29 protein-coding genes and 1 pseudogene are annotated in these 41500 nt (G+C 32.5%); 20 read left to right on the top strand and 10 right to left on the bottom strand.

Features of this window, described 5'->3' with window-relative positions; all coding sequences use genetic code 11:
* Positions 1-267 (top strand): transposase (locus tag V5787_RS00460; protein ID WP_336891325.1); only part of this gene is annotated, 267 nt, incomplete at its 5' end.
* 316 nt (positions 268-583) lie between these two features.
* On the opposite strand, the gene buk is transcribed toward V5787_RS00460, so the two are convergent.
* The 3 genes from buk to V5787_RS00475 all read right to left on the bottom strand — a co-directional run bounded on the left by buk (position 584) and on the right by V5787_RS00475 (position 4162).
* Positions 584-1657, bottom strand: a complete 1074-nt coding sequence (gene buk / locus V5787_RS00465; RefSeq protein ID WP_336891326.1) for a butyrate kinase — start codon at positions 1655-1657, stop codon at positions 584-586.
* 44 nt (positions 1658-1701) lie between these two features.
* Positions 1702-2607, bottom strand: coding sequence for a bifunctional enoyl-CoA hydratase/phosphate acetyltransferase (locus V5787_RS00470; RefSeq protein WP_336891327.1), 906 nt, complete (start codon positions 2605-2607; stop codon positions 1702-1704).
* Positions 2608-3046: 439 nt separating this feature from the next.
* Positions 3047-4162 carry a glycoside hydrolase family protein gene (locus tag V5787_RS00475; RefSeq protein WP_336891328.1) on the bottom strand — a complete coding sequence of 372 codons (1116 nt, stop codon included), beginning with the start codon at positions 4160-4162 and terminating at the stop codon, positions 3047-3049.
* A 380-nt stretch (positions 4163-4542) separates the two neighbouring features.
* Here V5787_RS00475 and V5787_RS00480 point away from each other — a divergent pair, with 380 nt between their 5' ends.
* From V5787_RS00480 to V5787_RS00515, 8 genes are all read left to right on the top strand, one after another.
* A complete protein-coding gene (locus V5787_RS00480; protein WP_336891329.1) occupies positions 4543-7110 on the top strand; it encodes an FN3 associated domain-containing protein in 2568 nt (855 codons plus the stop codon).
* Between the two features lie 7 nt (positions 7111-7117).
* The gene (locus V5787_RS00485) at positions 7118-8512 is read left to right on the top strand and encodes a sulfatase (protein ID WP_336891330.1); all 1395 of its coding nucleotides are present in this window, start codon (positions 7118-7120) and stop codon (positions 8510-8512) included.
* 459 nt (positions 8513-8971) lie between these two features.
* On the top strand, positions 8972-11245 hold the full coding sequence (locus V5787_RS00490; protein WP_336891331.1) for an NADP-dependent malic enzyme: 2274 nt from the start codon (positions 8972-8974) through the stop codon (positions 11243-11245).
* A gap of 42 nt (positions 11246-11287) precedes the next feature.
* Positions 11288-11869, top strand: coding sequence for a Holliday junction branch migration protein RuvA (gene ruvA, locus V5787_RS00495; protein ID WP_336891332.1), 582 nt, complete (start codon positions 11288-11290; stop codon positions 11867-11869).
* A gap of 75 nt (positions 11870-11944) precedes the next feature.
* Entirely contained in the window at positions 11945-19069 is a 7125-nt protein-coding gene (gene sprA, locus V5787_RS00500; protein WP_336891333.1) for a cell surface protein SprA, read from the top strand.
* 124 nt (positions 19070-19193) lie between these two features.
* Complete coding sequence (gene gcvH, locus V5787_RS00505; RefSeq protein ID WP_336891334.1) at positions 19194-19574, top strand: glycine cleavage system protein GcvH; 381 nt, start codon at positions 19194-19196, stop codon at positions 19572-19574.
* Entirely contained in the window at positions 19540-19941 is a 402-nt protein-coding gene (locus V5787_RS00510; protein ID WP_336891335.1) for a VanZ family protein, read from the top strand. Before gcvH ends, V5787_RS00510 begins: the two co-directional genes overlap by 35 nt.
* A gap of 127 nt (positions 19942-20068) precedes the next feature.
* Entirely contained in the window at positions 20069-20797 is a 729-nt protein-coding gene (locus V5787_RS00515) for an energy transducer TonB (protein ID WP_336891336.1), read from the top strand.
* A gap of 654 nt (positions 20798-21451) precedes the next feature.
* On the opposite strand, the gene V5787_RS00520 is transcribed toward V5787_RS00515, so the two are convergent.
* Complete coding sequence (locus V5787_RS00520; protein WP_336891337.1) at positions 21452-21787, bottom strand: hypothetical protein; 336 nt, start codon at positions 21785-21787, stop codon at positions 21452-21454.
* A 544-nt stretch (positions 21788-22331) separates the two neighbouring features.
* Positions 22332-23603: a cellulase family glycosylhydrolase gene (locus tag V5787_RS00525; RefSeq protein WP_336891338.1), complete on the bottom strand. Its 1272-nt coding sequence runs from the start codon at positions 23601-23603 to the stop codon at positions 22332-22334.
* Between the two features lie 326 nt (positions 23604-23929).
* On the opposite strand from V5787_RS00525, the gene V5787_RS00530 reads away from it, so the two are divergent.
* A complete protein-coding gene (locus tag V5787_RS00530; protein WP_336891339.1) occupies positions 23930-24511 on the top strand; it encodes an acyltransferase in 582 nt (193 codons plus the stop codon).
* A 13-nt stretch (positions 24512-24524) separates the two neighbouring features.
* Entirely contained in the window at positions 24525-26594 is a 2070-nt protein-coding gene (locus V5787_RS00535) for a gliding motility protein RemB (protein ID WP_336891340.1), read from the top strand.
* Here V5787_RS00535 and V5787_RS00540 read toward each other — a convergent pair.
* The 3 genes from V5787_RS00540 to V5787_RS00550 all read right to left on the bottom strand — a co-directional run bounded on the left by V5787_RS00540 (position 26591) and on the right by V5787_RS00550 (position 31272).
* On the bottom strand, positions 26591-28549 hold the full coding sequence (locus V5787_RS00540; protein WP_336891341.1) for a cytochrome c biogenesis protein CcdA: 1959 nt from the start codon (positions 28547-28549) through the stop codon (positions 26591-26593). The two genes, V5787_RS00535 and V5787_RS00540, sit on opposite strands and share 4 nt — an antisense overlap.
* 33 nt (positions 28550-28582) lie before the next feature.
* Entirely contained in the window at positions 28583-29893 is a 1311-nt protein-coding gene (gene tilS / locus V5787_RS00545; RefSeq protein WP_336891342.1) for a tRNA lysidine(34) synthetase TilS, read from the bottom strand.
* Between the two features lie 86 nt (positions 29894-29979).
* Complete coding sequence (locus tag V5787_RS00550; protein ID WP_336891343.1) at positions 29980-31272, bottom strand: anthranilate synthase component I family protein; 1293 nt, start codon at positions 31270-31272, stop codon at positions 29980-29982.
* 173 nt (positions 31273-31445) lie between these two features.
* Here V5787_RS00550 and V5787_RS00555 point away from each other — a divergent pair, with 173 nt between their 5' ends.
* Entirely contained in the window at positions 31446-32183 is a 738-nt protein-coding gene (locus V5787_RS00555; protein WP_336891344.1) for an NRDE family protein, read from the top strand.
* Positions 32176-33180, top strand: coding sequence for a DUF6695 family protein (locus V5787_RS00560; protein WP_336891345.1), 1005 nt, complete (start codon positions 32176-32178; stop codon positions 33178-33180). The genes V5787_RS00555 and V5787_RS00560 overlap by 8 nt, the downstream gene beginning before the upstream one ends.
* On the opposite strand, the gene apaG is transcribed toward V5787_RS00560, so the two are convergent.
* Positions 33181-33567 carry a Co2+/Mg2+ efflux protein ApaG gene (gene apaG, locus V5787_RS00565; RefSeq protein WP_336891346.1) on the bottom strand — a complete coding sequence of 129 codons (387 nt, stop codon included), beginning with the start codon at positions 33565-33567 and terminating at the stop codon, positions 33181-33183.
* A gap of 91 nt (positions 33568-33658) precedes the next feature.
* Positions 33659-34894 carry a DUF5103 domain-containing protein gene (locus V5787_RS00570; protein ID WP_336891347.1) on the bottom strand — a complete coding sequence of 412 codons (1236 nt, stop codon included), beginning with the start codon at positions 34892-34894 and terminating at the stop codon, positions 33659-33661.
* A 275-nt stretch (positions 34895-35169) separates the two neighbouring features.
* Between V5787_RS00570 and V5787_RS00575 the strand changes: the two genes are divergently transcribed.
* The 7 genes and pseudogenes from V5787_RS00575 to V5787_RS00605 form a co-directional block, all read left to right on the top strand.
* Complete coding sequence (locus V5787_RS00575) at positions 35170-36522, top strand: Na(+)-translocating NADH-quinone reductase subunit A (protein WP_336891348.1); 1353 nt, start codon at positions 35170-35172, stop codon at positions 36520-36522.
* Positions 36522-37691, top strand: coding sequence for an NADH:ubiquinone reductase (Na(+)-transporting) subunit B (locus V5787_RS00580; protein WP_336891349.1), 1170 nt, complete (start codon positions 36522-36524; stop codon positions 37689-37691). The genes V5787_RS00575 and V5787_RS00580 overlap by 1 nt, the downstream gene beginning before the upstream one ends.
* A gap of 2 nt (positions 37692-37693) precedes the next feature.
* A complete protein-coding gene (nqrC, locus tag V5787_RS00585; RefSeq protein WP_336891350.1) occupies positions 37694-38410 on the top strand; it encodes an NADH:ubiquinone reductase (Na(+)-transporting) subunit C in 717 nt (238 codons plus the stop codon).
* 2 nt (positions 38411-38412) lie between these two features.
* Positions 38413-39084: an NADH:ubiquinone reductase (Na(+)-transporting) subunit D gene (locus V5787_RS00590; RefSeq protein WP_336891351.1), complete on the top strand. Its 672-nt coding sequence runs from the start codon at positions 38413-38415 to the stop codon at positions 39082-39084.
* A 13-nt stretch (positions 39085-39097) separates the two neighbouring features.
* On the top strand, positions 39098-39712 hold the full coding sequence (gene nqrE, locus V5787_RS00595) for an NADH:ubiquinone reductase (Na(+)-transporting) subunit E (RefSeq protein WP_336891352.1): 615 nt from the start codon (positions 39098-39100) through the stop codon (positions 39710-39712).
* Positions 39713-39730: 18 nt separating this feature from the next.
* Positions 39731-41017 carry an NADH:ubiquinone reductase (Na(+)-transporting) subunit F gene (gene nqrF, locus V5787_RS00600; protein ID WP_336891353.1) on the top strand — a complete coding sequence of 429 codons (1287 nt, stop codon included), beginning with the start codon at positions 39731-39733 and terminating at the stop codon, positions 41015-41017.
* Positions 41018-41167: 150 nt separating this feature from the next.
* A pseudogene (locus V5787_RS00605) lies at positions 41168-41308 on the top strand (UDP-2,3-diacylglucosamine diphosphatase); the annotation flags it as partial.
* Positions 41309-41500: the final 192 nt, after the last annotated feature.

Here is a 41500-nt window from a genome sequence, read left to right on the forward strand (position 1 = left end):
GTAAAGAAATGGGTTGAAGAACATGTTGAAAAAATAGAGCTATTTTACTTACCATCATACTCACCTGAACGAAACCCAGATGAATATCTTAACTCCGATTTAAAATATGGACTCTCTGATAAACCAGCTCCTAAGACACAAGAAAAGATGAAGGAAAATTTAGAGAATCACATGAAAACACTTCAAAATGATAGCAAAAGGGTAGTCAAATATTTTAAAACATCACAGAATAAAATATGCTGCGTAAAACTAACGATATATAGATGAGAGGTTAATAGCAACGATTAGAAAAACACATAAAAAAAGAAACACGACTCGTAAAATGTGTTTTTACGCCTTGAATACTAATAAAAACTACTAAAAGTATTTTCAAATCGTTTAGGACAGTATCACTTGAGTAAGAAAAACCTATTTTTTTGAATTTCTTGAAAAAGAAATGAATTTAATGCGTCATTTAAATGTTAAAAAGGTATAATACATCATTTAAAAATAAAATTGATATAAAAACAATAAACATGTTCTTTTTTCACTCTAATTAAAATGTTTAGGGAGGTTATAGATTCTTCTCTTAGAAGTAGAACTCTTATCTGTACACTTTATTGTTTATTTCTCCTTTAAGTAGTAAATTCCCATTCATCGCTAAAGATTTCATTTCGTCTTCGCCGGCAAACACAACAACATTACTTATAAAAGAGACATTTTCTTTAATGGAGTCATTTAAATAATCACTCTTTGCAAGTCCACCCGTAAGAATTATAGCATCAACCTTTCCCTGAAGTACAGTTGCCATAGCGCCAATTTCTTTTGCTACTTGGTAGGCCATCGCCTTGTAAATCATTTCGGCATCTTTGTTACCCGAAAGTGCATCAATTTCTATTTTATGTGCATCGTTAGTTCCCATATAAGCCGTCATGCCACCTTTTCCAACCACCATCTTCAACATTTCACCTTGAGTGTGTTTTCCATTAAAAGCCATTTTTATAACATCACCAATAGGAAGTGTTCCCGATCTTTCTGGAGAAAAAGGTCCTTCTCCATCAAGCGCTTGATTCACATCAATAACTTTACCGTTCTTATGTGCTCCTACGGATATTCCTCCTCCCATATGAACAACTACTAAGTTTAACTCTTCATAATTTTTTCCCTGAGCTAGAGCATAAGATCTTGCAATAGCTTTTTGATTTAGAGCATGAAAAATAGAGACTCTTTCAAAGCTTGGGTGTCCACTGTAGCGTGCAATATCTTGCATTTCATCAACGACAACCGGGTCGGCAATATATGATTTGAGCTCTGATTTAGTTTTAGAAATTTCGTTTGCAATTAATGCACCTAAGTTTGAAGCATGATATCTTGTCGAGTTCAATAAATCGTCAATCATTGCATCGTTAACTTCATAAATTCCAGATTCTATTGGTTTTAATAAACCTCCTCTAGCAATTATTAAATCAAGTTCACTTATTTTAAACCCTGCATTTGTGATTTCTGAAATTATTAAATCCTTACGAAATTTAAATTGTTTGTCAACAGAAGTGTGTTTTTCTAAGTCTTCGATCTCATGATGAATGTTTTTAAGAAAAACGGAATTTTCGCCATAGTATACAGCAATTTTAGTGGAAGTAGAACCTGGGTTTATAACTAATATTTTTTTTGAAATCATACTATTGACATTTACTTTGATGGATTAAATCCTTAAAATTAGATTTACAAGTCAAAACTTGCAGCTGCAAGCATTATGCTATTAAGTTTTGTGTCATCATTATCTGCTCTAGATGTTAGTACAATAGGAGCAGAAGCCCCAACCACTACCGAGGCAACTTTTGCATTTGCAAAAAACACAAACGATTTGTAAAGTATATTCCCTGCTTCAATATTAGGAACAAGAAGAATATCGGCATCACCCGCTACAGGACCTGTAATACCTTTATATTTTTTGCTCTCGAAGCTAATTGCGTTATCAAAAGCCAATGGTCCATCAATAATGCAGTTTCTAATCTGACCTCTTCGTTCCATAATCGATAATAGTGCTGCATCAAGAGTAGCTTGCATTTTTTCGTTTACCATTTCTACAGCTGCAAGTACCGCAATTTTAGGTTTAGGAACATCTAGTTTCTGAAAAAAATCAACGGCATTGTTAATTATTCTAATCTTGTCTTGTAGGTTCGGAGCAATATTCATTGCAACATCAGTTATAGCAAGAAGTTTGTGATATTCTGGAATATCGAAAATTGCAAAATGAGATAAAAGAGACTTATTTCTTAATCCCCAATCTTTATTCAAAACACCTTTTAGCATCGAAGCTGTAGATAAATATCCTTTCATTAAAACATCAGCATGTCCATCATGAATTAATTTAACAGATGTTTTTACTGTATCTTCTAGTGTTTGCTCATGGATTATTTTTATTCCTTCTAATTCTAAATTTAATTCTTCTGCTATTTCATAAATTTTAGTTTTATTGCCAACAAGAATAGTATCTACATAGTTTCTGACGTGTGCTTCTACAGCAACTCCAATAGAGTGTTCGTCACCAGCGGAACACAAGACCAACTTTTTTTTTGATTTTTGTTTAGATAGGATAGATTCTAAATCTGAAAGTTTTTTTAACATGATATCGTTACTTATACCTGGTTCTAAATTGTCATTTGAAACTAAAAACAATGCCAATTTAAAAAAAGAGTTATACTGTAATTTAGTGATTGTAAACTTACTAAATTGATAACTTAAATTCGTACTAGTAAGGATTAAATATTAATTTGATAGTAAAAAGAATAATGATACTTGTGGAGGTGCCTAATTAGTACAAGAGAGTGGATTACAAATATTGATGAAGTTAATTTCACTGTGTATGTTCACTTTAATTCTTTTTTTATAGTATCTCTGATTAGATACTATAAAAGTAAGGCTTAGTAAATTCAAAACATATAAAAACAATAATTGATTCAGTAATAAATTACACCATTTTAACATTCCTTAACACGAGACAAGAAAGCAAGCCACAATCGGCGATTATGATACTAGCGCTAAAATAAAATTCAAAAATAAATTACTAATGCTTCAACGGAATTACCATATTCCAGGTGTTCTCAAAACTCCAAGCTTTTGGTCCGCTACCAACAGCAGCAAATAAATGTGTTGGTTTTCCGTCTTCGACTAAAACAAATGGGCGTTCAAAATGGTTTTGTAAAGTTCTTGAGCCGTCATCCCACAAAATATTACGGCTATATGCCTTCACCTGGTCAAATAAGTTCCATTTCAAACCATCTTTAGACCAAACATGAACTCCACCACCTTCTTCTCCACATATTTCTCCAGATCTGTCTTTTATAACACCTTCATATTTATCACCTGCCCACCAAATAAAAGGATCTTCTACATCTATTCTATTGTTATCTGCTGTTTCAAAACGAAAAACAGGTTCTTCACTTAATCTTTTGTATTCTCCCCTAGGAACAGAAGCCATGGCAACACCTAGTAACAAAGGTGGCTTACTTGTTAAAGACGATTTATACATCAACAATATTTTTCCTGTTTCCGGATCTACCGCTGGGGCTGGATTTGATGTGATAGATGCATCCCAATGCCCATGTCTCGGTTCTATCACTGGTTTATCAACGCGTTCCCAAGGTCCATAAACGGAATTGCTTATTGCAAGTCCTACACGTTTATTCATCCAGGCTTCATTCCAATTATCACTTGAAGTTCCTGAATTCTCTTTTGTAGGCATCGGAAAATCATATGTTGTACCAAAATAATATAACAAGTACTTGTCTTTGTACTTAATTACTCTAGGGTTATGAGTACACATACCGTCAAAAAACTCTTTTCCTCTTACAGGAAGTATTACTTCTTGAAAGGTATAAGGTCCTATAGGAGTATCAGATACTGCACGAACTACTTCTGAGTTTGTAACCCATTTACCAAAACCAACATCTTTAGACCATCTTGATGCAAACATATGGTATTTCCCGTCTTCACCCTTAATTACAGACGAACCCCAAATCCAATAATCATCGTCTCTAAATCCACCACCTATAGGTGCTGGTAAAATACGATCTATAAAAGCAGTTGGTGGTTGCCTATTCGAAATACAGGAAAACAATGGTAAGGATGCTAAAGCAGCTGAAGCTTTTATGCTAGTTTTAATAAATGTTCTTCTTTTCATAAACCAAAAGTAACGTATAAATTTTTAAAAGCCTTAACACCACAGGTCTATTTCAGGGAAAACCCATACTTTTATTTGAAACATTTTTAATTGATTTACTTGAGTTTAATTCCTAAGCTCAACTCCTAATTTTTAAATAAAAATAAAACAATAAACTCCGTAAAATTATCAACTATAAAACACCTAATGAAATGATGGAGATTGAACTAAAAAACGTAGCTTAGTAACATCAAAAAATAATAACGTTTTGTTGCGTTAGAACATTGAATCCAAGTTGAGACAGAACAGTCAGTCGAAACCATATCACGATGATAATATGGGGTTAAAAAAAACAATCATACAAACCATTTTATGTTTTTAAAATTAATCCGAAGAAAAAAATGATTTCAATAAAAACATATAGTACTGCTTGTATTGCTGTTCTGTTTTGTTCCGTACTTAACGGACAAGTAAAATCTACGATAAAAAAAGAAAAATCTGAACCTTTTAGTTATTTCAAAAACTCAGTAGAACAGCTTGGATTTAAAGATGCTCCAGAAGCAATGGCCGTTACCAATGGTAGTGTTTTTTCAAGCACGTTTTTAGCTGTGGAATTTTTTTACAGCAATTCACTAAAACCGATTGAGAATAGAGTAATTACCCTTGAAAAAGGAAAGCTCCCTATCATACACCATCAAATAGAAAAACAAAGGATACAATATAAATTAGAAGCCTTCTCAGCTCCACTTGACTTTAATCCAAAAAACAATTTAATTACCTATATAAAATGGACGATTAAAAATAACAGTAATTTTTCTAATACTACCAAGCTCGGAATACAACTTAGATCACTATATAATGAGGGATTTAATGAATTTCTAAAACACAACAGATATTGCACGCCTTGGTACCAAAATAAATACCTAAACGAAGAAACGTTTGATAAAAGTCATGATATAATTAACTTTAAAAATCAAATAGTTTTGCAGGGAAATCACACGGTATTATTACTCCCTAATGATTTTAAAAAAAAGGGTGATGGTACTATGATAGAAACCTCTATCCTACTAAATCCTAACGAAAAAAGAGAATTTATTTTTAAAATGCCATTTGTGCCGATTGCTCTTAATCATGTTTCTACTATTCAAAAAATTAAAAATAAAAGCTATGACTCCATTAAGAAAGCTGTTGTAGGTTTTTGGGACAAAGAGTTAGAAAGTTTATCAATATTCACTGTTCCTGAAAAAAAAGTAATGAATACCTATACTACCTCTTATGTAAACCTATTAACTTCTCGTGATATCTTAGAAAACAGCGATGATTTCATCCAAAAATGCAACGAATTTCAATATGATCATTTTTATGTTAGAGATAATGCATACTTTACTAGAATCTATGATATGTTAGGACTACATGAAGACAGTAAAACTTGTCTTCAGCCCTATTTTATTTATGACATAGAAAATAAACCCATTCATTTTAGGCAACGAACAGGAATTTACAATAAACTTTGTCATGATTACTGGGGACAAGTTTTATGGGCATTAGGCTCTCACTATAGACAGAACAAAGACCGAGAATTCTTAAAAAAAGTATACAAACTATTACCCAATCATTTATTGGATTTTAAAAATGAAATAGCGTCAGACGACAGAGGTCTTTGGCCAAAAACATGGCCTTATGATAATGAACATATAGATGGACATTATACAGGGCATAGTTTTTGGGTTATTTTAGGACTACGTTATGCTATTCTGATGGCAAAAGACATGGAAGATAAAAAAAAGGTAATAGAATGGACAATCTTGCTAGAGGATTATACAAGTAACTTTAAAAAACAACTAAAAGAGTTAACCGACAAAACAGAAGGTTATATCCCTCCAGGAATGGATAATCCCGAAGATGGCTATGATTGGGCAAATGCTTCAGCTGGTTTATATCCTTTTGAAGCTTTAGATAAAGAAAACCCTATTGTTAAAGCGACTTTAGAAACCGTTAGAAAATATAATTTCATGGAAGGTATTAGTACGTATAGTGGTGCAAATGCTTGGGTAATTAAAAAGAAAATACTTTCTAACGATAGCGTCCCAAAAAGAGGCTTACACCATTATGAAACATTTTATGTAACAAGCGGTAACTTAATTCTAGGAGAACAAAAAAAAGTAATTGAAGATTTATATGCTATATTAGTTCATACAAGTAGTACGAATGCTGGTTTTGAATGGCATCCAACTCCTTGGAGCAATAGAAATTTTGGAATGAACAGAACACCCCATGGTTGGATGGGAGCTCGCTATATAGAGTTACTTAGAAACATGTTGGTTAGAGAAGAAAAACAAGACCTTCATTTATTTTCCGCCATCTCTCCGTATTGGACACAAAAAGGAGAATCTATTGTGGTGAAAAATGCTCCAACGTATATGGGACAAGTTAGCTACACAGCTTCTTTTGGCGAAAAAGAGATGAGAGTTACTCTTAACAATCAACTAAATGAGACTTTAGAAAATTTGTATTTTCATATACCATGGTTTATACAGCCTACACAAATTTTAATAGACGGCGTTTCATACTCTAATAAGAGTACAAAAAAAATAAAACTGGTAAAGAACACTAAAAAAATCATAATTACTTGGAACAATGAAATCAAGCAAGATTTGAATTACCAAAAAGCAGTAGCCTTGTATTTGGATAAATATTACAATCATCCTGCTACAGAGAATTATGTAAACTTGTTCCCAACATTGGTTGCTCCAAGAGTTTTGAAACAAGATAAAAAACACTTAATTTTATATTCACCAGGGCATATAGGAACTATCCATTATACAGTCAATGGAGAAACCCCAACTATAAACTCACTGAAATACAATAAAAAAATTCGTCTTGATGAGATTACAAAACTAAAGGCTATTGCAATTGATAAAAACGGAAATAGCAGTGACTGTCTTGTTCTAGAATTCCCTAAAAAATAATTATACCATGGTTAAAAAAGAGAGTCAAATAATAAAAACCATTTTAAAGTACCACTATTTTTTATGGATGACTTTAGTTGTTTTAAATACTGGTTGTTCTCTGAAAAACAGTGAAAAACAACCCAATTTTATTATCATATTTACAGATGATCAAGGCTATGCAGATATTGGCGTATATGGCGCACAAGATTTTAAAACACCGCATTTAGATAAAATGGCTGAGGAGGGATTAAAATTTACTAATTTTTACGTTCCTGCTTCTGTTTGCACACCTTCCAGAGCTGGTTTATTAACAGGTTCGTATCCTAAACGAATAGGTTTACATAAAAATGTATTATTTCCTTTCTCTACTACAGGATTAAATCCGAACGAGATAATCATTCCAGAAATACTAAAACCTTTAGGGTATATAACTGCTTGCATTGGAAAATGGCATTTAGGACATCAACAAAAATTTATGCCAAACAATCAAGGATTCGATTATTTTTATGGTGTACCTTATTCCAATGATATGGATGGTTATGCCTATACAAACCCGTCTTTCAAATCCCCTCCACTTCCCATATATAAAAACACCAAAAAAGTTGCAGAAGGTACAGCTCAAGACTCCTTGACTATTAAATGGACAAATGCAGCAGTATCATTTATCAAGGAAAATAAAAACAAGCCTTTTTTTATGTATTTAGCACATAATATGCCTCATGTACCGTGGCATGTGTCCAAAAAATTTAAAGGAAGTAGTAAAAAAGGCTTGTATGGAGATGTCATTCAAGAGTTGGACTGGTCTGTTGGTGAAATTTTAAAAACTTTAAAAGAAACTGGATTGGATGACAATACGATGGTGATTTACACTTCAGATAATGGTCCTTCAATTCATAAAAAAAATGGAGGTTCAGCTCTCCCGCTTCGAGGGGGAAAAGCATCTACATGGGAAGGTGGCCTAAGAGTCCCTTGTATAATAAGGTGGCCTAAAAAAATACCTGCTAATAAAGAGGTGTCTCAACTTATTACTGCGATGGATTTTTTACCAACAATCGCTACTATTGCCAAAGCAGATAAAACATTACTTAAAAATAAGATTGATGGGTATGATATTAGTAATCTTTTATTTTCTAAAGACCTAAAAACACTATCATCTCCTTATGATGCTTTTTATTATTATGGAAGAAATGGTGATTTAGAAGCTGTTAGAAGAGGTGATTGGAAATTTCATAAAATGAAATATAACCCGACCGAAAAATATTATGACACAATTAAGGCTCTATACAATTTGAAGAATGACATAGGTGAACAGCACAATTTAATAGGGAAACACCCTAAAATAGCTCATGAATTACTCGTGAAAATGTATCTTTTTGATAAAGAGATAACAGAGCAAAGCAGGCCCATAGGACAACTTTAAAATTTTAAAAATGACATTTTTTAGGCTAAATAATTGACAATTTGTAAAGTGTACATTCTATTATCTTTACCTAATTCAGTAAATTCTACATATCAAACTTTCTTTTTACTGTCTTAACTCCTGCTTATTTTTCCTTTTTTGCTCTAATTTGAATTTTATCAACCTCAAAATTACCCTCAATTGAGTTGTTATCATAAGATTTCATTGCTTTTCTTTACTTATGCGAAAAAAGCCGGATTGTGTTTTATATATCTATATGATTACTAGAACCTAAAGGTTATTAATACATGAAACTATCAATTGACTTGTAAAATTGTATTATTTATAAAATTGGTTAATTTTAATGTTTGTTTAAGCCTAAAAAAATAATCAGATAGAGCATCTTAAAAGATTAAAAAGTTCTGATATATTTATTCTAAAATTAATATATTTGTTGGTTAATAAACCTATTAAAGTCACATGTCTGATTCTAGAAAACGAAGAGAAGCCCTATTATATCATGCAAAGCCAATACCTGGTAAAATTAAAGTAGTACCTACAAAAAAACATACGAGTCAAAGAGATTTGTCCTTAGCCTATTCTCCAGGAGTAGCTGAGCCATGTTTGGAGATTGCAAAAGATCCAGAAAATGCATATCGCTATACTTCAAAAGGGAATTTAGTGGCTGTAATTTCTAATGGAACTGCAGTTTTGGGTTTGGGAAATATTGGTCCTTTAGCAGGGAAACCAGTGATGGAAGGAAAAGGTTTGTTGTTTAAAATATTTGCCGATATTGATGTTTTTGATATTGAAGTTGATTTAACAGATGTAGATAAATTTGTAGAGACAGTAAAAGCAATTTCTCCAACTTTTGGAGGAATTAACTTAGAGGATATTAAAGCTCCTGAAGCTTTTGAGATAGAAAGAAGGTTAAAAGAGGAATTAGATATTCCTGTAATGCACGATGATCAACACGGTACTGCAATTATTTCTGCGGCGGCATTAAAAAACGCTGTTGAGATTGTTGGGAAACGTATTGATGAGGTGAAAATTGTTGTCAATGGAGCTGGTGCAGCTGCAATTTCTTGTACACGATTGTATATGAGGTTAGGAGCTAATAGAGAAAATATTGTCATGTGTGATAGCAAAGGAGTTATTCGTAGTGATCGCGAAAACTTGACTTCTCAAAAAGCTGAATTTACAACCACTAGAGACTTGACTACTTTGGCGGAGGCAATGGTCAATTCTGACGTGTTTATAGGTTTGTCAAAAGGAGATGTTGTAAATCCGGAGATGTTACTCTCGATGGGAAAGGATCCTATTGTTTTTGCAATGGCAAATCCAACACCCGAAATCAATTTTGATTTGGCAATAAAAACTAGGAAAGACATCATTATGGCAACTGGACGTTCTGACCATCCTAATCAGGTGAACAATGTACTGGGTTTTCCGTTTATATTTAGGGGAGCTTTGGATGTAAGAGCAACAAGCATCAATGAGGAGATGAAGATGGCAGCAGTACATGCTTTGGCTGATTTGGCAAAAAAAACTGTGCCAGAACAAGTTAATCTCGCTTACAATCAATCGAATTTAACCTTTGGAAGAGATTATATCATTCCAAAACCTTTTGACCCTAGATTGATTTATGAAATTCCACCTGCAATTGCAAAAGCAGCAATGGCTTCTGGAATAGCAAAACATCCAATACAAGATTGGGAAAAGTATAAAAATGAATTGATGGAACGTTTAGGAACTGGGAATAAAATGGTCCGAATGTTACATGATAGAGCAAAATCTAGTCCTAAACGTCTGGTTTTTAATGAGGCGGATAAACTCAATGTAATGAAAGCCGCTCAGATTGTATATGATGATGGCATTGCAATTCCTATTCTTTTAGGGAACAAAGAGATCATTCAATCCCATATTGAAGAAATTGGATTTGATGGAGATGTAGAGATTATAGACCCAAAGATTGATGCAGAAAGAGCACGTAGATTTAGATACGCTGAAATTTATTGGAAAGCCAATCAACGTAAAGGTGTAACCCTTGTTGAAGCTCAGAAAATGATGAGAGAACGTAATTATTTTGCCTCGATGATGATTAATGTCGGAGATGCTGATGCGATGATTACTGGATATTCTAGGAATTATTCTAGTACCATTAAACCTTTGTTTGATACCTTAGGTATGCAAGATGGAGTGACTAGAATTGCGGCAACAAACTTAATGTTGACAAAAAGAGGTCCTATGTTCTTAGCAGATACAACCATAAATATAGACCCAAATGCAAAACAACTCGCAAAAATCACTCAATTAACGAGTAGTATCGTGAAAATGTTTGGTATGGAGCCTGTGGTTGCATTGTTGTCCTTTTCAAATTTTGGAGCTTCTACGTCCAAATACCCGAAAAAAATTGAAGAGGCTGTACATATATTACATAAATCTAATCCAGGTTTAATCGTTGATGGTCCTATTCAGGCAGATTTTGCCTTGAATTCTGAAATGTTAGACGATAAATTTCCGTTTTCAGTACTGGCAGGGAAAAAGACAAATACGCTGGTGTTTCCAAATTTAGATTCTGCAAATATAGCTTACAAAATGATGAAGGAATTGAATGGGGTAGAATCTATAGGTCCTATTATTTTAGGTTTAAAAAAACCTGCACATATTTTACAATTGGGGGCAAGCGTTGATGAGATGGTAAATATGGCTGCCGTTGCTGTTGTAGATGCTCAGAATAAATCTAATAATTAATATAAACGATCAAAAAGTAACTATAAAAAAATAATTAAATTTATGATTACACAGTTAAGAGGGAAGTTGATAGAAAAAAACCCTACCTATGTTGTGGTTGATTGCAGTGGAGTAGGATACTTATTGCATATATCGTTAAACACCTTTAGTGCATTGCCTTCTGATGAGTTGATCACCATATATACACATTTGTCAATCAAAGATGATGCGCATACATTATTCGGGTTTATCTCTCGATTGGAGAGAGAAATTTTCAGGTTGCTGATTTCCGTATCTGGTGTAGGACCAAGTATTGCTAGAACAATGTTATCGTCTATGTCATCTGAAGAAATTCAACAGGCAATTGCAACTTCTAACGTAGCGTTGATTCAATCCGTAAAAGGAATTGGAGCAAAAACTGCGCAAAGATTGATATTAGATTTAAAAGACAAAGTGCTAAAAACTTTTAATTTGGACGAAAATGAGCTTCCTCTGCACAATACCAACAAAGAAGAAGCGTTATCTGCTTTAGAAGTACTTGGTTTTGCAAGAAAAATTTCTGTAAAAGTACTTGATCGAATATTAAAACAGGAGAATTTGTTATCCGTAGAAGAATTAATTAAAAAAGCTTTGAAAAGTTTCTAATCAGACTTGGAAAGAAAACCACTAAAATATAAGGGGATATTTTTGTTGTTTTGTTGTGTGTTTTTTTTCACGACAATGTCAGCACAAATTGCGCCTATCATTCAATCAGATTCTATTCCTGAAAAAAAAGGGGGAGATGAAAGTTTATTTATTCAGTTTCAAACTACTAAAGAAGTTATTTATGACCCTACGAGTAAGCGATATATCATCAAAGAAATAGTAGGGGGAGAAGAAATGAGTACTCCTTTGTTTTTGTCAACGAAAGAGTACAAAGAGTATCGCTTAAAACAGGATATGAAGGAGTACTATAAGGATAAAATTAGTGCTCTTAACAGTGATAAAGAAGGAAGTAAAGAAGCTCAAAAAAATTTACTACCTACTTATTATGTAAACTCTGATTTTTTTAAAACAATTTTTGGAGGAAATGCAATTGAAGTAACTACACAAGGTTCTATTGATGTTCGATTGGGAGTGTTGTACCAAAACATTGAAAACCCACAGCTTTCAGAGGAGAACAGAAAAAACACCACTTTTGATTTTGATCAACAAGTAACAGCAAGTATTGGTGCTAAAATTGGTGAGCGATTAAAACTAACAGCCAACTACGACACCAAATCTACTTTTGATTTTCAGAATTTGGTAAAGGTTGAGTTCTTACCCACTATGGAGAACGGGTATGAATCTGAAGAAGCAGATAATATTATAAGAAAAATTGAACTTGGTAATGTAAGTATGGATGTCAGTAATAATTTAATTACAGGTTCACAAAACTTATTTGGTATCAAATCTGAACTTCAATTTGGTAAAACAACTATTACTTCAGTGTTTTCTGAGCAAAAGTCAGAAACTAAAACAATTACGGCAGAAGGAGGCTCTTCATTGAATGAATTTGAATTGCAAACCTCTCAATATTCAGCCAACAAATATTTCTTTTTATCTCATTATTTTAGAAATAATTATAATGATGCTTTAAAGAATTTTCCAATAATCAATAGCTCCATCAATATCATTAAGGTAGAGGTTTGGGTTACCAATAGAAGCTCTACTACTGAAAACGTACGTAATATTGTTGCATTGACGGATTTAGGAGAAAAAGGAGTTGACTTTTATAGAAATTCAGAAACTGGAATTAAAGAGTCAAATATCACAAATACAGAGGTTCAAGAAACCGGAACTTATTCAGGTTTTAATCCAGATAACGAGGCAAATACATTAAGTACAGTATTTTACGATAATAATATAAGGTCTGTCGGTTCTGTAAAAAGTGCTTTACCTTCATCAATGGTACAGGGGTCAGATTTTACCATTTTAGAAAATGCTAAGAAATTAAGTTCTAGTGAATATTCGTTTCATGCGCAATTAGGGGTGTTGACCTTGAATAGAACTATTACTGATGGAGATGTTTTAGCAGTTGCCTTTCAGTATACAATTACAGGAGACAATACTGTTTTTCATGTTGGTGAATTCTCTACTGATGGTATTTCTTCAGATGAAAATCTAGTTGTAAAAATGTTGCGATCAGAGATTAAAGAACCCGGAAAAAGAATTTGGGATTTAATGATGAAAAACGTGTATTCTTTGGGTGCTTATCAAATGGAGTCTGAAGGCTTCTTTTTAGAGTTGATGTACAATGACGATGAAACAGGGGTTGCAATTAACTCATTGCTGAATGCGGTTTCTACGTATACCTCAGGAGGCTCTGAGGTGGTCGTAAGTGAAAGAACGTTATTGAACTTGATGAAACTGGATAGTTTGGATCAAAATAATTTTGTGAAACCTAATGGAGATGGCTATTTTGATTATATTGAAGGAGTTACAGTAGATTCTGAAACAGGATCGATTCACTTTCCTACAGTGGAACCTTTTGGACGAGATTTAGAAGCAAAGTTAACTGCGGAAGCAGATGATCAATATTTGTTTAATGAATTGTATACAAATACGCAGTCAGTTGCACAGAATAACTATCAAAACAGAGATAAATACTTACTAAAAGGTTATTATAAATCAGATGCGAGCAACGGTATTTCATTAGGAGCATATAATATAACTAGAGGTTCGGTAACGGTTACTTCTAATGGAATTGTATTGACAGAAGGGTCAGATTATGTGGTTGATTATTTAAGTGGAGTCGTTCAAATAATCAATCCCGCTATTGAAGCATCCGGTGCACCTATACAGGTTTCTTTGGAAAGTAATACCTTGTTTAGCCAGAATACTAAACGCTACATTGGAATTGACGTTGAGCATAAGTTTTCTGATAAATTTCAAATGACAACAACCTACCTGAATGTGAATGAAACACCTTTAAGTCAAAAGATTTCTTATGGTTCTGACCCCATTAATAACACTATGCTGGGCTTAACTTTCAATTATGACTCTGAGGTTCCATGGTTGACAAAAATGGTCAATAAACTCCCGTTTCAAGATACAGATGTGCCTTCTATGGTTTCTGTACGTGGTGATTTTGCTTATATGTTGCCAGGAACACCCAGTGGAATTGATCAAGACGGAGAGGCAACAACTTATATTGATGATTTTGAAGGAGCTCAAATTCCTTTGAGTGTAATGGATGCAAGTTCTTGGAAGATTGCTAGTAAACCTTTAAATTTTGACAACTATGATTTTGGAACTGAAACTGATGAGCCTTCTTTAGAATATGGTATGAAAAGAGCTGATATGGCTTGGTATTCTATCGATGCTTTATTCTACGGAAATTCTTCTTTAACTCCATCTAACATAGATAATAAAGAGCTTTCAAGAGCTGAAGTAAGTCGGGTAGATTATGACGAGCTATTTCCACAAATAGATTTAGACTATACGCAGTCGACGACCTTATCAACTTTTGATTTGTCGTATTTCCCCGAAGAGAGAGGAAGTTATAATTATGAAACGGATACAAATTCCGGGAAATTGTGGAACCCAGAAGACAATTGGGGAGGAATCACAAGAGCTTTGACTACGACAGATTTTGAAAGTGCTAATGTAGAATATATCCAATTTTGGATGCAGGATCCCTATGAAAATTATTCAATCAATTCAGAAGAAGGTGGAGGAGTGTCTCCTGTTAAAGAAGGAGAATTATTTTTTAATCTTGGAAACATCTCTGAAGATGTATTAAATGACGGTAGGAAATCCTACGAAAATGGTTTGCCAGGAGCTACTGATACTGACGATACAACTGATGAGACAATTTGGGCTAAAATCCCTACAAACACTACTTATCTATATGCGTTTAGTGGATCCGATGAGGATATAGTCTTACAAGATGTTGGATTAGATGGTTATTCAGATGCTGAAGAAATAAGATTTCCAGATATTGGTGACCCGGATAGATCTACAGATAACTACAGCTATTTTAGAAGTACTGAATACGATCAGCAGAATGCATCAATTATTACTAGATACAGAGATTATAATAAAACGGAAGGTAACTCGACACCCGCAAGTTTAAGTCCTGAATCTTATCCAACTGCTGCTACCTCGATTCCAGATTCCGAAGATATCAATAGAGATCAGACGATGAATACGATTAATGCATATTATCAGTATAAAGTATCATTAAACGATTCAGATCTGGTTTTAGGAAAAAACAATATTGTAGATGTGAAAACTGTGATAAGAACAACACCTGACGGGTCAGAGATGAATGTAACTTGGTATCAATTTAGAATACCTATCAATAGCGGTGTGTCTATTAATGGAATATCAGACTTTAATTCTATTCGTTTTATGCGGATGTTTTTGACGAAATTTAAAACTCCAATAGTATTGAGGTTTGGTCAACTTCAACTGGTTCGAGGAGATTGGAGACGTTATGAGAAAAACGTGCATGGAGGTATTCAAGTATCGGATGATGACTTGGATGAAGCGGAGTTGTTGAATTTTTCAACAGGAGTCGTAAATATTGAAGAAAACGAAGGAAGACTGCCGATTCCTTATGTATTGCCTCCTGGAATTGAAAGGGAGCAGCTTCAAGGAAGTACTTCGTTGCAATTTCAAAATGAACAGTCTTTATCTTTCAAAATAGAAGACTTACCTGCTGGTGAAGGGAGAACTGTTTATAAAAATATGATTTCAGATTTACGAATGTATAAAACGTTAAAATTATTTGTACATGCAGAAGGTATCGGAACAAATCTAGGTGACAATAAAATTATGGCAATCATGCGTTTAGGGTCAGATTTGAATGATAATTATTATCAGATAGAGGTTCCTTTAAAAGCTACTTTATTTACGGAATCAACAAGTGAAGAGGTTTGGCCAGAGGATAATTATTTTGAGGTAGATTTGGAGAGTTTGGGGCTGTTAAAAGTGCAAAGATATTCAGAAGGTGCTTCAGCAACGAATGAACTATATCCCCTTCCTGTTGAGGGAGAGAAACCTGAATATAGAATTAGAGTAAAAGGAAGTCCTAATTTGTCAAATATTAAAACGATGATGTTGGGAGTTCAGAATATATCTGAAGACCTACAAAGTGCTGAGGTGTGGTTTAATGAATTAAGGGTTGCTGGATTTGATAATGAAGGGGGCTGGGCATCTTCAATAAGTGCGAATGCTAATTTTGCTGATTTAGCGGATGTGGCAGTGACAGGTAGTATTCAAACGATTGGGTTTGGTGGTATTGAAGAAAATGTGAATGAAAGAAGTCAAGATGACATGAAACAATACGGCGTTTCTGCCAATGTACATATTGGAAAATTAATGCCAAAAGAATGGGGAGTAAAAATACCGATGAGCTATTCTGTTTCAGAGGAGATTAGTGACCCTAAATACGATCCTCAATATCAAGATGTAGTATTTGAAGATGCCGAGGGAATTAATGACAATAGTGATTACGCTAGAGACTATACTAAAAGAACTAGTATAAGTTTTATCAATGTTCGTAAAGAAAGGGTTGGGGAACTTAAAAAAGTTCCAATGCCTTACGATATTGAAAACTTTTCTGTTTCTTATAGTTTTAACGAAGAAAATCACAGTGATTATAATGTTCAAAAAGACTTGGTTCAAAACGTAAATTCTTCAATTAATTATGCCTATAATATTCCTGAAAAACGGATAGAACCTTTTAAAAACTCAAAATTTTTAGATAATAAATATTTCAAAATTATTAAAGATATAAATTTCAATTTATTACCTACCACAATAGGAGTCAATAGTAATATTACCAGAAGCTATAGTGAACAGGTGTCTAGGAATTTGGTTTCAGGAGGAGCTTTGCCAACCTTAAAACAAAGAGATTTCTTGTTTGCTTGGGATTATAATATTGGTTATAATTTCAGTAAAAATTTAAAATTTAATTTTAGTGCGGCCAACAATAATATTTATGACTCCTTTGAGAATTCAGATGATCCTGATGATGAGGATATTAATATATTTAGTGATTTTTTCAATTTTGGTAGAGCAGATAGTTACAACCAAAAATTAGATGCTAATTATAAAATACCGATTGATAAATTGCCTTATTTAAGTTTTATTTCTGCGGATTACAGTTATACTGCTGATTTTAACTGGCAGGCAGGTTCTCAGTCTTTTATTTATGAAATGGGGAATTCAATTCAAAATGCAAATACCCATACTTTATCTTCTAATTTCAATATGATCAATTTTTACAAAGAAATTGGGTTGAAAAGATTATTTACTCCGAAATCGAAAAGAACTAAAAAGAAGAAAAAAACTGATGAAGATGGAGAGGGACCAAAATTTGCGATGCCGTCTGCTCCTAGGAAAGTTAGTAATTCCAAAAAGAAAATTACTATAGGTGAGAAGGTTTTAAACTTGACATATGGTTTGGTGACTTCTATTAAAACGGCTCGTTTTAGTTATGCTGAGAATAACGGCACCTATTTACCAGGGTATAAAGAGTCAGTAGGGTTTTTGGGCAGAAGTAAAAATTCAGGTGGTTTGGCACCAACACTTGGTTTTGTGTTTGGCAACCAAAGTAGTATTAAGGACCTAGCGCTAAATAAGGATTGGTTAACAACAAGAAACGTGAATATGGCAGGGAAAGAAGATGAAAATTATTATTCAAAAACCTATACGAATACACATTATGATAAGTTAGATTGGTCTTTGTTTTTAAAGCCAATTAATGACTTAGACATCAATATATATTCTAACAGAATTCAAACACGTAATCAAAGTCAGCAAATAGATGCCTTAAAGAATTATGAAGATAGAACAGATAATAAGTATGACGGAAGTGATGAACATGGTAGTTTTGTAAGAGAATTAAATACAACACAACTTACGGAATCTAGTAACTTTAGTATGAGCTATAGTATGCTTAAAACTTCTTTTGATGGGAATGGAAATGAAACCTTTCAGCGGTTTTTAGCTAATAGATCAATAATTCAACAAAGATTATATAATGAGTCTGGTTTGACACCTCCAAAAGAAGGTTCAGATGATTATAAGTTTGGACTGAATAGTCAAGATGTGTTATTTGCCGCATTTACGTCGGCATATTCGGGAGGAGATGCTTCTTCTGAAAAATTAAGTCCATTTAGAAACATACCAATCCCAAATTGGATGTTGATGTATAAAGGATTTATGAAATTGAAGTGGTTTAAATCAAATTTTTCAAGTTTTATGGTAACGCATGGCTATCAATCTTCCTATACTATTGCAAATATGACGAACAATGCTCTATATGTAGAAGTGGATGGGGTGCCTCCTGTGGATATCAATGGTGATTACTTGTCTAAATTGATTATTTCGACCATAGTATTAAATGATGCTTTTTCTCCATTAATAAAACTCGATATCCGTTTTAAGAATTCACTCTCGTTTAGTGGAGAAATTAATAAAGATAGAACACTGGCTTTAAGTTTTATTAACAATACCCTGTCAGACATTAGGGGAACTGAATATGTATTTGGTTTAGGGTATATTTTAAAAGACTTAAAGTTAAAAGGAGCTTCTGGTAGACAAAAAGCCATTAAAGGAGATTTGAATATGAAAGTTGATGTTTCGTATCGTCAGAATTTAACCACCGTTAGAACAGTGGATACTCAAAACACTCAAATAACGGGTGGTCAGGATTTGTTTTCTTTAAAAGTATCTGCAGATTATAATGTAAACAGGAACATGGTTGCTACTTTTTATTTCGATCAATCTTCATCTAGATATGCAATATCAACTTCCTACCCTCTCCAATCTATTAGTTGCGGGATTAGTATAACGTACAATTTGGGAAATTAAAGTTTACTGATTTCTCATCAGGAATAATGCTTGTAAAACAGTAGTTTATTTTTTAGAGATGAACAGAATATTTTATACTTTTGTTATCCCATTAAATAGGGACAATAACTAAAAAAATATAAAAATGAATTTACCTAAAAATTTAAAATACACGAAAGATCACGAATGGATTAAAATCGAAGGAGATATTTTAACCATAGGAATTACAGATTTTGCACAAAATGAATTGGGTGATATCGTTTATATTGATGTAGATACTTTAGATGATACGGTAGAAATAAATGAAGTTTTCGGTTCTGTAGAGGCGGTTAAAACAGTTTCGGACTTGTTTATGCCTGTATCAGGAGAAGTAATTGAATTCAATGAAGGGTTAGAAGATGCACCTGAACTTGTGAATTCTGACCCATATGGTAAAGGATGGATGATTAAGGTGAAAATAAGCGATCTATCACAGATTGAAAAATTATTAGATGCTGAAGCGTATAAGTCACTTGTACAAGCATAATTCAATAGGTATTGCAATCATAATAACGATACTTATTGTCTATTTAAGTCTATCGAATATTAATAGTATAAAGACCGTAAATTTCAATCATATTGATAAATATCAACACTCATTAGCTTATTTTAGTTTGATGATAAGTTGGTTGTTGGTTTCTCAGAAGTTAAATAAAAAAATCTTCCGTTATTGGATGGTTTTGAGTGTTTTTTTATTAGGTGTATTGATGGAAATCTTACAACAATTGTTAACAACAGATAGGCAAGCAGATTTATTTGATGTTTTTGCAAATACTTCTGGTATTATTGTTGCATATATAGTATTTGAAAAAGTAATATTTAAAGGATTTAAAGAGTTTTTGACTAAAGCTTAGAGTGTTAAAACCCTATATATGGGTGTTTTGAGTGATGAACGAAAAATTACTTGTTAATTTATCGTTTTAGGTTTGGATAAGTGGTGCTTTAATTCTTAAATTAGCGATTCATTAATTATTTCAACAAATGGAATTAAAGAAAAACCCTAAAGCCGATCTCCAAAATTATACAAACCTGTTTGTTCAACTTGGTTTGGTATTGGCTCTATTTATTGTATATGTTTCAATAGAACATAAGACTTATGACAGAGCGATTGCTGACTTAGGTATAGCATCATTATCTGGTGAAGAAGACGAGGAAATGGTAATTACATCACGTCCTATACAGGTAAAACCACCTCCGCCACCTCCACCACCAGCAGCTCCAGAAATCATTGAAATAGTTGATGATACAGAAGATATTGAAGAAACAATTATTCAGAGTACTGAAACAGATGAAGAAGAAGCTGTAGAGGTTGAGGAAATTATTGAAGTAGATGAAGGTGAAGAGATTATTGAAGATGTACCCTTTGCTATTATTGAAGATGTTCCGGTATTTCCTGGTTGTGAAAAAGGAACGAAAGCAGAAAAAAAAGCTTGTTTTTCAAAAAAAATAAGCAGACATATCAATAGAAAATTTAATTCTGGTTTGGCGGCAGATTTAGGTTTGTCAGCAGGTAGGAAAAGGATTATTGTAATGTTTAAAATTGACAAAAATGGTGATGTTGTAGACATTCAAGCAAGAGCTCCTCACCCTAGACTTGTGAAAGAAACAGAAAGAGTTGTAAAAACTTTACCTAAAATGATTCCAGGTAAACAAAGAGGAAGACCCGTTGGCGTTAGTTACTCATTACCAATAGTATTTATAGTAGAATAATTTAGTATATTATATAAAAAAGACCATCTTATAGATGGTCTTTTTTTGTTTTAATTTAAGTTTAAAAGTTATGGTATGTTTCTTGGTGTCAACGAATAAACTTGGGTAGCAATGTATAATACGTCATTTAAGTGTTAAAATGGCGTAAATAATGACATAGCTGAATTTGGATTGTTAAGATTAGAAGAAAAACGGGATAAAAAAATCCTGTAATTTTTGAAAACTGGAACCATAATTGGGAACAATTATCTTCTTGTTGCCAAAAGACAGAAGCCATTATAAAAATAATTCACACAACAAATATTGTAGAAGGGTTCCATAGACAGCAAAGAAAAATTACTAAAACAAAAGCAACGATCTTAAATGATATGGCATTATTGAAACTGGTTTATCTTGCTGCAAAAAAAATAAAACAAAGGGAAATGACCATTATATAATTTTTGTTTGACCATTCAACAAGTATATATTAAATTTGAGAATCGAATAGCTCTAGGTTTACATAATACAGGAAGTGCTTCATGACACCGGATTACACCTATGTACATTTCAAAATTAAAAATTCTCTCAATTTCAAAATATTTATAAAACTAGCGGATAGAGTTAAAATCACAGATCCAAAAATTGAGTTATTTTGATTGTTTTTCACCTCAGTTCTTAGTTATTTGTACGGTTGTTTTTTATAAATTCATTTAATTTTTTGTTGGCTGTTAGTTGAATTTTGTTTTTCATAGAAGTTGTCCATCCAATTAAAAATCCTTGAATACCGAACGCCTGTCTTGACCATTTCCATAAATCAAAAGTGTCAAAATGTTCTATAATTTTATTGTCTTTGAATTTGAAGTTAGCACTGACTAGATTAACAACTTTTCTTTTTTTGTTTCCATAAAGATACTCTGCTACCCAATTGACTTTTCCATTTTCAGGAGTTGCTTGAATATTGTCAAAGTTAATTATGGTGTCTTTTTTTTTTGAAAAAGTAGCATTTCCCACATTTTAACGGCTCTTTCTCCTTTTAGTTTTCCGAATACAGGATCTTGAAATACAATTTCTTTGTGATAACATTCTAGCATTCCTTTAATATTTCCGTTGGAAAAAGATGTGTAAAATTTCTTTATTATCCATTTAGTTACTGTTTTTTAGTCTTGTGTAAAAGTATATATCAAACTCTTTTAGGTATGAATTTGTTTTGGCTTTAATCTTATATGATTAAGTGTGTTGTAATATCATTTTAATATTCAAATATCGCATTAAATTCGTTTTTTCTCATTCATATTTCACACAAAAACAAAACCGTTACGGGGCAATGCTTCTATTTTATTGCTTATTTGAATAAAAAATATTCCAAATTATTATTACGTCATTTAAAAATTAAATTAATATAAGTTCAAGTACTTAAACTGTTAAGCGTATGATTGGCGTAAAAGTATTTATAGTAATTAGACCAATCTATAATTACAAGGTTTAGTTATCTTACTAGGAATGAATGGGTGCGCCTCCTATTTTAAAGATTATTTTTATATATTGTATGCGTTGATTAATTGAAGCCTAATGCATCGCAATAGCCCTTATTTGGATAACAATTTTCAAACTTACTATTCTCTACAAATTGATTTAATAATGCCTTTATTTCTTCTGGTTTAATTCCTTCAAGACTATCTTTTAAAGCCCTTATTTTACTAAATGAACTTCTGTCACTTTCTGCGTATAATGTGAAATTGTTATAAGTATCTGGTTTTGTAAAGTTCATTGGACTACGTGTATTATCCATTTTTTTGTATGGCCAAAATGTCCAATGAATCACATTCTTATCCAAGAGCTCTCTAAATTCTTTAATCCACTCGTCTTCATTTTCGCCACTTTCGCCCATCAATATTGGTACATTATATTTGTCTCTAAAATCCACATACTCTTTTATTTCCTCTTGTACTGGAGGCATCCAGTATTTATGAAATGTATAGACTAACTTGTCATCAAAAGGCTCTGAAAAAACAGAAAAATCTGTCTCCCATACTGCGCCTCCTAAAAATACAATATGATTTTTATCTACCTCTCTTATTGCTTTTGTAATTCTCTTATATAGGGGTTCTAAATTAGATTTGAGATTATCTTTCTCAAAATAATGAGGAATAGGCTCGTTCAATAGGTTGTACCCTAAAACAGTAGTATTATTTGCATATCTTTTTGCAATCTCTTGCCAAATAATACATACTTGTTGTTTCATTCCTTCATCTACCATTAACCATGGGAAACCATCACTATTATCTATGTTATCACCAGATTGTCCACCCGGAGCACCATGCATATCGAGTAATACATACAGATCATATTTTTCACACCATTCAATAGTCTTGTCTAGGTATTTATACCCATGCATGTTTCTTCCCAAATAATCATCATGAGTTAATAATCTATAGTCAAATGGCAATCGTATTGTGTTTATACCGGTTTCTGATAGCCACTTTATATCGGCTTCAGTAATGTAATTATCAAGATAAGAGTCCCAAAAAGCTGTAGTTGCACTGTTCCCTATTAACTCGCGTATGGCTTGATCTATTTTTCGTGGTGAGTTACAATCGTTCAATTTAAACATATATCCTTCAGGCATTAGCCAATTCCCCAAATTCACACCTTTGAGGCGCAATAATTCTCCTTGTGCTGAGTATATATTTTTCCCTTTCACAAAAACATAATTTTTTTCTGTTTCTTGACAAGCAGTCGCCATCAATATTACAATGAGCAATATCCATGTTTTCATTTTCATAATAATCAAATTAATTTGACTCCAAAGTTTAAAGTTAACATCCATTATTTATCATTTTTTTTGTTTAAAAATATTTTTTCATTTAATGGTGATACACCCGTTTTAAAAATTAATCCGACCAATCAGGAATGGGATAATACACCATAACGGCAGTTCGTCTAAAAACTTCCGTTTGTTATTAAAGAATTCAAATTTAAGAAAAAAACAATAAAAATATAAATCTTATAAAAGTTGCTTATATTACTTAAATTTAAGAAAGAATTATGGAGATTGAACTAAAAAATGTAGTTTAGTAACATCAATAATCAAGAACGATTTGTTGCATTATCAACATTAAATCCAAGATTTAATTTAAGATTAGATACTAAAACATGAAAAATAATACGAAATATTTCGTGCATGAAACTTCGGTTGTAGATGAGAATTGCAAAATCGGAAATGGAACTAAAATTTGGCACTTTAGTCATATTATGTCCGATAGTATAATAGGAGAGAGATGTAATATCGGTCAAAATGTTGTGATTTCACCCAAAGTTGTGTTAGGTGAGAACGTAAAGGTTCAGAATAATGTTTCTATTTATACGGGAGTAATATGTGAGGATGATGTATTCTTAGGTCCTTCAATGGTTTTTACAAATGTTATCAATCCTAGAAGTGCTATATTACGCAGAAATCAATATGTAGAAACAAGAGTAAAAAAAGGTGCTAGTATAGGTGCTAATGCGACTATAGTTTGTGGTAATGATATTGGTGAATATGCTTTGATCGGTGCTGGAGCTGTTGTTGTAAAAGAGGTATTGCCATTTGCATTAGTTGTTGGCAATCCATCAAAGCAAATAGGTTGGGTAAGTGAATATGGTCATCGTTTGTGTTTTGATGATGATACTATTGCGGTATGTCCAGAGTCGAAAGGGAAGTATAGTTTAAAGAATAATTTAGTAGTTAAATTATAAAGGTGCTTATCCTATGAAAAAAAAAATATATTGTGTTGTTTTGTTCATTTCTATTTGCGGTATAAACTACGCTCAGATTCAAAAATTTCCAATTTATAAAGGGTGTGAGTCAAAAACATTAAGTGAGCTAGAAGCATGTTTTAATACTACGGTAAAGATTGATTTTTTAGAGGGTTTTAAGGTTCCTGATATTGTGATCAGTGATGATTTTAAAGGAACAGTAAATGTTTTGTTTTTTGTTGCAAAAACAGGTGAATTCCAAGTTGTCCATGTAAATAGTCCTTATCAAGAGCTAGAAGCAGAGATAATCAAATCATTTAAAGGCTTGTCAATTGTGAAGCCTGCGCAGTTTAATGGTCATGCTGTTGAAATGAGTTTTTCAATGCCCCTACAATTTCCAAATCCTAAAAAAAGCAGAAAAGAAGTAAATTTAGAAAAGCAAGAAGATAGGGTGACATTTTTAAAGCCTGTAGAAAAAAAGGAATTGACAGCTGATAAAAAAACGATAATATTGGAACATCAAAGTAATTTGAATATTCCTTTAAATTATAGTCGCTATATTCAAATAGAAAGAGATTATATACAAGGAGATAATGTACATACTTCTGTAAAACCATATACGTACAACAGAGTATTGGATTATGTGGATTTAGATGCGCAAAAAATCAAATTCTTGAAGAAAAAATCATCATGGCTAGGAAGAAAATTTTGGAACGAGAATCTGTTTAAGGTCGAAGGAGAAAATTATTGGTTTACGGCAGATTTACTTTTAGATGTCCAATTAGGAAAAGATAATTCTGATGTTGATTATACTTTTTTGAATTCCAGAATATTGCAAATCCAAGGAGAATTAGGTTCCAAGTTCTCTTATTCAACAACCATATATGAAACACAAAGTCGGTTTGCTCAATACGTCAATGATGGTATTGACGAATGGGAGAAAAAAACTTTCTCATCAGATGGTTTGGTTTTCGGACGAGGGAAAGCAAAAGGTTTTAAGGAAAATTCTTATGATTTTCCTGTTTCAGAAGGATATTTTGCATATAAACCAAACGAATTTTTTGTTTTTCAATTAGGTCAGGGTAAAAATTTTATTGGTGATGGATATCGATCTATGATGGTTTCTGATGTTGCTTCACCGTATCCATATTTTAAAATTACTACTAACTTTTGGAAGATTCAATACACAAACTTATTGATGTGGATGACTGATATTCGAAATGAAGTTCGAGTTGGTGATGCTCATGCTAGAAAATATGTCGCTTCACATCATTTGAGCATCAATATAAATAAAAGATTAAATATAGGATTATTTGAATCGACAATTATAGACAATACAAGATCTGGTGCAATGGAAATGGATTTTTTAAATCCCATTATATTTTATAAATCTTTGGAGTTTAATAGAGGTGAAGATGCTGGAAGTTCGGTGTTAGGAATCAATGCTATGTATAAGTTTTCAAAAAGTATTTCTATGTATTCTCAGTTAGTCTTAGATGAGTTTACCTTAGAAGAAATAAAAGCCCAAAACGGTTATTGGGGGAATAAATACGCCTTCCAAATAGGAGCTAAGTATTTTGATGCTTTTAAAGTAAAAAACTTGTATTTACAATTAGAATATAATATGATCAGACCTTATACGTTTTCACATGGCTCTCCAATTTATAACTATGGTCATTTTGGAGAGGAAATTGCCCATCCTTGGGGTGCCAACTTTAGAGAAATGGTTTTGATAAATAGATATACTAAAGATAGATGGGCTGCTAACTTAAAAATAATTTACGGACTAAAAGGGTTTGATTCTGATGGTTTAAATTATGGAGGTGATATTTATGAGCCTTATGATACAAGAGTTCAGGATTACGATAATAAAATAGGTCAAGGTGCAAAGGCGACCATCTTAAATACAGATTTACAAGTGTCCTATCTAATAAATCCACTGACAGATTTAAAAGTGTTTACCGGAATTGTTTATAGACAATTTTCGCCCGAAACAGTAACCACTGATTTTGAAGAAGATCAAACCACTTGGTTTACTTTTGGTATTAAAGTAGATTTGTTTAATTGGTATTTAGATCATTAATGATTTCTTGATAAGCCGTCCTTAAGCCAAGTTAGATAAGTTTTGGTATCTGTATAGCTTTCAGGATGATTTAATAATTCCATTTCGGTGGATAATTGAATATAAAAAGGTTGTGAAGCTGTGTTGAAATTAATAGTTTGTAAAGTAGCCCATTTAGAACCTATTGTTTTTATACTTTTTATTTTTCCGTTTGGTTTTTGGAAGTCAAATTGTTGTTCTTCAGGGAGTTGTTTGCGGTCGTCAACATATAAAGAGATCAATACAAATTTCTCAAGTTCAGCATAAACCTGTGGATCACTCCATACATTTTCTTCCATTTTTCGACAGTTTACACAGGCCCATCCAGTAAAGTCTAATAAAATAGGTTTGTTTTGTTCTTTTGCATATGCTAATCCTTCCTCAAAATCTTTAAAACAATTTAGGTCTAAAGGACAATCTGTTTTTGTCTTATAGATGCTGTAAAATTTAGGAGGTGCAAAACCGCTTAATAATGACAAGGAAGTATTGAAGAATAAACCAGAGATTAGGTATATAGTAAAAACAGCAGAGGTGATTCCTGTTAGTTTTCTACCTAAACTAAGCCTTTTCAAGGCTGTATCATGAGGGAATTTTATCTTTCCAAATGCATATAATGCTAAGCCTGTAAAAATAATAATCCAAGCTCCAATAAAAACCTCTCTTTTTAGCAATCCCCAATGCTGAACCATGTCGGCGTTGGATAAGAATTTTAGAGCCAAAGCAATTTCTAAAAAGCCAAGAATCACTTTAACAGTATTTAGCCAACCACCTGATTTTGGTAATGTGTTTAACCAATTAGGAAACAAGGCAAATAATGTAAAAGGCAGTGCTAAAGCAGTACCAAACCCAACCATACCAAAAGTAAGCTGCATAGCTCCTCCGTCTGAAGATAAGGCTCCAACTAATAATGAACCCAATATAGGTCCAGTACATGAAAAGGATACTATAGCTAAGGTAAGTGCCATAAAAAAGGTGCCGATGATTCCCCCTAAATCCGAAGCGGAGTCCATTTTATCTGACCAAGAGTGGGGTAATGTAATTTCAAAATAGCCAAAAAAGGAAAAGGCAAAGATGATGAATATTATAAAAAAGACAACATTAAGCCATACATTGGTTGATATGTTATTTAATATTTCCGGATCTAATGAATCTAAAAAATGAAAAGGTAAACTCAGTAATAAATAGATAAAACTTATAAAGAATCCATAAAGTAAAGCATTACTAATTCCTTTTTTCTTAGTTGCTGATTGTTTGGTGAAAAATGATACCGTAAGAGGTATCATTGGAAAAACACAAGGAGTTAGAAGCGCAATAAGTCCACCAAAAAAACCGAGTAAAAATATAGTAGTAAGTCCTTTTTTGTTTGATTTGTTGTCGCTAGTAGATTCAAGAAATTCAGATTTATTAGTAATGTTTAAATCTAATCCCTGCGACAGTTTGATACTTTGGTCGCTGATGTTTTTTGTTGTGGCAGCAATAACTTTATCGGTTAGATTAAAAGTAAGAATTTCTCCAGGTTCAAATGTACAAGCCTGATCGTCACAAGTTTGGTAAGCTGCTGAAACTTGAATACTTTGTGTTTCTGGAGTAAGCAGTTTTATTTTTTGTTTAAAGATAGCTTGTTTTTCAAAATAGGAAGTCTCCATTTCAAAAATTTCTTCATAAGAACTATGGGTAATACTTTCTTCAGTTTTATCTATTAATTGATAGTCAATGTTTTCTTTTTCGAAGGTAAATACAGTTGCTAAAGGACCTCCCTCAGGTACATGTTGAGAATAGAGATGCCAGCCCTCTTTTAAGCTAGCTTTGAAAATAAGTGTGTATTCGGTTTCTGACTGTGTAGTAATTGAAGTTTCCCAAGAAATTGTGCTCTCTTGTCCGAATGATAATGTGGTAAAACCAATTATATAAAGTAATAAAAATAAATGTTTTTTCATTTTTTGTATTTGATCAATATTATATACGACGTTTTATATGACTAATGTAATTTCTAAAATAGAGATGGTTTTTGATGTAATCTTATATCGATTATCCATTCGGTTTCCAATTATCCAAACAATATGATCACCATCACACAACAACCATGTTGCTTCTTTTTCAAGAAGTGACATTTTAGAGTCTTTAAAGAAATTACTCAACTTCTTTTTCCCATTCATTCCAATAGGGTAAAAATAGTCCCCTTTTTTCCATTTCCTTACATGAAGTGTGTGGTTTAACTTTTCTTTATCAATATAAGCCTTGTTGTTTGAAAATTTCTCAGGTTCTTCTACGTTTTTAAATTTTAAAGGAATAGGTTTTGATATAGATTTTGCTTTTTCGGGTATTTCATAGATGGTATCAGTCACTTTTTCAATGGAGCTAATGATAAGTTCGTCTCGGTTTTTAAGAAGACGATGTGATTTAGAAATTAATTGTTTGCCGGTTTGTGCCTTCAATATACTGTTTATATCCTTCCAGTTTATAAAACCAAAAGGTTTTAAAATTTCGTAAATATTTGCTTTTATATCCTTTAAATTGAGAATTTCTGGAATAGAAATACTAAGAGTCCCGTCTTTATTTTTACTTATTAATTTTTTATTGAGCTCGTCAATTCTTTCTTGAACTAAAGTTTTTGAGTCTTGTAAATTGTTTAAAGTGTTATCAAAGGATTTAAAAAAATTAGGATTCAATTCTTTTAAAAGGGGAACAATTTGATGTCTGATTTTATTTCTGAAATATTTGATAGAACTGTTGCTTACGTCTTCTCTCCAAAGGATTTTATTTTTTTCGGCATAATCTTGGATTTCCTTTCTAGTAAAGGGAAGTAACGGTCTAATAACATGTCCGTTAACTTCTGGAATTCCTGTTAATCCGTCTAAACCAGTTCCTCTAGTGAAATTGATTAAGAATGTTTCAAGAACATCATCCTTATGGTGTGCGGTTAAAGTGTAGTTGAGTTTGTGCTTTTTAACGATTTTTTCGAACCATGAATAGCGCAACTCACGGGCAGCCATTTGAATTGAAAGTTTGTTTTCATTTGCATACTCGTTAGTTTTGAATTTTATGGAGTAAACATTGCAGTTTAGAAAACTTCCAAGGTTTTTTACAAATGATTCGTCTTTGTCACTTTCTTTAGCTCTAAGTGTAAAGTTGCAATGAGCTAGCGAAAAATTAAAGTTGGATTTTTGGAAAAGATGTGCTAAAACGGTGCTGTCTAATCCACCAGAACAGGCAATAAGTAATTTGCTTTTATATAGACAGGGGAAATTCTTATCTAGGTGTTTTTGAAATCTCTTTAGCACGAGTAATAAAATTTATTTTTCATACAGAAAACTCTTTGTGTCAAAGATAAGGTATTATGATAAATTATAGTGTTTAACATTTGCTACTATATCAAAACCTCTCTCATGGCTTTCGCTTTTAATAAACACTCTTCGAGTTCTTTTTCTGGAATTGCTAAAGAAGTTATAGCGCCTCCAACTGAAAAGGATACATATTTTTTTTTTTGATTATAAAGTATACTTCTAATAATTACATTAAAATCAAAATCTCCTAAAGGTGAAAAATAACCTACAGAACCAGAGTACAAACCTCTTTTAGTTTCTTCCTCTTTTTCAATGACCTTCATGGCGGCAATTTTGGGTGCACCAGTCATACTTCCCATTGGAAATGTGTTTTTTATAATATCTACAGGGTGAATTTCTTTTGGAATTAGTGTAGTAATAGTAGAAATCATTTGGTGTACTTGCAAAAAGCTATAAATACCGCAAAGTTCTTCAACTTCTGTACTGCCTTTAACGGAAATTTTTGACAAATCATTTCTTACAAGATCTACTATCATTATGTTTTCTGCTCTTTCCTTAGGATTCTTTTTAAGGTTGTCTTTTAATTTGTTGTCTTCTGTTTTAGAATTAGAGCGTTTGGCAGTTCCTTTTATAGGCTGTGAAATCACCTTTTGTCCTGTTTTTTTTAAGTAGCGTTCTGGGGAAGCAGATAATAAATAAAGTTCGTTGATTTTTAAAAAAGTAGCAAAAGGAGCTTTTGAAATCTCATTGAGGTTTTTATAAACCTTTAGAGGGTTGATATTTGTGTTCTCAGAATAAAATTCTTGACAAAATGTAACCTCATATAGATCACCGTGGTGGATATTATTTAAAATAGTAGATACTTTTTGTAGATATGTATCTTTGTGAATTCGTAATTTAATATTAGAATTTGATGTGTTTTCTTCGAGTGTGTTTAATGTGAAATTAGAGATTAACTCAAAGTCTGTTGCTATTTCATCTCGAAAGGTATGTAGATATTTAAAAGTTACGGTATGATCTGATATAAAAAGAAGTTTTTTAGGTTGAAAGAAATACAAATCAGGGAATCCTAGGTTATCTTCGTTTTCAGATACTAATTCTTCAACATCATTCTTTAAATCGTAGCCTAAATAACCAAAAATATAATCATTAACTTCAGATTGGTACCTTTTTAATTTGTCAAAAGCATTGTGGAAATCCGATTTTAAATGAGAGTTTTCACCGAAGGCAAGAACAGCCTCGAATTGTGAGTGTTTTTCTTGATGATGGTTTGAATCTAGCCAAACAACAGATTCAAATTGTTGAGACCAGGCAAGAACTTGTGATTTAAAGAGTCGAAAATCTTTAAGAGTGTAACGAGCTTCTACTCTTTTCATTTAATGTATAAAAAATTAATAAAAAGCAAAGTTAGGATTAAATAGGAAATGAAATAGGAAATAGATTATTATTTTATTGGAGATGTTAAGTATTTTGTTATTTTTGATCTAAGTGAAATTTTACTTTGTTTTTGTGACAAAGACATTTCAATAATTTATTTTAAATCACGTTTATGTGTACAGTTACCTATTTGCCAAATAATAATGGCGATTTTATTTTTACTTCTAGCAGGGATGAACAATCAGAAAGAAAAGCTTTAGAACCTGAGTTTTATGAAAAAAATGGTGTTCGTTTTTTGTATCCAAAAGACAAGAAATTTGGAGGAACATGGATTGCTATTTCTGAAGATGAAAGATTGGTATGTCTGTTAAATGGAGCGTACGAAGCTCACGAATCGAAAGGACCTTATGCTTATAGTAGAGGGTTGGTCGTTCAGGAAGTATTAGAAGCTGAAAATGCCAAATGGGCGATTGAAGATCTTGTATTAGAAGGAGTGGAACCTTTTACTTTGATTACGATTGATTGGTCTTTTATGCCAATTTGTATTGAGTTGATTTGGGACGGTGTAAAAAAAGATATCCGTATATTATCTAATAGTTCTAAAATATGGTCTTCTTCAACATTATATGACAAACCTACAAAAGCAGTTCGAAAGACTTGGTTCCAAGATTTTGAAAAAGAATTCCCAGCTGCAACACAGCAGGATGTTTTAAGTTTTCATAAAAACGAGAATTTAGTGTCTAAAGAAATTTCCATAAAAATGAAAAGATCAGATATAGAAACCACTAGTATTACGTCAATAAAAAAGGAAGGAAATAACTTATCTATGTATTATCTTGACTTGTTAACGGGTAAAGCACAAACGATTGATTTGTTTTCATGTAGATTTCAAGTGGCTCTAAATGGATAGGAATACTGGTTTTATCGTAATTATAGCTTATCCTGAGGTAATTGTTCAGACGGCTAATGGAGAGTTGATAAGTAAAATATGGCCCTTATTTGGTGTTGGAGGACGACAAAAAGTGAGGGCAGGTCATGCCGCTATGTTATTGGTGTCTAAATGTTCAAATAAGATTAGTTATTTTGATTTTGGTCGCTATATTACCTCTGATAAAAATGGGAGGGTTCGTTCTGAGCAAACCGACAACGAAACACATATCCCTATAGCAGCAAGTCATAACGGAAAAGAAATATTGAATTTAGAAGAGATTCTGTTGTACTTAGATAAAAACCCTGATAAGACTCATGGAGAAGGAAGGCTAGTTGCCGGAGTTAATTCAGAAATAGATTATGACAAAGCGTTAGACTTTATCAGAAGGCTTCAGGATAAAGGTGAAGTGCTTTATGGTGCTTTTATAAAGGAAGGTAGTAATTGTGCTCGTTTTGTAACTGATACATTAATAGCGTCAACAACAAATAATAAAATTCTTAGAAAATTGAAATTGAGTTGCATATTAACACCGAGTCCTATAAGTAATGTGTTAAGAGGTAGTTCAAAATATCAATGTAAATTTGAGGTGGAAAATCAAGAAGTTCGTGCTTATTTAAATAAATTTTCGCTAAGAGAACATAAAAAATATTTATTTTCAAAAGTGCCGCAAGAAGTATGTATACGTGGTTCAATAGAGCCAAATACTGAAAAGTATGTTTCTCCAAATGGACAATGGCTAGGAGGGATTGGAAGTGGGGCGTGGTTTGAATTGAGGGAGAAACTAGGAACAGAGAACTTGTATTATATTAAGAGGAGAAACTATAATGGAGAAATAGATTTAGCAGCTGATTTTATTTCAATTGATAAAGGTTTTTCCGCTCAAGATCCGTTTGAATTTCAGTACGGTTCAAATTGTAAAATCTGCCTATTAAAACAAAACAATAAAGTGTATCGGTTTTATCGAAAAGACGAATAACTAGTTTAAATTCCCAATCATCATTAGTTGGAAATTAGGAATCATAACTTTAAATGTAGTTTTTGAAGTGAAATTGACCATATTGAAGTGTCCTTTCATTGCGCCAATTGAGGAATGTAATAAACAGTTAGACCTGTAAGTGTATTTTTCATTGGGATCTAGGACAGGAATTTGACCAATAACACCATCTCCAATAACAATTTCTTTGTTTGCCATGGAGTCAAATATTTCCCATTTTCTCGATAACAACTGAACGGTGTCGTTTCCTTGGTTTTCAATTGTGATAAAGTAGCTAAACAAGTACATTTCATTCTCGTTTTGAGAATGCATACCTTCATAGTTGGTAAGCACGGATATTTTAATTCCTTTTGTTATTTGTTCTATCACAAGAAATAGTTTTATATTTTTAAATATAAGTAAAAATTAAAGAATAAAGGAATTGATTTTAACGTTTATCAAGTTATGAAACGATAAAGGATTAATTTTTGCTGTTAATTATACTGTATCCTACGATTTTTTGTATTCTCTCTCCGAAAGGTTGGTAGTAAACTAAGATGGTGTAATTGTTTTCTGTTTCTTGATAAGAGCCGTCAACTGTTATAGTATCAAGTTCTTTATCCTTATCTTTTATTACGTGAATATAATTATAGAAGCCTTGTTTAAATAACATTTCGGTTTCGAGGTAATTTGTTTTTTTGTTTAACTTTAATCTGTTTTGCTCGGTAAAGGCATAATTATTAAAGGCTCCATAGATATAAATGGATTCATTTTTCTCGAGGTTTTTAGTAGCTTTAAGGTGAAAACGAACATTAGTATATTCACTTTCTACTGTTGATTCAGTGCCATTTAAGGTTCGGATTACAAAGCCTCCATTGATGTCTGGATAATAAGTATAGGGTAAATAATTTCTTGGCTGGTTTGGGTAAAGATATGTTTGGTAGTAATGATCTTCAATAACACTTTTTACTATGTTTACGTTGGTTGCATTGAAGTTTTTTGTGTCAAAATTTAAAAACTCATTACTTCCGAAATAACTAGTTTCGGCATTGTAATTGTATACAATTTCGTTCTTTTTATAATATTGTGGTTTTATATCTAGTTTTGTTAAATTCCAGTCATTATTTTGTAAAATAACAACCTTAAGATCTTTAGAAGGGTTGTTGATGTTGACATTGGGATGGATAATAGAAAAGTTGACAACCTGTTTTTTATCTATGTTTTTTAAACTCCTATCTCTTACGACTTTTCCGATGATGGAAATTTGAGATTCATACAAAACAAATCGTCTTTGAATACATATCTCGTCGTCGTCATTTAAAATCGTCAGTAGAAAATTACCACTTATTTTAATACGAGTATTCCTATTAGGTATTTCAAATTTATGGTGTGTGTAATTTTGATACGTCCCAAAAGAGTTTTCCATATCAAGAATTTCAAATGATTGAAATCCGTTGATGTATTCGGTACTTTGTAAATTCGAAATTTCCCAATTATAATTGCAATGTTGGATAATATATTTGTAGCTTTTTTGATCAGCTTCAAGGTCATCAAAGCCTATTTTAAGCGTTTTTCCAAGTTGAATTATTGGGTTGATGTTTTCTTGGGTATTGAATGTTACTGATTTAATAAATTCAGCAGTGAAATTTTGAGAAAACAAAACACCTGATACACAGGTTATTATGGATGTTAGGAACAGCTTTTTTATAGAATTCAAAATGATAAAGTTTTTTTACTTATACAAAGATAAGAATATAAATTGATCAACTACTAAAATTTTGTCTTCTGTTTTGTTGATGAAAAACTAAGTATATTGGTTTTTTGTTGAGTTAAATTTAATTATTTTTTAATTTTATAAAAGATTCTCGAATCTTTATTTATAATCATTATAAACAATTAGAGGTTCCTAATATAAAGAGGCTTATTTGCTAAAAAAAACATCTAATTATTTAAATTTGCTTGTTTTAAAACAGATTAACTTAAATTCTAAATATGTCAGAAGACATTCGAGTAAAAAAAGGCTTAAACATTAAGCTTAAAGGCAAGGCAGAAGAGACCATTTCTGTAGTTCCTCGTTCTGGGATTTTTGCAATTCAACCAAAAGATTTTCATGGAATCATACCTAAGATGGCTGTAAAAGTCGGAACAGAGGTTTCTGTGGGTGATGTTTTGTTTTATTCAAAATCAAATGACCAGATTAAATTTACGTCTCCTGTTTCGGGAATCGTATCAGAGATTAAAAGAGGAGCCAAAAGAAGGATTTTAGCTGTAATAATTGAAGCTAAATCTGAAGATCAATTTAAAGATTTTGGTAAAGAAGATCCATTAGGGCTTTCTAAAGAACAAGTGCTATCTAAAATATTAGAAAGTGGTTGTTGGAGTTTTGTAAATCAACGTCCTTATGACGTGATTGCAAATCCTGCAGATGATGCTAAAGCAATTTTTGTGTCTTCATTTGATACAGCTCCTTTAGCTCCTAACTATGCTTTTGCATTAAAAGGACAAGAAGCTGCTTTTCAAGCTGGAATTAATGCTCTTACAAAATTAACTAAAGGGAAAGTATATCTTTCAGTTAACGAAGCTGCTTCGTTTTTTAATAAAGTTGAAAATGTTGAGCTTATAAATGTAAAAGGAAAGCATCCTGCGGGTAATGTTGGTGTTCAGATTTCTAAAATTTCTCCTGTGAATCAAGGGGAAAGAGTTTGGACGGTAAATGCGCAAGATGTTACAATACTCGGTAATTTGTTTTTAACAGGAGAATATAAGCCAAATCGAGTTATTGCTTTGGCAGGTTCTGAAGTAAATGCTCCTCAATACTATTCTGTTACAGCAGGTCAAAATTTAGGTAGCCTGTTAGAAGGGAAAATAAATAAAGATAATGTAAGAGTTATTTCTGGAAATGTATTAACAGGTGATAAGGTTACCTCTATAGCTAATTTCTTAGGGTTTTATGACAATATGGTCTCAGTCATTCCAGAAGGAAATATACATAGATTTATGGGATGGTTTCCGTTCTTAGGAAGCGGTAGCATTCATAGCGCATCTAAAACTTCTTTCTCCTACTTATTTCCAAATAAAGAATACACGTTAAATACAAACCTTCAAGGAGAAGAACGTGCTATAGTGGTTACAGGAGAAATGGAAAAAGTAATGCCTATCGATATTTTCCCAATGCAGTTGATCAAAGCTGTATTAGCTAAGGATATCGAAAAAATGGAAAATTTAGGGATTTACGAAGTAGCTCCTGAAGATTTTGCTTTGATTGATTATACGAGTTCTTCTAAAATAGAAGCTCAAACAATCATTAGAGAAGGTTTAGACATAATGATAAACGAAGTAGGATAATGAAATTTATTAGAAATACATTCGATAGATACAAACCTCTTTTTGATAAAGGAGGAAAGTATGAAAAAATTGCTCCGGCTTTTAATGCATTTGATACGTTAATGTTCGTGCCAAATCATACAACAAAGCAAGGTGCACATATTAGAGATGGTGTCGATTTGAAACGCGTCATGATTACAGTAGTGCTAGCTTTAGTACCTGCTTTAATCTTTGGGATGTGGAATATAGGATACCAACACTTTTCACAACTCGGAGAAGCTGGAACTTTTGTAGATTATTTAATTTACGGTTCTGTAAAATTCTTACCAATGGTTGTAGTATCGTACGGTGTTGGTTTGGGAATTGAATTCGCATTTGGTGTTTTTAGAGGACATGATATTAACGAAGGCTATTTAGTGTCCGGAATGCTGATTCCTTTGATTATGCCAATTGATCTACCTTTATGGATGCTTGGTTTGTCAGTGGCATTTGCTGTATTAATCGGTAAAGAAGCATTTGGAGGTACAGGAATGAATATTTTAAATCCTGCTTTGGTAGCTCGTGCTTTTGCTTTCTTCTCATATGCACCTAACATGTCAGGGGATAAGGTTTGGGTAGCGGATGCAGCTACTGTAGATGCAATCTCAGGAGAAACTATTTTAGGGTCTTTAGCTCAAAATAGAGAAGCAGGTTACAGTGTTTTGGAAATGTTCATGGGATATATTCCTGGTTCAGTTGGTGAAACATCTATTTTGATGATTTTAATAGGAGCTGCTCTTTTATTATTTACTGGAATTGCAAGCTGGAAAATAATGGCAGGTTCTCTTATTGGTGGTGCTTTGATGGGGTTGTTGTTTAATTATATAGGTGCTACTCATTTAACCAATAATGCCTTGATGAATTTTCCTTGGTGGCAACACTTATTGGTAGGTGGATTTGCTTTTGGTGTTGTGTTTATGGCAACAGACCCAGTCTCTGCTGCACAAACGGAGAAAGGAAAATGGATTTACGGGTTCTTAATTGGTTTTTTAACTATTATGATTCGTGTATTCAATGGTGCTTACCCAGAAGGAATGATGATGGCAATTTTACTGATGAATGTATTTGCTCCAACTATTGACCATTATATAGTGGAAGGAAATATCAAACGTCGTAAAAAACGTAAAAAAAATAATTTAGAAATAGCTTAGATATGGATAAAAATAGCAACGCATATACGTTTATATTTGCAATCATTATGGTGACTATAATTGCTGGAGTATTGGCATTTACAGCGACTAGCTTAAAGCCATTGCAAGAAAAAAACGTAAAAGCAGAAAAAATGCAAAACATTTTAGGAACGATTGGTATTACTGAAGTTTCAAGAGATGATGCTGAAGTAGAGTATAATAAATATATCAAAAAGGAGATGGCTTTAAAAGTGGATGGTACTGTTGATACAGAAGCCAATGCCTTTACCTTAAATTTAAAAAAAGAAATTAAAAAAAGTGACGAAGAGCAACGTTTTCCTTTGTACATAGCAGAGAAAGATGGTAAAACATTCTATATAGTTCCTTTGTATGGAGCTGGTCTTTGGGATGCTATTTGGGGCTATGTAGCTTTAGGGGCTGATAAAAACACAATTATTGGTATTAATTTCGGACATAAAGCAGAAACACCTGGATTAGGTGCTGAAATTAATACGGATTGGTTTCAAGATCAATTTGCGGGTAAAACTTTATTGAAAGATGCAAATGCTGGCTTTACTATGGATAATTTTGTTTCAGTAAAAGCAGTAAAAGGAGGCGCTAAAAAAGGTGATGCTCATGGAGTAGATGCTATTTCAGGAGGTACAATTACCTGTGATGGGGTTTCGAAGATGGTGCAAGAAAGATTGGCACGTTATTTACCATATTTTAAAAATAATTAATCATGGCAGAGGAAAAAGAACCATTGTTTTCTAAACAAAATAAAGCGTTATTGTCTGATCCGTTAAATGATAACAACCCAATTTCAGTACAGGTACTCGGTATTTGTTCTGCATTGGCAATTACGGTACAATTAAAGCCTGTCTTGGTTATGTCTATAGCAGTATTATTCGTTATTATCGCGAGTAATGTAATTGTATCTTTATTAAGAAACTTAATACCAGGTCGTATACGTATCATCGTTCAATTGTTGATTGTTGCTTCTTTGGTGATTTTAGTAGACCAAATTTTAAAAGCTTACGCATATGATGTAAGTAAAGAACTTTCAGTATTTGTAGGATTGATTATTACCAACTGTATTGTTATGGGACGTTTGGAGGCATTTGCATTGGCAAACGGACCTTGGAAATCTTTTTTAGATGGAGTAGGGAACGGTGCTGGTTATGGTATGATCTTGGTAATAATTGCATTCTTTAGAGAATTGTTAGGGTCTGGGAAATTATTTGGATTTGAAGTATTAGGGCATAAAGCAAAAACCTTGGCAGATTCTACCGGGCTATATGCAATGGGATATGAGAATAATGGTTTTATGTTATTGGCACCAATGGCATTGATTACTGTGGGAATCATTATTTGGATACAAAGATCAAAGAATAGAAAATTAATAGAAAACTAATAAAAGATACAAGATGGAATATATTAACATTTTCGTAAAAAGTATTTTTATTGACAATATGGTATTTGCATATTTCTTAGGAATGTGTTCATACTTAGCGGTGTCTAAAACAGTAAATACAGCAGTAGGGTTAGGAGCTGCAGTAATCTTCGTATTGGTGGTTACAGTTCCAGTAAACTTCTTGTTGGATACATATTTATTAAAGGCAGGAGCTTTACAATGGTTAGGACCAGAATATGCTTCAATTGACTTAAGTTTCTTAAGTTTTATTATGTTTATTGCTGTAATTGCTTCTATGGTACAGTTGGTTGAAATGATAGTTGAACGCTTTGCACCTGCATTATATGGAGCATTGGGTATCTTCTTACCATTGATTGCAGTAAACTGTGCGATTTTAGGGGGTTCATTATTTATGCAACAAAAAGATTTCTCTAATGTTGGAGAATCTTTAGTATATGGTTTAGGTTCAGGAATTGGATGGTTTTTAGCAATTTTAGCAATTGCTGCAATCCGTGAGAAAATAGCCTATTCTAATGTACCTGCTCCATTAAGAGGATTGGGAATTACATTTATCATTACTGGTTTAATGGCGATAGGATTTATGAGTTTCTCAGGAATCAAATTATAAACAACTAAGATTATATAGATGACTATAGTAGTAAGTATTATCGTGTTTTTAGTAGTAATTTTAATTTTGACATCTGTTTTATTGATAGCAAAGGCAAAATTACTTCCTTCTGGAAAAGTAAAAATTACGATCAACGGAAAAAAAACGATTGAAGTAGAAACGGGAGACTCTTTATTGGGAACTCTAGGAAGTGAAAAAATATTTTTACCATCAGCCTGTGGTGGAGGTGGAACTTGTATCCAATGTGAATGTCATGTGCATTCTGGTGGAGGTGAAGCTTTACCGACGGAAACACCTCATTTTACTCGTAAAGAGTTGGCTTCAGGTATCCGTTTGGGATGTCAGGTGAAGGTGAAAAATGATATGGATATTTCTATTCCTGAAGAAATTTTTGGAATTAAGAAATGGAAAGCAACGGTGGTTTCTAATTATAATGTTGCTTCTTTTATTAAAGAGTTTGTTGTAGAGATTCCTGAAGATATGAATTACAAAGCGGGTGGATATATCCAAATTGAAATTCCTAAGACAGAGGTGAAGTTTTCTGATATGGATATTACTGCACATCCTAAAGATCACCCAGGAGAACCAGATAAATTCCTAGAAGAGTGGGGTAAATTTAAGTTATGGCCATTGGTGATGAAAAACAATGATACGGTTGAAAGAGCGTATTCTATGGCTTCATATCCTGCAGAAGGTCGTAATATTATGTTGAATGTTCGTGTGGCTTGTCCTCCTTTTGATAGAGCGAAGGGTGGATGGATGGATGTAAATCCAGGAGTAGCGTCTTCTTATATTTTTAACTGTAAACCTGGTGATGAAGTAACAATTTCTGGACCTTATGGTGAATTCTTTATCAATGAATCCGATGCTGAAATGATTTATGTTGGAGGTGGAGCTGGTATGGCTCCAATGCGATCTCATTTATACGAATTGTTCCATACTATGAAAACTGGACGTAAAGTGTCTTACTGGTATGGTGGACGCTCTAAACGAGAGTTGTTCTATTTGCATTATTTTGAAGCTTTGGAGAAAGAGTTTCCTAACTTTAAAATGCATTTAGTGTTATCAGAACCTATGGAAGAGGATAACTGGAAAGTTAAAAAAGATGTTGATGATGATGGGGATGGATTTGTTGGATTCGTACACCAGGCATTAATTGATAATTATCTAGAAACTCATGACGCACCAGAAGATATAGAATTTTATTTCTGTGGACCACCGATGATGAACCAAGCGGTTGTTAAAATGTGTGATGATTTTGGAGTCCCACCAGAAAATGTTCGTTTTGACGATTTTGGAGGATAAGATTTTAGATTAAATTTAACAGAAGGCTCAATACATTTGTATTGGGCCTTTTGTTTGTTAATAGTTTTTTGTCGTTTATCAAACGCTTACTTAATATATGCGCCTTTATTTTGTAAGATTGAAATTACTAAATTTTTTCAGGATAGATACATGACTAAAAAAAAGAAGCGAAAAATTGATGTATTGGTTCTTTCAGATATTCATTTGGGAACATTGGGTTGTAATGCGAATGAATTATTACAGTATTTAAAAAGTATAAAACCAAAGAAGGTAATTCTGAATGGAGATCTTGAATTCAAGACGGTTATTTTAAGCTTTGATTATTCCATACAAGAGAAACAATATAAGACCGTTGCATAATGCTCTTTTCAGTTTTAGATTTCAATTTTGACTTTTTAAATCTAAAATTTATATTTTTTTTTCTTATTTTCATTGTTTATGTTAGTTATGGATCTATTTTTTGGTTCATTTTCCTTTAGTTTT

Source organism: Flavicella sp. (genome assembly GCF_037132785.1).
GTDB lineage: Bacteria > Bacteroidota > Bacteroidia > Flavobacteriales > Flavobacteriaceae > Flavicella.

Bases quoted from the DNA above. Each gene is read 5' to 3' on its own strand.
- buk (WP_336891326.1), bottom strand. From the start codon at position 1,657: ATGATTTCAAAAAAAATATTAGTTATAAACCCAGGTTCTACTTCCACT.
- V5787_RS00470 (WP_336891327.1), bottom strand. From the start codon at position 2,607: ATGTTAAAAAAACTTTCAGATTTAGAATCTATCCTATCTAAACAAAAA.
- V5787_RS00475 (WP_336891328.1), bottom strand. From the start codon at position 4,162: ATGAAAAGAAGAACATTTATTAAAACTAGCATAAAAGCTTCAGCTGCT.
- V5787_RS00480 (WP_336891329.1), top strand. From the start codon at position 4,543: ATGATTTCAATAAAAACATATAGTACTGCTTGTATTGCTGTTCTGTTT.
- V5787_RS00485 (WP_336891330.1), top strand. From the start codon at position 7,118: ATGGTTAAAAAAGAGAGTCAAATAATAAAAACCATTTTAAAGTACCAC.
- V5787_RS00490 (WP_336891331.1), top strand. From the start codon at position 8,972: ATGTCTGATTCTAGAAAACGAAGAGAAGCCCTATTATATCATGCAAAG.
- ruvA (WP_336891332.1), top strand. From the start codon at position 11,288: ATGATTACACAGTTAAGAGGGAAGTTGATAGAAAAAAACCCTACCTAT.
- sprA (WP_336891333.1), top strand. From the start codon at position 11,945: ATGTCAGCACAAATTGCGCCTATCATTCAATCAGATTCTATTCCTGAA.
- gcvH (WP_336891334.1), top strand. From the start codon at position 19,194: ATGAATTTACCTAAAAATTTAAAATACACGAAAGATCACGAATGGATT.
- V5787_RS00510 (WP_336891335.1), top strand. From the start codon at position 19,540: ATGCTGAAGCGTATAAGTCACTTGTACAAGCATAATTCAATAGGTATT.
- V5787_RS00515 (WP_336891336.1), top strand. From the start codon at position 20,069: ATGGAATTAAAGAAAAACCCTAAAGCCGATCTCCAAAATTATACAAAC.
- V5787_RS00525 (WP_336891338.1), bottom strand. From the start codon at position 23,603: ATGGATGTTAACTTTAAACTTTGGAGTCAAATTAATTTGATTATTATG.
- V5787_RS00530 (WP_336891339.1), top strand. From the start codon at position 23,930: ATGAAAAATAATACGAAATATTTCGTGCATGAAACTTCGGTTGTAGAT.
- V5787_RS00535 (WP_336891340.1), top strand. From the start codon at position 24,525: ATGAAAAAAAAAATATATTGTGTTGTTTTGTTCATTTCTATTTGCGGT.
- V5787_RS00540 (WP_336891341.1), bottom strand. From the start codon at position 28,549: ATGAAAAAACATTTATTTTTATTACTTTATATAATTGGTTTTACCACA.
- V5787_RS00550 (WP_336891343.1), bottom strand. From the start codon at position 31,272: ATGAAAAGAGTAGAAGCTCGTTACACTCTTAAAGATTTTCGACTCTTT.
- V5787_RS00555 (WP_336891344.1), top strand. From the start codon at position 31,446: ATGTGTACAGTTACCTATTTGCCAAATAATAATGGCGATTTTATTTTT.
- V5787_RS00560 (WP_336891345.1), top strand. From the start codon at position 32,176: ATGGATAGGAATACTGGTTTTATCGTAATTATAGCTTATCCTGAGGTA.
- V5787_RS00575 (WP_336891348.1), top strand. From the start codon at position 35,170: ATGTCAGAAGACATTCGAGTAAAAAAAGGCTTAAACATTAAGCTTAAA.
- V5787_RS00580 (WP_336891349.1), top strand. From the start codon at position 36,522: ATGAAATTTATTAGAAATACATTCGATAGATACAAACCTCTTTTTGAT.
- nqrC (WP_336891350.1), top strand. From the start codon at position 37,694: ATGGATAAAAATAGCAACGCATATACGTTTATATTTGCAATCATTATG.
- V5787_RS00590 (WP_336891351.1), top strand. From the start codon at position 38,413: ATGGCAGAGGAAAAAGAACCATTGTTTTCTAAACAAAATAAAGCGTTA.
- nqrE (WP_336891352.1), top strand. From the start codon at position 39,098: ATGGAATATATTAACATTTTCGTAAAAAGTATTTTTATTGACAATATG.
- nqrF (WP_336891353.1), top strand. From the start codon at position 39,731: ATGACTATAGTAGTAAGTATTATCGTGTTTTTAGTAGTAATTTTAATT.